Origin of the sequence: Synechococcus sp. A15-60 (assembly GCF_014280095.1) — a bacterium.
Lineage (GTDB): Bacteria > Cyanobacteriota > Cyanobacteriia > PCC-6307 > Cyanobiaceae > Synechococcus_C.
Window position 1 is genome coordinate 724010 of record NZ_CP047933.1, and the last position, 54626, is coordinate 778635.

At 59.3% G+C, this 54626-nt stretch carries 57 protein-coding genes and 1 tRNA gene (2 of these 58 running past the window's edge); 30 read left to right on the forward strand and 28 right to left on the reverse strand.

Annotated elements, in window-relative coordinates; all coding sequences use genetic code 11:
• Positions 1-196: the 3' end of a YchJ family protein gene (locus SynA1560_RS03730; protein ID WP_186470319.1), read on the forward strand. The gene continues 239 nt to the left of window position 1, outside the view; the window shows 196 of its 435 coding nt (coding positions 240-435); its start codon lies beyond the left edge, outside the window; its stop codon occupies positions 194-196.
• 4 nt (positions 197-200) lie between these two features.
• Here the strand turns inward: SynA1560_RS03730 and ald are convergent, their stop codons facing one another.
• Entirely contained in the window at positions 201-1340 is a 1140-nt protein-coding gene (ald, locus tag SynA1560_RS03735; protein ID WP_186501196.1) for an alanine dehydrogenase, read from the reverse strand.
• 251 nt (positions 1341-1591) lie between these two features.
• Between ald and SynA1560_RS03740 the strand changes: the two genes are divergently transcribed.
• Genes SynA1560_RS03740 through SynA1560_RS03755 form a run of 4 tightly spaced genes read left to right on the forward strand, consistent with a single transcriptional unit; the run spans position 1592 to position 7076 of the window.
• Positions 1592-2179, forward strand: coding sequence for a hypothetical protein (locus tag SynA1560_RS03740; RefSeq protein ID WP_186501197.1), 588 nt, complete (start codon positions 1592-1594; stop codon positions 2177-2179).
• A gap of 3 nt (positions 2180-2182) precedes the next feature.
• Entirely contained in the window at positions 2183-3592 is a 1410-nt protein-coding gene (locus SynA1560_RS03745) for a radical SAM family RiPP maturation amino acid epimerase (RefSeq protein WP_222930223.1), read from the forward strand.
• A gap of 2 nt (positions 3593-3594) precedes the next feature.
• Positions 3595-5574 (forward strand): RiPP maturation radical SAM C-methyltransferase, encoded by a 1980-nt coding sequence (locus SynA1560_RS03750; RefSeq protein WP_186501199.1) that lies wholly within the window; start codon positions 3595-3597, stop codon positions 5572-5574.
• Between the two features lie 2 nt (positions 5575-5576).
• Complete coding sequence (locus SynA1560_RS03755; RefSeq protein ID WP_222930224.1) at positions 5577-7076, forward strand: bifunctional 2-polyprenyl-6-hydroxyphenol methylase/3-demethylubiquinol 3-O-methyltransferase UbiG; 1500 nt, start codon at positions 5577-5579, stop codon at positions 7074-7076.
• A gap of 103 nt (positions 7077-7179) precedes the next feature.
• On the opposite strand, the gene SynA1560_RS03760 is transcribed toward SynA1560_RS03755, so the two are convergent.
• From SynA1560_RS03760 to SynA1560_RS03775, 4 genes are read right to left on the reverse strand one after another with little or no spacing between them, the layout of a single operon-like run.
• Positions 7180-8928 carry an NAD+ synthase gene (locus tag SynA1560_RS03760; RefSeq protein ID WP_186501201.1) on the reverse strand — a complete coding sequence of 583 codons (1749 nt, stop codon included), beginning with the start codon at positions 8926-8928 and terminating at the stop codon, positions 7180-7182.
• 6 nt (positions 8929-8934) lie between these two features.
• Positions 8935-9510 (reverse strand): nicotinate-nucleotide adenylyltransferase, encoded by a 576-nt coding sequence (locus SynA1560_RS03765; protein ID WP_186501202.1) that lies wholly within the window; start codon positions 9508-9510, stop codon positions 8935-8937.
• Positions 9511-9512: 2 nt separating this feature from the next.
• Positions 9513-10823 (reverse strand): GTP-binding protein, encoded by a 1311-nt coding sequence (locus tag SynA1560_RS03770; protein ID WP_186501203.1) that lies wholly within the window; start codon positions 10821-10823, stop codon positions 9513-9515.
• Positions 10820-11833 (reverse strand): CNNM domain-containing protein, encoded by a 1014-nt coding sequence (locus SynA1560_RS03775; protein ID WP_186470324.1) that lies wholly within the window; start codon positions 11831-11833, stop codon positions 10820-10822. The genes SynA1560_RS03770 and SynA1560_RS03775 overlap by 4 nt, the downstream gene beginning before the upstream one ends.
• Positions 11834-11886: 53 nt before the next feature.
• Between SynA1560_RS03775 and SynA1560_RS03780 the strand changes: the two genes are divergently transcribed.
• Entirely contained in the window at positions 11887-13239 is a 1353-nt protein-coding gene (locus tag SynA1560_RS03780; protein ID WP_255477052.1) for an aminopeptidase P N-terminal domain-containing protein, read from the forward strand.
• A 187-nt stretch (positions 13240-13426) separates the two neighbouring features.
• Here SynA1560_RS03780 and SynA1560_RS03785 read toward each other — a convergent pair whose 3' ends face one another.
• A complete protein-coding gene (locus SynA1560_RS03785) occupies positions 13427-14182 on the reverse strand; it encodes a TIGR01548 family HAD-type hydrolase (RefSeq protein ID WP_186470325.1) in 756 nt (251 codons plus the stop codon).
• Between the two features lie 79 nt (positions 14183-14261).
• Here SynA1560_RS03785 and SynA1560_RS03790 point away from each other — a divergent pair, with 79 nt between their 5' ends.
• Positions 14262-14771 (forward strand): 30S ribosomal protein PSRP-3, encoded by a 510-nt coding sequence (locus tag SynA1560_RS03790; RefSeq protein ID WP_186501204.1) that lies wholly within the window; start codon positions 14262-14264, stop codon positions 14769-14771.
• A gap of 101 nt (positions 14772-14872) precedes the next feature.
• Positions 14873-15517 (forward strand): hypothetical protein, encoded by a 645-nt coding sequence (locus tag SynA1560_RS03795; protein ID WP_186501205.1) that lies wholly within the window; start codon positions 14873-14875, stop codon positions 15515-15517.
• A gap of 71 nt (positions 15518-15588) precedes the next feature.
• Here the strand turns inward: SynA1560_RS03795 and atpC are convergent, their stop codons facing one another.
• The gene (atpC, locus tag SynA1560_RS03800; RefSeq protein WP_186479770.1) at positions 15589-15999 is read right to left on the reverse strand and encodes an ATP synthase F1 subunit epsilon; all 411 of its coding nucleotides are present in this window, start codon (positions 15997-15999) and stop codon (positions 15589-15591) included.
• 77 nt (positions 16000-16076) lie between these two features.
• Positions 16077-17540: a F0F1 ATP synthase subunit beta gene (gene atpD / locus SynA1560_RS03805; protein ID WP_186470329.1), complete on the reverse strand. Its 1464-nt coding sequence runs from the start codon at positions 17538-17540 to the stop codon at positions 16077-16079.
• 219 nt (positions 17541-17759) lie between these two features.
• Between atpD and groES the strand changes: the two genes are divergently transcribed.
• From groES to SynA1560_RS03820, 3 genes are all read left to right on the forward strand, one after another.
• Positions 17760-18071 (forward strand): co-chaperone GroES, encoded by a 312-nt coding sequence (groES, locus tag SynA1560_RS03810; protein ID WP_006850452.1) that lies wholly within the window; start codon positions 17760-17762, stop codon positions 18069-18071.
• A gap of 71 nt (positions 18072-18142) precedes the next feature.
• Positions 18143-19777 carry a chaperonin GroEL gene (groL, locus tag SynA1560_RS03815; RefSeq protein WP_186470330.1) on the forward strand — a complete coding sequence of 545 codons (1635 nt, stop codon included), beginning with the start codon at positions 18143-18145 and terminating at the stop codon, positions 19775-19777.
• 107 nt (positions 19778-19884) lie between these two features.
• Complete coding sequence (locus tag SynA1560_RS03820) at positions 19885-20247, forward strand: MscL family protein (protein WP_186470331.1); 363 nt, start codon at positions 19885-19887, stop codon at positions 20245-20247.
• 68 nt (positions 20248-20315) lie between these two features.
• Here the strand turns inward: SynA1560_RS03820 and secG are convergent, their stop codons facing one another.
• Both secG and gpmI read right to left on the reverse strand, forming a co-directional pair.
• Positions 20316-20546: a preprotein translocase subunit SecG gene (gene secG / locus SynA1560_RS03825; protein WP_186470332.1), complete on the reverse strand. Its 231-nt coding sequence runs from the start codon at positions 20544-20546 to the stop codon at positions 20316-20318.
• A 24-nt stretch (positions 20547-20570) separates the two neighbouring features.
• Complete coding sequence (gpmI, locus tag SynA1560_RS03830; protein ID WP_255477053.1) at positions 20571-22154, reverse strand: 2,3-bisphosphoglycerate-independent phosphoglycerate mutase; 1584 nt, start codon at positions 22152-22154, stop codon at positions 20571-20573.
• A 197-nt stretch (positions 22155-22351) separates the two neighbouring features.
• On the opposite strand from gpmI, the gene pyrR reads away from it, so the two are divergent.
• Positions 22352-22912, forward strand: coding sequence for a bifunctional pyr operon transcriptional regulator/uracil phosphoribosyltransferase PyrR (pyrR, locus tag SynA1560_RS03835; RefSeq protein WP_186470334.1), 561 nt, complete (start codon positions 22352-22354; stop codon positions 22910-22912).
• Here the strand turns inward: pyrR and SynA1560_RS03840 are convergent.
• From SynA1560_RS03840 to SynA1560_RS03850, 3 genes are all read right to left on the reverse strand, one after another.
• Positions 22897-23118, reverse strand: coding sequence for a ferredoxin-thioredoxin reductase variable chain (locus SynA1560_RS03840; RefSeq protein ID WP_186470335.1), 222 nt, complete (start codon positions 23116-23118; stop codon positions 22897-22899). The two genes, pyrR and SynA1560_RS03840, sit on opposite strands and share 16 nt — an antisense overlap.
• Before the next feature lie 75 nt (positions 23119-23193).
• Positions 23194-24039, reverse strand: a complete 846-nt coding sequence (locus SynA1560_RS03845) for a hypothetical protein (RefSeq protein ID WP_186470336.1) — start codon at positions 24037-24039, stop codon at positions 23194-23196.
• Positions 24040-24109: 70 nt separating this feature from the next.
• Positions 24110-25753: an Hsp70 family protein gene (locus SynA1560_RS03850; RefSeq protein WP_186501570.1), complete on the reverse strand. Its 1644-nt coding sequence runs from the start codon at positions 25751-25753 to the stop codon at positions 24110-24112.
• A 39-nt stretch (positions 25754-25792) separates the two neighbouring features.
• Between SynA1560_RS03850 and SynA1560_RS03855 the strand changes: the two genes are divergently transcribed.
• The 4 genes from SynA1560_RS03855 (at position 25793) to SynA1560_RS03870 (ending at position 27327) form a co-directional block, all read left to right on the forward strand.
• On the forward strand, positions 25793-26077 hold the full coding sequence (locus tag SynA1560_RS03855) for a hypothetical protein (RefSeq protein WP_186501206.1): 285 nt from the start codon (positions 25793-25795) through the stop codon (positions 26075-26077).
• Positions 26078-26101: 24 nt separating this feature from the next.
• Entirely contained in the window at positions 26102-26329 is a 228-nt protein-coding gene (locus SynA1560_RS03860; protein ID WP_006043334.1) for a DNA-directed RNA polymerase subunit omega, read from the forward strand.
• Complete coding sequence (locus SynA1560_RS03865; RefSeq protein ID WP_186470338.1) at positions 26326-26706, forward strand: DUF1818 family protein; 381 nt, start codon at positions 26326-26328, stop codon at positions 26704-26706. The genes SynA1560_RS03860 and SynA1560_RS03865 overlap by 4 nt, the downstream gene beginning before the upstream one ends.
• Positions 26707-27057: 351 nt before the next feature.
• The gene (locus SynA1560_RS03870) at positions 27058-27327 is read left to right on the forward strand and encodes a DUF2811 domain-containing protein (RefSeq protein WP_186470339.1); all 270 of its coding nucleotides are present in this window, start codon (positions 27058-27060) and stop codon (positions 27325-27327) included.
• Here SynA1560_RS03870 and SynA1560_RS03875 read toward each other — a convergent pair.
• From SynA1560_RS03875 to SynA1560_RS03900, 6 genes are all read right to left on the reverse strand, one after another.
• A complete protein-coding gene (locus SynA1560_RS03875; RefSeq protein WP_186501207.1) occupies positions 27279-28052 on the reverse strand; it encodes a hypothetical protein in 774 nt (257 codons plus the stop codon). The two genes, SynA1560_RS03870 and SynA1560_RS03875, sit on opposite strands and share 49 nt — an antisense overlap.
• Entirely contained in the window at positions 28036-28497 is a 462-nt protein-coding gene (locus SynA1560_RS03880; protein WP_255477054.1) for an EVE domain-containing protein, read from the reverse strand. The genes SynA1560_RS03875 and SynA1560_RS03880 overlap by 17 nt, the downstream gene beginning before the upstream one ends.
• Positions 28498-28521: 24 nt before the next feature.
• Positions 28522-29901, reverse strand: coding sequence for a UDP-N-acetylmuramoyl-L-alanine--D-glutamate ligase (gene murD / locus SynA1560_RS03885; protein WP_186501208.1), 1380 nt, complete (start codon positions 29899-29901; stop codon positions 28522-28524).
• A 28-nt stretch (positions 29902-29929) separates the two neighbouring features.
• Positions 29930-30001, reverse strand: a tRNA-Val gene (locus SynA1560_RS03890).
• Positions 30002-30074: 73 nt separating this feature from the next.
• Positions 30075-30854, reverse strand: a complete 780-nt coding sequence (locus SynA1560_RS03895; RefSeq protein ID WP_186501209.1) for a photosystem II S4 domain protein — start codon at positions 30852-30854, stop codon at positions 30075-30077.
• Positions 30851-31381, reverse strand: a complete 531-nt coding sequence (locus SynA1560_RS03900) for a hypothetical protein (RefSeq protein WP_186501210.1) — start codon at positions 31379-31381, stop codon at positions 30851-30853. The genes SynA1560_RS03895 and SynA1560_RS03900 overlap by 4 nt, the downstream gene beginning before the upstream one ends.
• On the opposite strand from SynA1560_RS03900, the gene SynA1560_RS03905 reads away from it, so the two are divergent.
• The 5 genes from SynA1560_RS03905 to SynA1560_RS03925 all read left to right on the forward strand — a co-directional run bounded on the left by SynA1560_RS03905 (position 31380) and on the right by SynA1560_RS03925 (position 34933).
• Positions 31380-31526: a hypothetical protein gene (locus tag SynA1560_RS03905; protein WP_186501211.1), complete on the forward strand. Its 147-nt coding sequence runs from the start codon at positions 31380-31382 to the stop codon at positions 31524-31526. The two genes, SynA1560_RS03900 and SynA1560_RS03905, sit on opposite strands and share 2 nt — an antisense overlap.
• Positions 31523-33109: a phosphoglycerate dehydrogenase gene (gene serA, locus SynA1560_RS03910; protein ID WP_186501212.1), complete on the forward strand. Its 1587-nt coding sequence runs from the start codon at positions 31523-31525 to the stop codon at positions 33107-33109. The genes SynA1560_RS03905 and serA overlap by 4 nt, the downstream gene beginning before the upstream one ends.
• The gene (gene prmA, locus SynA1560_RS03915; RefSeq protein WP_186470346.1) at positions 33109-33999 is read left to right on the forward strand and encodes a 50S ribosomal protein L11 methyltransferase; all 891 of its coding nucleotides are present in this window, start codon (positions 33109-33111) and stop codon (positions 33997-33999) included. Before serA ends, prmA begins: the two co-directional genes overlap by 1 nt.
• A 144-nt stretch (positions 34000-34143) precedes the next feature.
• Positions 34144-34443: a ferredoxin gene (locus SynA1560_RS03920; RefSeq protein WP_186470347.1), complete on the forward strand. Its 300-nt coding sequence runs from the start codon at positions 34144-34146 to the stop codon at positions 34441-34443.
• Between the two features lie 139 nt (positions 34444-34582).
• Positions 34583-34933 carry a hypothetical protein gene (locus SynA1560_RS03925; RefSeq protein ID WP_186471000.1) on the forward strand — a complete coding sequence of 117 codons (351 nt, stop codon included), beginning with the start codon at positions 34583-34585 and terminating at the stop codon, positions 34931-34933.
• 95 nt (positions 34934-35028) lie between these two features.
• Here the strand turns inward: SynA1560_RS03925 and psbV are convergent, their stop codons facing one another.
• Both psbV and rnz read right to left on the reverse strand, forming a co-directional pair.
• On the reverse strand, positions 35029-35541 hold the full coding sequence (psbV, locus tag SynA1560_RS03930; protein WP_222930025.1) for a photosystem II cytochrome c-550: 513 nt from the start codon (positions 35539-35541) through the stop codon (positions 35029-35031).
• Positions 35542-35627: 86 nt separating this feature from the next.
• Positions 35628-36599, reverse strand: a complete 972-nt coding sequence (gene rnz, locus SynA1560_RS03935; protein ID WP_186501213.1) for a ribonuclease Z — start codon at positions 36597-36599, stop codon at positions 35628-35630.
• A gap of 108 nt (positions 36600-36707) precedes the next feature.
• On the opposite strand from rnz, the gene SynA1560_RS03940 reads away from it, so the two are divergent.
• Genes SynA1560_RS03940 through SynA1560_RS03950 form a run of 3 tightly spaced genes read left to right on the forward strand, consistent with a single transcriptional unit; the run spans position 36708 to position 42578 of the window.
• Positions 36708-38066 carry a SpoIID/LytB domain-containing protein gene (locus SynA1560_RS03940; protein ID WP_186501571.1) on the forward strand — a complete coding sequence of 453 codons (1359 nt, stop codon included), beginning with the start codon at positions 36708-36710 and terminating at the stop codon, positions 38064-38066.
• 16 nt (positions 38067-38082) lie between these two features.
• The gene (locus tag SynA1560_RS03945; protein WP_370523182.1) at positions 38083-38868 is read left to right on the forward strand and encodes a glucosamine-6-phosphate deaminase; all 786 of its coding nucleotides are present in this window, start codon (positions 38083-38085) and stop codon (positions 38866-38868) included.
• Positions 38865-42578 (forward strand): hydantoinase B/oxoprolinase family protein, encoded by a 3714-nt coding sequence (locus SynA1560_RS03950; RefSeq protein WP_186501214.1) that lies wholly within the window; start codon positions 38865-38867, stop codon positions 42576-42578. The genes SynA1560_RS03945 and SynA1560_RS03950 overlap by 4 nt, the downstream gene beginning before the upstream one ends.
• Before the next feature lie 606 nt (positions 42579-43184).
• Here SynA1560_RS03950 and SynA1560_RS03955 read toward each other — a convergent pair.
• Positions 43185-43418: a hypothetical protein gene (locus SynA1560_RS03955; RefSeq protein WP_186501215.1), complete on the reverse strand. Its 234-nt coding sequence runs from the start codon at positions 43416-43418 to the stop codon at positions 43185-43187.
• Between the two features lie 134 nt (positions 43419-43552).
• On the opposite strand from SynA1560_RS03955, the gene SynA1560_RS03960 reads away from it, so the two are divergent.
• Positions 43553-43816 (forward strand): hypothetical protein, encoded by a 264-nt coding sequence (locus tag SynA1560_RS03960; RefSeq protein ID WP_186501216.1) that lies wholly within the window; start codon positions 43553-43555, stop codon positions 43814-43816.
• Between the two features lie 1236 nt (positions 43817-45052).
• Here SynA1560_RS03960 and SynA1560_RS03965 read toward each other — a convergent pair.
• Together SynA1560_RS03965 and truB are read right to left on the reverse strand one after the other, a co-directional pair.
• Positions 45053-45799: a YebC/PmpR family DNA-binding transcriptional regulator gene (locus SynA1560_RS03965; protein WP_186501217.1), complete on the reverse strand. Its 747-nt coding sequence runs from the start codon at positions 45797-45799 to the stop codon at positions 45053-45055.
• Positions 45800-45849: 50 nt separating this feature from the next.
• A complete protein-coding gene (truB, locus tag SynA1560_RS03970; RefSeq protein WP_186501218.1) occupies positions 45850-46746 on the reverse strand; it encodes a tRNA pseudouridine(55) synthase TruB in 897 nt (298 codons plus the stop codon).
• Positions 46747-46838: 92 nt separating this feature from the next.
• Between truB and SynA1560_RS03975 the strand changes: the two genes are divergently transcribed.
• Complete coding sequence (locus SynA1560_RS03975) at positions 46839-47603, forward strand: bifunctional 2-polyprenyl-6-hydroxyphenol methylase/3-demethylubiquinol 3-O-methyltransferase UbiG (RefSeq protein WP_186501219.1); 765 nt, start codon at positions 46839-46841, stop codon at positions 47601-47603.
• A gap of 7 nt (positions 47604-47610) precedes the next feature.
• On the forward strand, positions 47611-48072 hold the full coding sequence (locus SynA1560_RS03980) for a DUF2127 domain-containing protein (protein WP_186501220.1): 462 nt from the start codon (positions 47611-47613) through the stop codon (positions 48070-48072).
• A 34-nt stretch (positions 48073-48106) separates the two neighbouring features.
• Here the strand turns inward: SynA1560_RS03980 and rpmA are convergent, their stop codons facing one another.
• Positions 48107-48373, reverse strand: coding sequence for a 50S ribosomal protein L27 (gene rpmA / locus SynA1560_RS03985; protein WP_186470358.1), 267 nt, complete (start codon positions 48371-48373; stop codon positions 48107-48109).
• Between the two features lie 48 nt (positions 48374-48421).
• Entirely contained in the window at positions 48422-48796 is a 375-nt protein-coding gene (gene rplU / locus SynA1560_RS03990) for a 50S ribosomal protein L21 (protein ID WP_186470359.1), read from the reverse strand.
• 128 nt (positions 48797-48924) lie between these two features.
• Between rplU and SynA1560_RS03995 the strand changes: the two genes are divergently transcribed.
• The 3 genes from SynA1560_RS03995 to kaiC all read left to right on the forward strand — a co-directional run bounded on the left by SynA1560_RS03995 (position 48925) and on the right by kaiC (position 51773).
• Positions 48925-49815 carry a circadian clock protein KaiA gene (locus SynA1560_RS03995; RefSeq protein ID WP_186470360.1) on the forward strand — a complete coding sequence of 297 codons (891 nt, stop codon included), beginning with the start codon at positions 48925-48927 and terminating at the stop codon, positions 49813-49815.
• Complete coding sequence (gene kaiB / locus SynA1560_RS04000) at positions 49812-50171, forward strand: circadian clock protein KaiB (RefSeq protein ID WP_186470361.1); 360 nt, start codon at positions 49812-49814, stop codon at positions 50169-50171. Before SynA1560_RS03995 ends, kaiB begins: the two co-directional genes overlap by 4 nt.
• A 66-nt stretch (positions 50172-50237) precedes the next feature.
• Positions 50238-51773, forward strand: coding sequence for a circadian clock protein KaiC (gene kaiC, locus SynA1560_RS04005; protein WP_186470362.1), 1536 nt, complete (start codon positions 50238-50240; stop codon positions 51771-51773).
• A gap of 23 nt (positions 51774-51796) precedes the next feature.
• On the opposite strand, the gene SynA1560_RS04010 is transcribed toward kaiC, so the two are convergent.
• Positions 51797-53896 (reverse strand): HAMP domain-containing sensor histidine kinase, encoded by a 2100-nt coding sequence (locus SynA1560_RS04010; protein ID WP_186470363.1) that lies wholly within the window; start codon positions 53894-53896, stop codon positions 51797-51799.
• A gap of 24 nt (positions 53897-53920) precedes the next feature.
• Positions 53921-54626, reverse strand: partial view of a phosphoribosylamine--glycine ligase gene (gene purD, locus SynA1560_RS04015; RefSeq protein WP_186470364.1) — the 3' portion only. 611 nt of this gene lie beyond the right edge of the window; the window shows 706 of its 1317 coding nt (coding positions 612-1317); the start codon falls outside the window, past its right edge; it ends in the stop codon at positions 53921-53923.

Sequence of the window (54626 nt, forward strand, 5' to 3'; positions counted from 1 at the left end):
TCGCGACAGTCGATGGCGCGGTCTCAAGGTTCTGTCCACCGAGGCCGGTACAGCCGATGATCTGGAGGGCACCGTGCGTTTCGAGGCGGTCTTCTCGGCCGGGGGCCAGCGCTTTGTGCACCGTGAGACGTCGCTGTTCCAACGCCGCAATGGAGACCCCGAGGGTGATTGGCTTTACATCCGCGCGTTGGATTGACGCTTCAACGCAGGCAGGCCATCGGATGCCGTGGGGGGACGCCCAGGGCCTTGGCGACGCCGGGGTGACAGACCGCACCCTTGACGGTGTTCAGGCCTGAGAGCAACTCCGGCCGTTCGGTTACGGCTTCTTCCAGGCCGCGTCCGGCAATGCCGAGGATGTAGGGCAGCGTCACGCTCACCAGGGCTTCCGTGGATGTGAAGGGCACAGCGCCGGGCATATTGCCGACGGCGTAATGCTGCACACCGTGAATGCAGACCGTTGGATTCGTGTGTGTGGTCTCCCGGCTGGTGGCGACACAGCCCCCCTGATCGACGGCCACATCCACAATCGCCGAGCCGGGCTGCATCTGCCTGACCATCTCTTCATCCACCAGGGTGGGCGCCCGACCGCCGGGGGTCAGCACGGCACCGATCAGCAGGTCGGCTGTTGGCACCAGCCGCTCCAGCAAGCCGCGACTGCTCACCATGCTGATCAAGCGTCCACGGCGATCGGCTTCCAGGCTGCGCAACCGCTCCGGCGATCGATCCAGCAGCAGCACTTCGGCATCCATGGCGGCGGCGAGCCGGGCGGCATTCCAGCCCACCGTGCCGGCACCCAGCACCACCACCTTCGCTGGACGGACGCCGGTGCAGCCTCCAATCAACACACCGCGCCCACCGTTCGGACGCTCCAGCAGGCGTGCACCCACCTGGGCTGCCAGGCGGCCGGCGATTTCGCTCATCGGCGCCAGTAGCGGCAGGCTGCCATTTTCCAATTGCACCGTCTCATAGGCCACGCCCGTGGTGCCTGCATCCAGCAGTGCCTGCCCCACCTTGCTGTAGGCCGCCAGGTGCAGGTAGGTGAACAGCACCATGTCGTCCCGCAGCAGGCCGAACTCCTCCGGCTGGGGCTCCTTCACTTTCACCACCAGATGAGCGCCCCAGGCCTCCTCGCGATCCACCAGGCGAGCGCCGGCGGAGGCGAAGGCGTCATCGCTGATTCCGGCTCCCGCCCCAGCACCATGCTGGATGCGCACCTCCAGGCCGTGGGTCACCAGTTCACGCACCGCATCGGGGGTGAGCGCCACCCGCTGCTCATCAGCTTTGATTTCTGTGGGCACGCCGATGGTGGCCATCGGTGCCGTCAGGACGGAATGGGCCATGGAGGGCGGAATCGTCCTTTCAATCTGGCTCAGACAGCCGCGATCGGCAGCCTGAGCCACGTTGGCGAGGAAATTTTGGAGACATCAACAAGCAGCTTTTGGCTTTGTTCTTGAACTAATCCACAAGGCAAGTGATCGAAGTGAACCTAAACACTAAACGTTACAGAAGTATGAACTAAACAATAAGGACCATGAATTGGCGGATTTTCTTGTTTGACAATTTGCATGTAAGGCTCGTTGACGTTGCCCCAATGCCTGAATCTTCTTCCGAGCGAAATAAAGTCATCTTTGCATCAATAGTTGCAAATTGCTGGAAAGATAAAGAGTATCGAGATCGATTTGTCGCAGCCCCTAACGATGTCTGTCTGTCTGAGGGTATCATTATACCTGAAGGAATGAAGTTTATTGTTAGGGAAAATACTCCTCAATCCACCTATGCCGTGTTGCCATCTCAGGATGTCGAGGTGGCGATTGAGCAATTTGCTGAGGTTCTGAAAGCCGTTTTGCCACTGCAAGAAGGACATTCTTTTACATTGGTTCAGAACACTGACAAAATCAATTATCTTATTATCCCGCCTCCTCCTGCTGAGCTTAATATTGAATTGGCCGAGGATGCTGAATTAGAGCTCGCAGTGGGTGGGAACGTAACGGAGGTGCATATGAACACTTTCGCCGTTGCGAATGCTGCAGTTGCAGCTAATGCAGCTGCAGCAACAGAGGTAGCTGCAGTGACATTAGGTGTTACAGCTGCTCTTGCAGTTTGCGTATTAATTTTGTATCCATTCAATGTACCTGAGTTTATAAAGAATTCCCCAGTTAAAACCCTTGAACTGGAGTGAGTGATGACAGCTTCTATTAACTCTTGCCGTGTTTCCGTGAAAGGAGACTATCAGAGAATTTATGGTGATGAACCCTGTGGAGCGGCTGCAATTAGTTTGGTCTCACGTGTCAAACGATTTTTAGAGATGTGGACTATCGATAATAAGTTTAGGGATGGTTTGACTGAAGGAATTCCTTGTCAAGCTGCCTCCGATTTAAATCTTGATAGTGAGGATTTTCGCCCCCTCTGGGATCCTGAGTGCCGAGTAGATGAACCCAGTAAGGTTCTCAATCAATATGTTTCCTTTTGCAATGAAAAATTGTTGATGCGTGATCGGATGCGGGATTTAGACGGTAGGCCAGACCATGCTGTTTTTCGTCAGTGGAGACAGCGTCAAATAAATCGATTTTTCAGACAAGCTGATATTAGAGTTGCAAGTGCTGTCGTCCACGCTCCCTTTTCCGTTGAGCTAAACCAAGGTTGCTCGGTTGGTTGCTGGTTTTGTGGTGTTGATGCTCCTAAATTAGGTGATATATTTTCCTATACAGATGAAAACAAACTTCTATGGAAAGACCTTTTAAGGTCACTCCACCAGTCGATTGGGTTTGGAGCTAAATCAGGTTTCTGCTATTGGGCTACTGATCCACTAGACAATCCAGATTATGAGAAGTTCATACAAGATTTTAAGAACGAATTTGGTCGGTTCCCGCAGACGACGACAGCTCAACCTTTGAAGCATCTCGAACGTGTAAGAGATCTGCTTCGGATGACTTCTGGTGCGGAGAAAACCATTAATAGATTTTCAGTGCTATCCATTAATAGTATGCGTCAAATTCACCAGAACTTTACGCCTGAAGAATTAATCCATGTTGAGCTTGTTCCTCAGAACAGAGAAGCTTTGGCGGTTAAAGCTAATGCTGGTCGTGCTCGTGGAAAGTTTAAGCAATCTGCCCTGGCTGATCAGGAAACAAGTTCAGGCACCATCGCGTGTGTTTCTGGTTTCTTGATTAACATGGTACGAGGATCAATTAAATTGATTACTCCCGTACCTGCAAGCGATCAATGGCCTTTGGGCTATCAAGTTTTTGGTGAAGAGTTCTTTACCGATTCTCAATCATTCGATGCTGCCTGTCAAAAGCTGTTTGGAAAGATGAAAATCCGCTTGTTTCCTGACGATCAAATTTCAATAGATAGTGATTTTGAATGTGTGCTTGCAGGCGCTCAAATTTTTCTGAGGCAAAATAAATTCACGGTAAAGCTTTCAGAGGCGAATGATTTTACTCTTCTCAGCTCCCTTGTTGAGTTATTGACGACGTCACCATTGACGGTTCTTGAGACGGTTATTCGGCTTGAGGGTATCGCAACACCTCCGGTCACCATTCACCTAATCGACTCATTATTTAGAGCTGGTATTCTTAATTATGATGGTTAGTCATGGTTGATGTCTGCTTGCCATTAGTTCCATTTGCGAGGGTTGAAGCTCCTTCGTTAGCGTTGGGAATCTTCAAAACAAAGCTTTCTGAGCTAGGTGTCAGCTCTAAAATTCTCTATCCCAATCTAGACTTTGCTTATCAGATTGGGATCAAGAATTATTATGCATTGTCGATGGAAAATATTACTTTAATTGGCGAATGGTTGTTCTCATATTGTCTGTTTCAAGATAAAGCCCCGAGTGTTGATTTGTACTTTAAGTATTTAGAGGAAACGGGATTTAGTGGGATCTTGCCTTCCGATGATCTTCTGTCGATGCGTATTTCCGCAAGTAATTTTATTGATCAGTTAGCGGTTAATATCTTGCGTCTTAATCCTAAAATTGTAAGCTGTAGTAGTACATTTCAACAGCATGTTCCCTCGCTGGCGCTATTAAAGCGGTTGAAGTCTTTGAGGCCTTCATTAATCACGGTGATGGGCGGAGCTAATTGTGAATCAGTAATGGGTTTAACGACAAAACGCTTGTTCGGTTTTGTCGACTTTGTTTTGTCTGGTGAAGGAGATGCTGTTTTTCCGTCTTTTTGTCACGCTCTCCTTACTTCTGATTTGCGTTCAAATTCATCTGCAATCAACGCAGATTGGCCTGGTGTATTTTGCTCTGTTTCAGATTCAAGCTCATTGAATCATAGGCCAGTTGTTGATGAGATGGACGAAATCTCATATCCTGATTTTGATGACTACTTCAATGTATTAGATCAGCATCCTTTGAATCCTGTCATCAACCCATGCCTCCCCGTCGAAGCTTCTCGTGGTTGTTGGTGGGGAGAACAACACCACTGTACTTTTTGCGGTCTCAACGGTGATGGGCTTGCTTATCGCAGTAAAACGCCGCGACGTATGTTTAATGAGATGAAGTTTTTGCGGGACAAGTATGGCGATCTTCCATTTGAATTCGTAGATAATATTGTGCCGCGAGAATATTTGACTAGCTTCTTCTCGGATTCTCGATACTCCCCAACTTTGTTAAGTGGTGATTCAAAATTGTTTTTTGAAGTCAAGGCTAATCTGTCTAGACAGCAGCTCAAGATAATGAAAGAAGCTGGTGTCTGTTGGATTCAGCCTGGCATCGAGAGCTTGCATGATCTTGCCCTGAAGGAGTTGAAAAAGGGTACAACTTGTCTGGTTAATCTTCAGCTCTTGCGTTGGTCTCTCGAGCTTGGACTATATGTGACCTGGAGTATTTTAACGGAGTTCCCTGGTGAGCAGACCCAGTGGTTGTCTGAAATGCAAGATTTACTTCCGATGCTGCATCACCTGCAGCCACCGATGGCATTACTTCCGGTGCAGTATCATCGGTTCAGTCCTTATTTTAATCACGCCAATCAGTATCAATTGAATCTTTCCCCTGCACCCGCATATTCTTGCATTTATCCATTTTCTGAAGAAGATATCAAGGGGCTTTCTTATTCTTTTGTTGACAATAATGCGCCTGGTGAGGCTGCTCATGACTCTCTTTATTCTTCACCACAGGGAAATTCTTTGTACTCTGCCATTAATTCCTGGCGCGACAAATTCCAATCACGGCGGCGACCTCTTTTGTGTTACCAGATTCTCCCGGACGGCAATTTGCAAATCGTTGATACACGTGAATGTGCTTTCAAGCGTATCCATTTGCTTAGCGGTTTAGAGAAAGAGCTGATGTTGCTGGGGGATTCTATTGTGCCTATTAAGCAGATTTCGAGACTCCTTTCTACTCATTTTGGAGATCTTTCGCCGGAGATGATTCAACAAGCCTTGAGCTCACTTGCTGATAAAAAATTAATCCTAATCGTCCGTGGTTCCTTCTTGTCTTTGCCGGTTGGTGGCTCATTGCCTTCGTTGCCAACTATCAACGACTTCCCTGGTGGTGCCGTTGTTTTTGACCAATTGGCGAGTTATCCAAGTTTGTCCAATCCATTGGAATTGGCTTACCGCCAATTGTGAAGATGGCAAGACAGTTGCTTCGATCTTCACTGACGACCCAGTTGTTTTTGCAGGACGAGTCTAGGTCTTTCCTTTCTGCTTCGGATGTTGAGAGTATTGTGTTGTCGCTTCGGTCGGCTGATGCGACGAATTCATATTCTGATTATCACGCTGCTCAGTTGATTCGATTGCTTTTGTGTGATGAAATAGATTTGCAGTTGTATTCAGTCATGGTAAAAAAGTGTTTGTGTTCGTCTAGTGTTGTCTGTAAGTTGTTCGTCGGTACTTTTGAGTGCTCTGAAGGTGAGCTTTCATTCCTTGGTGACCTTTCCAATGCCTATGTAAAGCTATTGCATTTGTATCTGTTAAAGCTTCTGAATACCGACCTGCGTTTTGAGGAGTCCTGCGTCTCGATCGTGGGCTCTTTAGTTTCTTTGGAATTTCATTCTGAATATAGTCAGTTGTGTGTATCTTTGTTCTCTCAGTTTTTCAAGTCAGGTTGCCTTTGGTGTGTCTCCCTCGAGGATTTTGCTGACTTAAGAGCAAAGTATGAATCCCTATTTGTATTTGATGAATCCTATATATGTTGGGCCCGAGAATCTCGTGTGGATTGTTCGCAGAATGATACTTTGTCCAAGCTCCGGGATGAAATTACAATATCTCATTTTTACTCTCATAACCCTTATCCGCTGTGGAAGCAGGTTGATGCTTTGATGCTCAAAGACCCGCACTTTCGTGACAGGTTTCTTCCTTCATTGCCCAACGCATTTGATTCTGCCAGTGTTGAATCAATTCTGGTTGCTGGTTGTGGTGCTGGTCAAGAGGCTGTGTTTTACTCTTTGCTATTTCCTGGTTCGACAGTTGTTGCTATTGATTTAAGTGCAGCTAGCTTGCTTCATGCGAAGAGGTTGGCGGATAAATATAATGCTTCTAACTTGAGCTTTCGGCAAGTTGATCTTCTTGAGTTGACGTCTGAACAAAGTTCCTTTGATTTGGTTGTTTCAAGCGGTGTTCTTCATCATCTTGAAATTCCGCTTCAAGGGTTGAAAGCATTGTCTGATTTAAGGTCTTCGGGTGGTTTTTTGAAGATTGGTTTATACAGCGCTGCGGCTAGGTCGGTGGTCGAACAGGCTCGATCGATATTGCCTCGATCTTTCCGGCGTAATCCATGGCTTAGCAGTGCCGAATTGGTTCAGGCTAGACGTTTCCTTGTTGAGTCATTCTCTAGTGCCCCCGGGCTCTCGAATTTGCTCTTATTCGAAGACTTTTTTGAAATCAATGCGTTTAGGGATCTTTTGTTTAATCCTTGTGAGCACACTTATGATCCCTGCTCTATCGCTGCCATGCTTAAAGAATGTGGCCTGGAGTTCGATGGCTTTCAGTTTCAGAATATTGCTGTATTGAACACCTATTGGAAGCTGTTTCCGCATGATGTGACTGGTAAGGATCTCGTCAACTGGCAGGCTTTTGAGCAGTTATTCCCCAGGGCTTTTATCGGGATGTATAACTTTTGGTGCCATTGATATTGACTGTTTTGCCTGCTCTTGACTTGTTGGGCTTTGCTCGGCTGATTGGTGTGGTTTTTTGTACGTGATTGTGCGGCATCGATTGCTCGCAAATTTCATCTCATGCATGGGCTGCGATCGGCAGTCGCCAGCCGCTACCGAAGGCCTGGCTGCTCATCTTCAGCAGAGGAGCGGCCTGTCGGCGTTTGAATTCCGCGCGTCGGAACAAGCGTTCGATCCGCTCCACATCCCGGGGATCGTGACCGGCTGCGACTAGCTGATCTCCGCTGAGCCGATGTTCGATCAGATCGATCAGCAACGGATCCAGCCGGTCGTAGTCGGGTAGCGAGTCGCTGTCTTTCTGGTCTGGGCGTAGCTCGGCGCTGGGCGGTTTCTCGAGAATGGCCGTTCCGATCAGTGCTCCCTTTGCGGGCAGGCCGAGCTCGCTCCGGCAGAGGCCTGCGGCGTCGCTTTCCAGCCAGCGGCAGAGGGCGAACACGGTCGACTTGTAGAGATCGCCAATGACCGCCAGACCACCATTCATATCTCCGTAGAGGGTGCAGTAGCCCACGGCGAGCTCTGATTTGTTGCCAGTGGTGAGAAGCAGTTGTCCTTGTTGGTTGGCGACGGCCATTAGCAGCGTGCCGCGGATGCGCGATTGCAGATTTTCTGCGGTGACGCCGCTGGGCGCGGCCTGGAGGGTGGGGGTCAGTGTCTTCTCAAAGCCCTCCATCAGCGTTTCGATTGGAACGATGAAATGGGCCAATCCCAGACGTTCGCTGAGCGTGAGTGCATCGGTGATGGATCCGCTTGAACTCCATGGCGACGGCATCAGAAGCGTCTGCACCTGCTCAGTGCCCAGCGCAGCAGCCGCGATTACCGCCACCAGCGCTGAGTCGATGCCTCCGCTGAGGCCGAGCAGGGCTTTGCCGAATCCACACTTTCCGGCGTAGTCCCTCACCCCGGTTACCAGAGACCGGAACAGCAGCTCCAGTTCGTCACTGGCTTCGTTTAGGCCTTCGTGGTCGGTAGCGCGTCCGGCGTTAAGGCTCTGGGCTGGTTGTGCCGCTCCCTCTGCATTCCAGGTTGCGGTGGTGGTCACACAGCTCGGCAGCTGCAGCAGCGGCGTCTCGCTGTTGCTGCCCATCACGAAGCTGGCGCCATCAAACACCAGTTCGTCGTTGCCCCCCACCTGGTTCACATAGACCACAGGGCAGCGCAGCCGCTGTGCAGCCCGGAAGGCCAGACGCTGCCGCAGTGCGCCTTTGCGACGTCCGAAGGGGGAGGCGGAGCAGTTGATCAGCAGGTCAATCTGTTGGTCGATCAGGCCGCCCACGGGATCCGGTCCCACCAGTCGGCGATCGTGCAGTTCGTCCTCCACCCAGAGGTCTTCGCAGATGGTGAGGCCAATCCGCCAGTCCCGTCCCCCCTGGCGCAGCGTGACGTGTGCACCTCCCTGGCTGGGGCGGAAGTAGCGCGTTTCATCGAACACGTCGTAGCTGGGCAGCAGCTGTTTGCGGGCTGCCACACGCCATCCTCCGGCCTCCACCAGTGCGAGGGCATTGAACAGCGATGGATGGAGGGAATCGTCTGCTGCATCCGCGAAGCCCACCAGCAAGGCCATGGCCGAACCACGGCTGGCCAGGCCCTTGCAGAGCGCTTCAAGGGCTTCCGTCTGTTGCTGAAGGTGAGCAGAGCTGAACAGGAGATCTCGCGGTGGATAGCCCCATAGCGACAGCTCCGGCGTCACCATCAGGGCCGGAGGCGTCGCTTCGGTGTCGATCACCTTGTCGACGGCCTGCAGGATGCGGTCGGCGTTGCCAAGCAGATCGCCCACCACAGGATTGATCTGAGCCAGGGCGACATGCATCGGCAGTCAGGCGGTGGGAAGGCTGTATCCGTAGAGATTGTGCTTCAGCAGCAGCGGCGTGAGGCTTTCGGGCACCTGGTCCCGTTCACCGGCTTGACGCACCTTGGAGCTGGCCGTGCCAGGGATGCTGAGCGGCAACACCTGCAGTCGGGCTCCCAACGCGTTCAGAGCGTTGAGCGCACTGTCTGCAAGAGGCCAGCCGTCTCGCGGCACGATGCCCAGATCGCAGTGCGACAGCCAGTCCCGGCTGTTTTTCCAGCTGGGGATCTGGGCGGCCAGATCACTGCCCACCACGAAACAAAAGCGTTGACCTGGCCAGCGGTTCCGCGCACGCTCCAGGGAGGTGATCGCATAGGGACTGCTGAGCTCCTGGGCCAGCTCCAGCCTTGGATCGGCGATGTGCTGCACCAGGGCTTGGAGCAAATCGCGTCGCATGCTCAGATCAGCCGCGTGCTGTTTCATCGGGTTGTCGCTGGCCCATGTGGCCACCCGGGGGTAGTGCTCCAGCAGGCCAGTCAACAGCGCCTGATGGCCACGAGTGGGAGGGTCGGCACTGGTGCCGAACAGGGCGATGTCAGCCATGGTCAGGGCAGCAGCGACGGCAGCGGCGGCCGCGATGGCGGCTGGGGCCAGTCCCGCATCAGCTGAAAGATGCCGTGGTCTGATCGCGCCAGTCGACGCAGCAACGTGGCAGGACCAGGTGGTTGGCGGCGGCCCCGACCTCGCTCCTCGAGCAACCAACGCGCTGTTAGACGTCCTGTGCGACGGGTGGTGTGAACAGCGAGTGCAGCCTGGGCGACCGCCACGGGTGCAGCCGGAGCCAGGGTGAGTCCTGCGCTGAAGGGAGCCGCCAGCAACAGCAATTGCCGCAAGGAGCCGAGGGCCACCTGCAGGCCCAGCTGAGCACCGCCCAGCAAGGCGTTCTGTCCGCTCAACTGGCGCAGCAACCGACGGGCTGCCGGGCCCCCCAGGGGCAGGTCGTAGAGCTCGCACAGATGGCGGACAAGGGCGGCATCACAGGCCATGCCCCCCGCCAGATCCAGCAATATCAGGGGATTGGCAGCCACACCGGTGGCCTTGAGGGCGGCGTAACGACCGATCAAGCCCTGGGCTTCCCGACGTCGGCGTTGCAGACGCCCAGTTTCGAGCTGCTGCTGAATTTTGGCGGCCTGGCGAAGGGTATTCAGCAGCAGCAGGCTGTGGCCGTGCTGCTCCAGAAGGGTGTCCAGACAGATTTCCAGCGGCGCCACATCGGCGGGCTGCTGCCGGCTGCGGATGCGGCCATCGGGCCGCTGCTCAGCACGTCTTGGTGCGGCGGCGACGGCCAGGGGGGCAGGCAGCCCTGAGGGCAAACGACCGTGGATGCTGCGCAGCAGATCCGGCAGCTGATCGGTGGGCCAGCAGTCGCTGCGGTTGAGCACCGTGAGCACCGGTTTGCCCATTGCCTGCAGCGTTTCCAGGGCATCCAGTTCCACCCGGGTGATGTCTCCATCCAGCACCAGCAGCACGAGGTCGGCATGCAGCGCGACGCGGGCGGCCAGGCGTGTCCGGGCCGGTGCATCGACCTCATCGATTCCTGGGGTGTCAACCAGTTCGACGGTTTGCAATCCGGGAATCGGACGTGGCCATGACACCGCCTGCTGATGGCGTGTGCAGCCATGGGCGACGTCAGTGGCCATCACGTCGCGACCCACCAGCGCATTAACCAGGCTGGACTTGCCAACACCCACTCGGCCGGACACCGCGATGCGCAGCCTGTGGCTGTCGAGTCGTTGCAGCTGAAGGTCCAGCAGCCGCAGCGCCCCTGAGAGCAAGCCCTGTTCCCGGGGAGTCAGATCAAGTTGTGCACGCCACCCCAGCAGGCGGTCGCGGCACTGATCTCCGATGCCGCTCATGGCGCAACACCCGCGGCCGTTTTGCGCCACCACCCCGCCAGCACTGCCAGCACCGCCTCCGGGCCGATCACACCAACAAACCCACCGAACTCATCCACCACGACGCGAACACCGCTGTTGTCCCGTCGGAAGGCGGTGAGCAGGCGGTCGGCTCGGATCATTTCGGGGACGAACTCAGCCGGCTCACTCAGATCAGCCGGTGTGAGTTGTCCCTGACTGCGCACAAGGGCAGTGAGTAGGCGATCACGGCTGGCCACGCCCAGCACTTTGTCGACGGCGTCGCCCAGCACAACCCACCACTGGGCCTCATTGTCGAGCAGCTCAGCGCGCAGTTGTTCCAGACGGGTGGCCCCATCGAGGGTGGGCGCTGCCACACGGGGCGTCATCAGATCCCTTGCCGTGAGGTCATTAAGGAGAAACACCTTGGAAATCATCGCGGCCTCATCGGCCTCGATCTGCCCCTTCTGCGATCCAAGTTTTGCCAGCAGCCGGATCTCCTCCTCATCGGTGCTGATCTCGTTTTCCTCGGTAATGGCTGGAAGCAGTCGTTCCAGCAGCAGCACGATTGGGCGCATCATGACGCCAAGCCAGTGCAGCACTGGAGCACTCGCCAGGGAAACAGGCAGGGCCAGGCGGCTGCCAATCGCCTTAGGCAGGATCTCGCCCAGCAGAATCACCAACACCGTGAGGCTCACGGAGAAGAGCGGCAGCGCGATGCTGCCCGCACCCATTCGTTCGCTAAAGACAACGGAGGCATAGCCACCCAGCATCAAGCTTCCAAAGATGTTGAAGCCGTTGTTGGCGATTACCAATACGGAGAGCGTCCGTCCCAGTCGCTGGCGAAGCTGAGCCAGTCGGCGGGCGCCGGTGACCGGACGGGGGCGGGCCGCGAGTTCATGCACGCGCACGGGATTCACCGTGAGCAACGCCGCTTCAACGCCAGAGCACAGCGCCGATCCGGTCAGCACCACCACCACGAGCAGCAGAAGGATGAGCAGGTCGGAGGTCATGCCAAGACGCTTTCCCTGCCATCCTGACGTTTCTCCGGTGACCTGTCTCTGCCGTGGCTGTACTCGCTCCTGTTTTTGATGCTCAGGTCTTCGCAGACCGCCGCAGGCGGTTCATGGCCGAACTCGGTGGGGCTGCTGCGGTTATTCCCGCTTCAACGTTGGTCACCCACCATGCCGACACCGAGTGGCCGTTCCGCCAGAACAGTGATTTCTGGTACCTCACGGGTCTGGATGAGCCTGATGCGGTGGCACTGTTTCTGCCCCACCGTCCCGAGGGTGAACGGTTCGTTTTGTTCGTGAATCCCAGGGAGCCCTCCGCTGAGGTCTGGACTGGGCGCCGCTGGGGTTGTGAAGGTGCCGTCGACCGTTTCGGTGCCGATTGTGCGCATCCCCGCATCGAGCTGGATGCCCTACTGCCGCAGTACCTGGAGGGCGCTGAGGGGATTGCCTACCGCATCGGCAGTCATCCGCTGGTGGAGCCGCTGGTGCTACGCGCCTGGGCGACGCAGCTGGACCGGGCACCGCGCACCGGCCGTGCGGCGTTGGCGTTGGTGGCGCCTTGTCCGCTGCTGCATCGCATGCGTCTGCGTAAGGACCCCTCGGAGCTGGAGAGGATGCGCGAGGCCTGCAAAATCGCCGCCTCTGCCCATGAGCTGGCCAGAGCTGCCGTTCGACCGGGCATGACGGAGCGTCAGGTGCAGGCTTTGATTGAACAGCACTTCCTCGAGCATGGAGCCCGTGGTGCTGCTTATAGCTCCATCGTTGCGGGCGGAGACAACGCTTGCGTTCTGCATTACATCGACAACCGAGACACGCTCCAGGAGGGAGACCTGCTGTTGATCGATGCCGGTTGTTCGCTGCCGGATTATTACAACAGCGACATCACGCGCACCTTCCCCGTCGGTGGTCGTTTCACCGGTGAGCAGCGTGAGCTCTATTCGCTGGTGCTCGCTGCGCAGGAAGCGGCAATCGCCAGCGTCCATCCAGGCCAGACGGCCGAAGATGTGCACGCCACAGCCGTTCGGGTGATGGTGGAAGGGCTCGTGGACCTAGGCCTGCTCCTCGGGGATGTGGATGGCTTGATCGAACAGGGGGCTTATCGCCATCTCTATATGCACCGCACTGGTCACTGGTTGGGTCTCGATGTGCACGATGTGGGCGCTTACCGCCTCGGTGAGCATCACGTTGAGCTGGAGCCCGGCATGGTGCTCACGGTGGAGCCCGGCCTCTACGTGAGTGATCGTCTGGCGGTCCCTGAAGGACAGCCGCCTATCGACGATCGCTGGAAGGGCATCGGCATCCGCATTGAGGACGATGTGGCGGTCCGTGATCGTGAGGATGTGGCCTGTGGCCATGAAGTGCTCAGTGTGGATGCTTTGAAGGCCGTGCAGGCCATGGAGCGCTAATGCATGCCAGGTCAAGCGTGAGCCAGCCCAGGCACACCTCCGGCTGCATCAGCTCGCTGCTCATCACCACCGGCGCCGATACCCAGAGCGAGTATCAAAAGCCCTGTTCGCATGTCCTGGACATCCTGAGACCAGTGCGGTGTGCTGGTCGTGGAATCCGGAGGTTCCTCTCCCGTTGGCCCGATCCTCAGCGTCCTGTCTGCCGTTCCAGCCATTGCGTGGCTGAGCGGGTGTCAGGAAGGATTTGGTCGGCTCCGGCATCGCGCAGTTGCTGCTCGTAGGCCCTGCGTTCAGGACTGCCTGGCCGAAGATGAGGGGGCGCGACCGCGAGGCTGATCCAGCGGCGCTCAGTACAGGCGCTGCGTGCGTTGACCACGGTTTGCACATCAGCAACTGTGTCGCCCAGGTAGGCGACGGTCCCGCCGGATTCGTCACTCAACAGGTTGTTGCTGAGCTGAATCAAGCCGCGCGGATCCGGCTTATCGGGTGCATCACCCATGGCGATCAGCGGCGGTGTTGCCAGCCTGAGACGCTGCTCCAGCACGAAGCGGGCTGATGGCGGTTCGGCACCGCTGACGAAGCCCCAGGTCCATCCCAGGTTGTGGATCGCGCTGAAGAAATCAGCGCTTACCAGCAGCGGTTCATCGCGGATGAAACCCTTCCAACCGCTGGGATCACCATCGGGATCACCACCAAAATAGAAGTTGCTGAAGATCTCGATCAGCGCCTGGCGTTTGGGGAGAGGGGCCCCATGTCTGCGCAGGAGTTCAAGACTGGCATCCCAGTCGTTGTTCCAGCATCCTTCTCCCTTGAGGGCATCTATGGCCGAGGGGCTCGGCCTCCAGCCGCTGTAGTGCTCCACGGTGGACTGAAGTGCTTTGCGGTAGCTGCCAGCCACATCGCGGATCACTCCGTCGATGTCAAACAGCAGCAGTTGACTCATGACTGGTCGCCGAATCAGGAACAGGGTTATGGCGGCTGGTAGGTTAGTTGTTTGTCCTTGATTCTTGAGCGCTGACACCATGACGGTTTCCGAAGGCGCTGCCGTCGACCAGGAGGTCACCACCGAGGCAGCGACAGCTGATCAGGCTCCCCAGAGCACCAGCAGCGACGCTGATCAGCAGCAAGAGCCAAAGGAAGGCCGTCCGGTGATGCGTGGCGGTAACGCCGCCCTCGCTTCCGCCACCATCGACGCTGACGGTGTGCCCTCCGGCTACACCCCAAAGGCTGATGAAGGTCGCTTCCTTCTGAAGATCCTCTGGCTGCCCGACAACGTGGCACTGGCTGTCGATCAGATCGTCGGTGGCGGTCCGAGCCCTCTCACCGCCTACTTCTTCTGGCCCCGTGAGGATGCGTGGGAAACCCTCAAGAGTGAGCTGGAAGGCAAGAGCTGGATCACCGACAACGAGCGTGTCGAAGTACTGAACAAGGCCACTGAGGTGATTAATTACTGGCAAGAAGAAGGCAAGGGCAAGAGCCTCGATGACGCGAAGCTCAAGTTTCCCGACGTCACCTTCTGCGGCACTGCCTGATTTGTTGGTTCAGGGTCTTTCCGCCACGACCTGCATCAGCAGGTCGTTTTTTTTGTCTGGTGGTTCAGAGTTGAGCACGAACCGTCTGAAATCATGCGCTGATGGAGAACGATGATCCAGTCATTACGCGCACGAACTGGACTCCGCTTGCCTTGCGTGGACACAGTTGGCCGACGCATCGCCTGGTTATTGATGAGGCTGGGGGTTGGGCGGAGTTGCGACCCAATGTTCCGCTGAACAGGCCGCTGTTGATCCTGAGTGAGGTCAGTGGACTGGTGTTATTGATCTGGCAATTCATCACGGATGGGCAGGGATCAGCCTTCGCGTTGCTAACGATTCTGTTGATTGCCACGCCTATTTTTGGCTTCACCCTGCGCACAGTGGTCTTTGATTTTCGATCAGGCTGGTTTTGGGAACAACGACTGGTTGCACCTTCGAAGCGCTTAGTGGAGGGTCGTCTTTCAAGCATCCATGCCGTTCAAGTGATTCCTGAACGGGTTTTTACTGGCGATACCTACGGGATGACTTATCGGCGCACATTTTTTATGAGTTATGAACTGAATCTGGTCAATCATCGTGGCGGGCGACTGAATCTGATTGATCACGCCATCTTGAGTTGGCTGCGGCAGGATGCGCACAGGCTGGCGCAGTTCCTAGATGTTCCGGTGTGGGACATCACCTGGGATTCGGACAATGCTCAGACCATGAACGAACTCAAAATGCAGGTGTTGGACAATATCCGCTAATTAATTCAAGTCAAAAAAAATCCGGGAACTGGCGTTCCCGGAAGTGAACCAAGGGTTTTCAATCCAATGATTCAGTCTTGATTCTTGGCGGCCTGGGCTCGAGCACGGGCGCGATCGAGACTCTGTTGAGCTTTGACTTTCTCTGCGGACGCAGGTTGACCTTCCATCTTGCTCACAGCACTGCGCGCGGCCTGGAGCTCACTGTCTGCAGTGCTGCTGTCGATGGATGTGCCCAGCTCCGCTGAGTTCACCAGGATGGTGACATCATCAGCTTCAACTTCGGCAAACCCGCCCATCAAGGCAATGGATTGCCAGGTGCCTTGATCGCGGACGCGCAGCACACCCACGTCAAGCGCTGCCAGAAGGGAGACGTGACCTGGAAGGATGCCGAGTTGGCCGGTGGTGCTGGGCAGGATCACCTCATCGGCAGGGCCGTCGAACACGCTCTGGTTGGGTGCCAGCACGCGGAGGGTGAGGGACATGGGGAAGGAGAGCTTGGTGGAGGAGCGGTGGCGCTGAGTGGAACAACGGGGAGCATGAACTCATGCTCCCCGGATGATCACTTGGCTTCTTCAGCGATCTTGGCGGCCTTGGCCTTAACTTCCTCGATGTTGCCCACGAGGTAGAAAGCCTGCTCGGGCAGGTGGTCGAGCTCACCAGCCAGGATCTGGTTGAAACCGCTGATGGTTTCTTCCAGCTTCACGTACTTGCCAGGCATGCCGGTGAAGATCTCAGCCACGAAGAAGGGCTGGGACAGGAATTTCTCGATCTTGCGAGCGCGATCAACGGTCTGACGGTCGTCTTCGGAGAGTTCGTCGAGACCCAGGATGGCGATGATGTCCTGAAGTTCCTTGTAACGCTGCAGGGTGGACTGCACGGCACGGGCGGTGCGGTAGTGCTCGTCCCCAACGACAGCCGGCTGAAGCATGGTGCTGGTGGAATCCAGAGGGTCCACAGCGGGATAGATGCCCTTGGAAGCCAGGGCACGGTTCAGAACCGTGGTGGCGTCCAGGTGAGCAAAAGTGGTGGCCGGTGCCGGGTCGGTGAGGTCGTCAGCAGGCACGTAAACGGCTTGGATCGAAGTGATCGAACCTTCCACGGTGGAGGCAACACGCTCCTGAAGCGCGCCCACGTCGGTGCCCAGGGTGGGCTGGTAGCCCACAGCGGATGGCATACGGCCCAGCAGTGCGGACACTTCGGAGCCGGCCTGGACGAAGCGGAAGATGTTGTCGACAAACAGCAGCACGTCCTGCTTGTTCACGTCACGGAAGTGCTCAGCCATGGTCAGAGCGGAGAGACCCACGCGCATGCGGGCGCCGGGGGGCTCATTCATCTGGCCGTAGCAGAGGGCCACCTTCGACTTGGACAGGTCTTCGGAGTTGATCACTCCGGACTCCTTGAACTCCTCGTAGAGGTCGTTGCCCTCACGGGTTCGCTCACCCACACCGCCGAAGACAGAGACGCCGCCGTGTTCTTTCGCGATGTTGTTGATCAGCTCCTGAATCAACACGGTTTTGCCCACACCGGCACCACCGAACAGACCGACCTTGCCGCCCTGGCGATAGGGAGCCAGAAGGTCAATCACCTTGATCCCGGTTTCAAACACCTTGGGCTTGGTTTCGAGCTCGGTGAGCTTCGGAGCTTCTCGGTGGATTGGGGCGGTCTCGGAGGTGGTGACGGGACCCTGCTCGTCGACAGGCTCACCCAGCACGTTGAAAATGCGGCCGAGGGTGGCTTCACCCACGGGAACGGAGATGGCAGCGCCGGTGTCGACGGCTTCCATGCCACGGACCAGACCATCCGTGCCACTCATGGCCACGGCGCGAACTCGGTGATCGCCCAGCAGTTGTTGCACTTCGGCGGTCAGGGCCACGTTCTGGCCTGCAGGATTCTTGCCTTCGATGCGTAACGCGTTGAGGATTTTGGGCAGCTTGCCGGCGGGGAATTCCACGTCCAACACCGGGCCAATCACCTGGCGGACAACGCCTTTGGTACCGGCGGAAGCGGGAGCAGCAGCGGCCATAAGTAAGGAAATGTGTGAGGGAGGCGGGTAAAGCTTTCCCTTCCTGAGCGGCGCAACGATACCACCGCCGCGGTTGATCCCAAGGGGGTTCGGTCACCCGCACGCCTGGCGCATGGTCGGAAGGCGAAGCCCGGTCATAGGTTGGCAATCGTCGACCTTGAGTGCCAGCTCGAGTCGAATTGGCGCCAATGCGCCCTGTCCCTGCTCCTGCAAGAACCCATGGCTGCTGTTTCCCTCAGCGTCTCCACCGTTAAGCCCCTCGGCGATCGCGTATTCGTCAAGGTCTCTGAATCTGAAGAGAAGACCGCCGGTGGCATCCTTCTTCCCGACACCGCCAAAGAAAAGCCCCAGGTGGGTGAGGTGGTTCAGGTCGGACCCGGCAAGCGCAACGACGACGGATCTCGTCAGGCTCCCGAAGTTGGCGTGGGCGACAAGGTCCTCTACAGCAAGTACGCCGGTACCGACATCAAGCTCGGCAGCGATGAGTACGTGTTGCTATCCGAGAAGGACATCCTCGCCGTCGTCAACTGATCGGTTTGCGTCTGTCCGTTCCATGAACGGCAGCTGTTTGTTGTTCCCATTCCACTGATTTCCTGCCTCCCATGGCTAAGCGCATCATTTACAACGAGAACGCCCGTCGCGCGCTCGAAAAAGGCATCGACATCCTTGCTGAGTCCGTCGCCGTGACACTCGGCCCCAAGGGTCGCAACGTGGTGCTGGAGAAGAAATTCGGTGCTCCTCAGATCATTAACGATGGTGTGACCATCGCCAAAGAGATCGAACTCGAGGATCACATCGAAAACACCGGCGTGGCCCTGATCCGTCAGGCTGCCTCCAAGACCAATGATGCCGCTGGCGATGGCACCACCACGGCCACCGTTCTGGCCCATGCCATGGTCAAAGCCGGTCTGCGCAACGTCGCTGCCGGTGCCAATGCCATCACCCTGAAGAAGGGCATTGATAAGGCTTCCGAGTTCCTGGTTGAGAAGATCAAGGAAAACGCCAAGCCGATCGCCGACAGCAATGCCATCGCTCAGGTGGGCACCATCTCCGCCGGCAACGACGAAGAAGTGGGTCGGATGATCGCCGACGCCATGAACAAAGTCGGCAAAGAAGGTGTGATTTCCCTGGAAGAAGGCAAGTCGATGACCACCGAACTGGAGGTCACCGAAGGCATGCGCTTCGACAAGGGCTACATCTCCCCTTACTTCGCCACCGACACCGAGCGGATGGAAGCCGTCCTGGACGAGCCCTACATCCTTCTCACCGACAAGAAAATCGGTCTGGTGCAGGACCTGGTGCCCGTGCTGGAGCAGATCGCCCGCACCGGTAAGCCTCTGCTGATCATCGCTGAAGACATCGAGAAGGAAGCCCTGGCGACCCTCGTGGTCAACCGTCTGCGTGGCGTGCTGAATGTGGCCGCCGTGAAGGCTCCTGGTTTCGGTGATCGTCGCAAGGCGATGCTGGAAGACATGGCTGTTCTGACCAATGGTCAGCTGATCACTGAAGACGCCGGTCTGAAGCTGGAGAACGCCAAGATCGAGATGCTGGGTACCGCCCGTCGCGTCACGATCAACAAGGACACCACCACCATCGTCGCCGAAGGCAACGATGTGGCTGTGAAGGCCCGCTGCGAGCAGATCCGTAAGCAGATGGACGAAACCGAGTCCACCTATGACAAGGAGAAGCTGCAGGAGCGTCTGGCCAAGCTGGCCGGTGGTGTGGCTGTGGTGAAGGTGGGTGCAGCCACCGAAACCGAGATGAAGGACAAGAAGCTTCGCCTCGAAGATGCCATCAATGCCACCAAGGCGGCTGTTGAAGAAGGCATCGTTCCTGGTGGTGGCACCACCCTGGCCCACCTGGCGCCTGCACTGGAAGAGTGGGCAGCTGCCAACCTCAGTGGTGAAGAGCTGATCGGTGCCAACATCGTGGCGTCTGCTCTGACGGCGCCTCTGATGCGCATCGCCGAAAACGCCGGTGTCAACGGAGCTGTGGTGGCTGAGAACGTGAAGGCCAAGGCCTTCAACGACGGCTACAACGCAGCCAACGGTGAGTATGTCGACATGCTCGCAGCCGGCATCGTGGATCCCGCCAAGGTGACACGTTCCGGAATGCAGAACGCGGCATCCATCGCTGGCATGGTGCTGACCACCGAGTGCATCGTGGCTGACATGCCTGAGAAGAAGGAAGCAGCTCCTGCCGGCGGCGGCATGGGCGGCGGCGACTTCGACTACTGATCCCAACGCCTGTGGCCGCCAAGCATTGGGCGGACAGTTCAGCCCCCGTGTCAACGGGGGCTTTTTCATGCTTGTGTTGCAATGGAAGGCCTTTTCTTTGGCCTTCCATGTTTTACCGGCGCTGGATTCGTGAATTCACGGAATTCTTCTTTCAGAAGGGCAACGCCTTGAATCTGGCCATCGCGGTGGTGGTTGGCAGACAGTTTCAGCAGATCGTCGATGCGCTCACCAAGGATTTGCTGATGCCCCTGCTCAATCCCTTGATCCGTCAAGGTGATTGGGAGACCTGGGGTATCCCCTTCGGAGGCGGCGAGCTGTTGATCGGCCACGCCCTGAATGTGGTCTTGAATTCCATCCTGGTGGGCTGGGCGCTGTTCATGATCGTCAAGGCGATCAATCGCTCCCAGCGCCTGGCAGAAGAGGGAATCAACAAGGTTCGCCCTCGGCCGTCAACCGAATCCGATCTTTGATTCACACCCACGGGGCTGTGGCCAATGCAGCCCCCTTGCAAGCTGTGGGCTCGGCTTGACTCTCCCGCTTAGCTCAACCAGCCTGCGCTCAGGATCACGGCGAGTGTCAGGAAGATGGCCAGTGTGGTCCAGGTGAAGCGGTTGAGCGTCGCCTCAGCACTGCTCGCGCTGGTGAACGATGAACTGCCACTGGCGGCAAGGCCTCCCATGCCGTCCCCCTTCGGGCTATGGAGGAGCACAAACAGAATCAGAAGCAGCCCGCTGCCGATCCAAATCCAGGAGAGGACGGTAGTAATCATTCCCTAATTTTATGCGGAGGTGGCTCAGGCCGGCTGAGGCAGGCGAGCCGTTGAGGGCACAGCCGTGTCGATCGGTTCAATCAGAGTGCTTCCGGTCATCGCCGCAGGTTTGTCGAGATCCAGGAGCTGAAGCAGGGTCGGGGCGATGTCCGCCAGACCACCGTTCTCTCTCAGTCGGATGGCATTTCCCATACCAGGCACCTTGCGGCGCTCTCCCTCAACAAGGATCAACGGCACGGGGTTGGTGGTGTGCGCCGTCCAGGCCTGACCGTCGTCACCTTGCATCCGCTCGGCATTGCCGTGGTCAGCGGTGATCATCAGTGTTCCTCCCATGCGGCCGACCGCATCCAGGAGTCTGCCGATGCAGTGATCCACCGTTTGAATGGCCTCGGTGGCCGCTTCCATGACGCCGGTGTGCCCCACCATGTCTGGATTTGCGTAGTTAATCACCACCAGTGAATACACCCCTTGTTCAATCGCGTCGATGCAGCTGTCGGTGAGGGTGTTCGCAGCCATGGCCGGAGCCTGGTCGTAGGTGGCCACACGAGGGGAGGGCACGAGATGGCGGTCTTCTCCCTTGAGAGGTTGCTCCACTCCGCCATTCATGAAGTAGGTGACGTGCGGGTACTTTTCGGTTTCGGCCGTGCGGTACTGACGTAAACCTTGAGCGGACACCACATGTCCCAACAGGTCGTCGAGCGATTCGGGTGGGAAGGCGACCTCCACGGGCAGGGTCGCTTCGTATTGGGTGAAAGTCACCACATCCAGCTCAGGCCGTTGGGGACGCTCAAACCCATCGAAGGTCTCGCGAACGAGGGACTGAACGATTTGGCGCGCCCGATCGGGTCTGAAGTTGAACATCAGCAGCGCGTCTCCATCCTTGAGGTAGCTGTCGGCCAGCCGGATGGGTTCCACAAACTCATCGGTGATTTCGCTGGCATAGCTGGCCTCCAGGGCCTCGGTGGCCGAGAGCGGATTCACCGGCACCTCTGGGTTGGTCAGCAGGTCATAGGCCTTTTCTGTGCGCTCCCAGCGCTGATCTCGGTCCATCGCCCAGTAGCGGCCGCACAAGCTCACGATGCGGCCGACGCCGCTCGAGGCGATGGCGTTCTCAATCTGTTTCAGGTACCCCGGCCCGCTCTGGGTGGGCGTATCGCGTCCATCGGTGACCGCATGAATGGCGACATTGTTGAGGCCTTGGTCAGCGGCCCAGTGGAGCAACCCGCAGAGGTGATCCACATGGCTGTGAACGCCGCCATCGGAGCAGAGTCCGAGCAGGTGCAGCGTCCCACCATTGGTGCGCAGACGTCCTGCTAGAGCCTGCAGGCTGGGGACGGCGTCCAGTTGCTTCTCGCGGACCGTATCGCCGATCCGAACCAACTCCTGGCGAATGATCCGACCAGCGCCGATGGTGAGGTGACCGACTTCGGAGTTGCCCATTTGGCCATCGGGTAAGCCCACATGGGAGCCGCTGGCCTGAATCAATGTCTGGGGATATGCGTGCCGCAGCGCATCCATCACGGGTGTCTCTGCTGAACGGATCGCGTTGTGATCGGTGTCGCTGCGCTCGCCCCATCCATCAAGAATGGCCAGCACAACGGGTGCCACGGCCCGATCCTTGAGTGGACTTCGCTTATCACTCTCAGCAACGGTCAAAACGCTCTATCCGTTCTTAAGGCCTTCTCCAGAATCCAAAGCTACCTCCGGACCCCTCTCTCAGGGAATGCTTGTGCGCCGAACAGTCAGCTTTTGCATATCTGAAGGCCAAAAATCGGCATAAAGTCTCTTCTTCCATCGCTTCGGTCATGGTGTCACCCGGGAATGGTGAGCGAATCGAGATTCTTTCCGCCGATGACGTCAGGAGAACTCTGTCCAGGCTGGCCTCACAGGTTCTCGAATGTGTTGGCGGAGTTGAGCAGCTTGTACTGCTGGGAATTCCCACCCGTGGGGTTCAGCTTTCGGCGGTGCTTGCGCAGTGTCTGGAGGAGCAGAGCGGTCATCCGGTGGCGCAAGGAAGTTTGGATCCCACTTTTCACCGCGATGATCTAGAGCGGGTAGCGATGCGTCCCGTGCAGGCCACCGACCTTCCTGTCAGCGTCGAAGGACGCGATGTGCTGCTGGTCGACGATGTGATTTTCACAGGCCGGACAATCCGTGCCGCCCTTGAAGCGATTCAGGCCTGGGGGCGACCAAGACGAGTTCTGTTGCTTGTCATGGTCGACCGTGGCCATCGCGAACTGCCGATTCAGCCAGACTTCTGCGGACGTTCAGTCCCCACGCGGCGCACGGAAAGCATCGAGCTGCGTTTGCTGGATGTGGATGGGGAGGAAGGCGTTTTCCTCCGCAGCCTTCAGGAAGCGGACTGAAGTTCGTCGTCGCGGAAGTGGGCTTTGTAGCGACCGAAGGCCACGATCACAGGGAGCGTCGGGCTGATCGGACGACCCTTCCATTCCGAAAGCACGTTGACGACGTCACCCTCGCTCCCTTTCATATCGAAAGCCTCGCCCCGATGCTGAGGGTGGTTGTAGACGATCACTGATGAGGTCACCACGACCTTGTCACCCGGCTGCATGCGCGATTGATCCCAATGCGGCACATCCTGTCACGGCTGCTTCGCTCATGGCGGCTTCGCTCACGGCTGATTTGCTCACGGCTGCTCCGCCCTGCAGAGGCTCTCGGGACCTTCTTCCACCAGAACGCCGCCCAGATCGGAGCAACCTGCAACGAACGCACTCCAGGGATCCATCCCACTGGCCAGACGATCTTCGACGGCTGCATTCAGGCGCGCTCCATCGACGGTATGGGCAGGGAGGCTTCCATGGCTGTGGTGTTCCTGCAGGTCCCGGAGACTCTGAATCGCCAGCTCCACCTCCTGGCGCAGGGGCAGCGCATGGGTCTGCCACCAGGGATGATCCAGCTGATTGAGCACGCTGAGCGCTTCCCACCACTGCTGCCGCTCCACCTTGCTCTTCAGACGCTCATGGTCGATGCGATTGCGGTTCCAGGTTTCGCGCAGACTGTCGCTGAGTTGGCTGCCGGGTCGCTGACCTTTGAGTTCAAGCGGCTGGAGCGTGGCCAGCGCTGCGTCGAGATCGCCGGCTCGGAACTGTTCCAAGGCACGAGACTGCAACCGTTTGCGCCATTGGCTCAAGCGCTCACGATCCCTGTTGCGTTCTGTCTCCGAGCCAACCTCTGAAATCACTAGCTGCGACTGCAGCTGAAGCGCCTTGGCGCTTTCTCCGGCTTCCCAGGCCAGTTCCGCTTGGCGGCGTCGACACACCGCCTGTTCCGTCGGGGCATCCTGCGCCAGCCAGCGCAGGGCCGCCAGCTGCTCTCCGTAGCGCAGACACGCCTCGAAATCACTGCGGGAGGCCGCGTCTCGTAGGCGCTCCGGCAGTTGCTGTTCCCACCAGTACGCAACCCCGCACAAACCTGCCACACCACTCAATGTGGCGAACAACCAGAGACGTGGCAGGTGGCGGCGAAGCGCCAAGGCTGGACGGCAAATATCAACCTTTCTATGGATGACGCTTTGAGCGCACACGCCTCTGTGGACGGCCCGCTCACCGCACGGTGCCGAGAACCTGCCGCTCCAATGGGGCTCCTGTGCGCAGATCGTCTCCCTCCAGGATCAGCTCGGCCTTGTCATTCAGGTGAAAACGCAGTTTCAGGCAGTCTTCACCGGGTTGCCCAGGAGGCACCAGTGGCAGCTCACAGGTGATGCCGTCACGGCGGTTGACGTTGGTCCAGCTTTCGCTGGTTTCCAGCACCTGCGGCAGACCGTCGACCATCACCACTTCGTAGCGCATGTGTGGTTGCGCTTCCCCCAGAACCAGTTCAACACTTGTCTGGTCGGGGTTGCTGGCGCTCAGAACGAGCTCCAGCGGCTGGCTCGAAGGCCAGGGCTGGCCACGCATAAACAAGGGGTGCCAGTGATGGGCATGGCTGCGTCGGTTCCAGCAGCGCAATGAAATTCCTTTCTGGAGCAGATCTTGCAGGCGCACTCCAGGCGTGAGGCTCAGGGCCCCTTTGGCAACGGCCGCCATGGGTGGTGGGGTGAGCATCGGTGTCGAGGGCAGGGCCTGCTCCAGCCACTGCTTCAGCTGGGGTAGGTGGGCCCCGCCGCCCACCAGTACGACAGCATCCAGATCCTCACGGCGGCAGCCCTTGAGTTCGGCCTCCTTCAGGGTTTGCTCCAGCAGCCCTTCGAGTGCTGTGAATAATCCCCGATCGCTCAGCAGCTGACTGAAGGTCTGTCGGTCCATGCGCAGCTGCACAGGGTGTTCTAAATCCCTGCTGCTCGCTAGTTCGATGAGTGTTTCACGCTCGGATCGATCGCTGTCGCTCAGCCGACACTTCAGGCGTTCCGCTGCATTGAGCAGTGCGATTAGCCCATCGCCCTCATCAGGCAGTCCTTCCGGTTGCAATGCATCGAGGATCCAGCGGTCGAAATCCCGACCTCCCAGGTTGATTCCTGCTTTCCCCAGCACTGTTGCCTGTCGCAGGGTCTGACGGCTGTCCCTCAGGTCTTTTCCGCGAAAGCGAAGAAGCTGAGCCAAGGGCGCCGCACGGCCTTCTCCCCCCTCGAGGGCCACCAACGACAGGTCAAGGGTGCCCCCCCCAAGATCCACCACTAAGAGCTTGGATCCCGCCGCAAGGCCTGCACCCAGAGCCGCGGCTGTGGGCTCATCCACGAGCGCGACCTCACCCACATCCATGGGGGCACAGGCTTGAACAAGCCAGTCGCAATAGGCAGCTCCCTGGTCCACAGGGGCGGTGAGCACCAGGCGTTCGATGGTGAGTTCAGGAGGCATGCGCTTCCAGATCTCAAGAAGCAGTCGAGCACCAGCCTGCTCAGGACTCAAACGATGCGACGTCGTCTCGGCGATTGCGGCTTGACCGATCTGTCGTTTGAAGTCGCGATGCAACTGGGGGGCATCGCGCTCATTCAGGCCCCCTTCGAGCACCTGACGACCCACCAGAACCGCTCCGTCACCAGCATGTTCGGCCCAGATCAGAGATGGGACCGACCCTTGTTCGCGCGAGATGGCGGGCAGCTCGAGCAGTTCGATCTGCGCCTGGTTGGCGCGTTGGAAGGCCACCACCGTGGTGGAGCTGCCAAGGTCGATGGCCAGGGTTCCGATGCAAGCGGGTGGATCGGAAAGATGAAGGTTTTGTTCGCCAGCAGGGGTCTTGACCACCGCTATGGGCAGGTTGGGGACAGGTCGAGGCTACGGGGACCAACGATGGATCGGTTAAGACGGCTGGTGTTTTCCTTTTATCGGGAAGACCCCGAGATCGAAGCGGAGCTGGAACCGCTGCGGGATTGCCGCATGTCTCGAAGTTGGGGCACCATTCGTATCGAGTGCGTCGATGCCCAGCATCTCGAGGAGGTCAGTGCACTGCTCAGTCACCTGCGCCGTCCCCTGGTTGCGATGGGGCTGGGTCGACAGATCATTCTGCGGGTGCCAGGACGGCCTCAACGCTGCTACCCAATGCGCATTCCCTTTCACAGCGATCTCTTCTCGTAGAATTAAGAATTACTGGGTTTGGGCATGCTCACCGCCGGAGTGGATCATCAGGACCTCGCCAAGCGCGGAGAAAGCCTGATCCGTCAGTCCAGCAACCGCTATCTGACGACAGTGCGGATTGCCTTTCGCGCCAAGCAGCGTCGCTTTGATGACTTCGACGGGCTCTTGGAGGAGTCCAGTGTCAAGCCGGTGCAACGCGCCATTGTTGAACTCAGCGATGAGCAAGACCAGCCTGACCTTCTGCCTGGATGATTCAGCAGGAGGGGCCGGGCTGGAGGTTGGCCCGTGATCCGCAGCGTTCAGGCTTCCCCGTGCTGATTGGAGGGGAAACCTGGGCTCTGGAACTTACCGAGACGGAAGCCTGCGCGTTGGCTTCCGTTTTGCGAAAACTTGTCGATCAGCACAGGTGCATCAGGGATCAGTTGATGCCGGATGAGGCGATCACGCTTGAGTTGGAGAACTCAGAGTGGTGGGCATGCCTGGATGGAGACTGCTCCACTTGGTCTTTGAGGGTGATTTTGAGTGCTGGCTCCTCCGGAGTCCGTGGCTTGGAAGTGCGCTGGCCGGCGCCCGCCGCTCAGGCGATGGCCGCGGCGATGAGAACCATGTGGGACAGCTGTCATGATTAGGGCAGCTAATGAATCGTCTCTGATTGATTTTCCCCGGAGATTCCCCATGACTCTGGGATGGTTTTCCACAGGCTTGGTGCTTAGTTGGTCCATTCGATGGGGCTCTGTGGAAAACCCGCTTTGCGGTTGGTTGGTTGGTTGACGAATGTTCGACCTGCCTCTTCTGGCTTGACTCGTGAAAATCGCAGGCTGGAAACAGTTCCAGCTGCTGAAGTCTTGATGTGAGACGGCTTGAGAAGAGGCTTTTGCGGCGCCTTGACTCCGGCGCCGGGATGTGGAGAACTAGTGCTCACTTGAGCGATACGAATGCAGGGAATTGGGCGGTTCCAAGGTTCACAGGCCAAAACGTCCATGTCGGCGCAGGCGCAGCAGCTCCGCCTGTCGTCCACGGAGGCCGGCCTGCCAGAGAATTCAGCAGTGAGCTTTCACTCCGAACTCCCTCAGCCCCTTCAGCAAGCGATGGTGAGTTTCATTGAGCGCTGCCCCAACTGGGATCAATACCGCCTCGTGCAAGCGGCTCTCGCCGGCTTCCTGATTCAAAATGGAGTGGAATCCCGTGAGATCACCCGCCTTTATGTGGGCAACATGTTTTGCCGTGATTCCCTCACCCACGGCGTCTGAGTGCGGCAGCTGGCCATCAGCAACAGGGCGCTGATTGGGAGACTGAGAAGAAGGCCGAGACAAGCACCCATTAAGCCGAGCAGATTGATCCCGAGGAGAAGTCCCAGCAGCGCCAAAACCTTCAGCCGATTGGTCTGAACCAATCGGCGGCTGTGTTCCATTGCTGCCAGCGGGCGGTGGCCGTGATGCACCAGCAGGGGCAGCGCCAGAGATTGCCCCAAGGTCCAGATGGCCAAAGCCGTACCTCCTAGGACCAGAATCAAATTGGAGAAAACGCCGCTGTGGCCAGCCATCACAGCGCTGGCCACCCGAATCAGATTCATCGCTCCGATCAGAATCACGCCTTCGAGCAGTGCCAGGGCAGCGGTCTGTTTGAACACCCAAAGCAGCTGCCGGTTTGATGGCGGATCTGCGCCAGATTCGTTCGACGACCCAGGAGGAAGAAGCCTGTCCGCAAGACGCAGAAGGGCGACGAGCGGAATCAGGGCTGTTGGAATGCTGATCACCAACAGCAAATCCCCGAGCGTGGCGAGCCACCAGTGGCTGCTCTGCTGAAGATCCCTGGCGATCACCCCAAAGCCCGTCAAGATCACCAGCATCAGCGCGGTCAGACCGACACACCGCCAGGGGGCCTGACTGAAACCGATCCAGGCCCGAGGAATGATTGTGGTGATGGGGAGTCGCTCGATCGGCTGACGCCCCGCGTTGTCAACGGAGTTCGCCAAGGCGTTCGAGCAGATCGCGGGCGATCGTTTCATCCACGGGAAGGATGGATAGCCGGTTGCCGCGACGCACCACAGCGAGTTGATCAGGCTCGTAGGCCTGGCGGAGATCCTCGAGGCTCAGCATTGTCTGGAATCGGCCGCGATAAGCAAGGCGCACACAGTCCCAACGTGGTGCCTCGGGTTTCGAGGCGGCGTCGTGGTATTTCGATGAAGGATCGAATTGGGTGGGATCCACCAGGCCTGTTTCCACCACGTCCATGAGGCCAACAATCCCCGGCGGCTTGCAGTTGGAGTGATAGAAAAATGCCTGGTCACCCACTGCCATCGTGCGCATGAAGTTGCGCGCCTGATAGTTGCGGATGCCGTCCCAAAGCGTGGTCTGTTCCTTCTGAAGATGATCGATCCCGTAGACGTCGGGTTCGCTTTTCATCAGCCAGTAGGCCACAGGATCCGGGAGGCTTCGCTCAGCCTAGGCCGCTTGTCTGGAAGCAATCAGCGATCGGAAATGATCTCCGCGTGCTTCGAAATCCACGTACTGATCGAAGCTGGCACAGGCGGGTGACAGCAACAGGCTTGCTGCCTTCTGCTCTTCAGCCAGCGTCAACCCATGGTCAAGGGACGCCTCCAGACCCTCGAACATCGCCACAGCGCCTGAAAACGAGCTGCTTGCAATCAGTGCGCGCAGTTCTTCGGCGCCAGCTCCAAACAACACCACAGCACTGCAGCGCTGATTGATGAGCTGCAGCCAGTCCCGAGCGTCGCCTTGCTTGGTTTGTCCGCCGGCCAAGAGCACCACGGGAGCCGTCACGGAGCGCAGGCCGACGGCTGCGGCGTCGTAATTGGTGGCTTTGCTGTCGTTGAAGACTGCCACGTCGTGCACGCAACCGAGCGGTTCGAGCCGGTGAGGCACGCCAGGGAAACTGCGCAGGGCCGCTTCAATGCAGTCCGGCGACAGTCCGGCCTCCAGTGCAGCCGCTGTGACCAGAAGCATGTTCTGACGGTTGTGCGCTCCCGGCATCGGCAGAGCGTCAGCGCTGAAAAGTCGCTCCTTGCCGCGACACACCCAGTCGTCCGAGCTGATCCTCAGGTCGCTGTTCTTGCTCTCGGCCTGAGTGCTGATCCAGCGAACCCGGGGATGCTGCCACTGGTTTCGGTTGCTGCTGATGTCGGGATCATCTCCGTTGAGCAGCGCCAGCTCGGAGCGTTCCAGCAGCCCACGCTTAATCGAGCGGTAAACCTCCAGCGTTCCATGCCGTTCCAGATGGTCAGGAGTCAGCGTTGTCCAGATGCCGATCCGGGGCGCTACCTCGGGGGCTGCTTCGATCTGGTAGCTGCTCATCTCCATCACCACCCAATCGGGTGAGGGTGTTGATCCGTCCTGGCAGGCCAGGGCGAGTTCCGCTGCTGAGAAGCCAACATTGCCTGCCATCGGTGCCTCGAGGCCTGCCTGGGTGAGCACGTGGTGCAGCAGGTGGGTGACGGTGGTCTTGCCGTTGGTGCCTGTGATGCCGATCCAGGGGCAATGGCCAAGCGCCTGCCAGGCGATCGCCATCTCTCCTCGGATGGTCACACCCAGTGCACGCAGGGCTTCGAGGGTTGGGTGGGTCCAGGAAATTCCAGGGCTGATCACGACTTGCTCGATCGCGGCGAGCCAGGGCTCGAATTGGGCGAGTTCCAGCGCTTGCCCGAGCTTGACCTCGATCCCTTGCTCGTTCAGGGCCTTGGCTTTGCGCTGGGCCGCTGCGTCATCGGCATGCTCCAGCACGATGACCTCAGCACCCTGCGCCTTGAGCAGCCGTGCGGCACCGACTCCCGAGCGTCCGAGCCCGACGACGATGGTGCAGCTCATGGCCTGACTCCTGTTCCCACAAGGGAAATGGGCGATACTGGAATCGAACCAGTGACTCCTACCGTGTCAAGGTAGTGCTCTACCTCTGAGCTAATCGCCCGAAAGTTCACCCTTGAAGTGAATTCCCAATTCGGCTGAGATTCCCTCAACCGGACTCGACTGAAGTTAGCAGCTCACCGGCGCAGCATTTCCACCCGCCAGCGATCACGTTTGGTCAGCTGCAGGCTCAAGACCTCCACGCTGCCTCGGTCCTGAAGTTGGAGACAATCACCCACTTTCAGATCGCGGCTGGCCTGTCGCACGGGTTGCCAGTTCAGCCGAAGCCGGCCCTCGCGAATCTGCCGAGTCACTTTGGCCCGTGACAGGCCGAATCCAGCCGATGCAATGGCATCCAGCCGGCAGGAGGCTTCCACGCTATGGAACTTTTTCGAAGATCTCTGGGCTGGCCACTGCAGCTGCTCGATCGTCACAGCTTCCACCAAGAGGGGAACGTCACGGACTTGCCCGGTTCGACCGTCTAGCTGTGATGCCGCTTCCGGTGTGCAGACCGCTTGAGCCCCCCGGTCACCCCGCAGCCAGAGATCGCCGATGGACTCTGCTGTCGCCCCCAGTTCGATCAGGGCCTTTCGCATGTCGTCAGGCTCGGCTCGGTCGAACAGAAAGTTGCCTTCGAGGCGCAGACCTGCCATGGGAGCTGGCGACGGAGAGGACTCCTGATCGCTACGGCTCAATTGCAGACGGCAGCGCTCTGCGTCAGCACGCCCTCCATCCCGCACAAGCCGCAGTTCGCTGAGGGTCTCCAAACGCCGTGCTTCCTCCAGCTCAGGTCCGCTCAGGAAGGGGCTCCAGCAGGGTTGCCAGGTGCGCAAGGTCTCCTCGGCCTGGTCAAGCAGTTGCGCCATCGTTTCGGGATGGAGGGCGCCGTCGAGCAGTTGATCGCGGGGGAGACTCATAGCTCGCTGAGGCGCACCACTTGCTGGGGGCGTGTCTTCTGGACCAATTGCCAGGGCACTTCTCGTCCAGCGGGTGTTTCCAGCAACAGCAACCAGAGTTGTTCTTGGTGACGGTTGCGGAGGATGCGCACGCCGTCTTCGTTTTCCGATGGAACGCTGGCTGCGGCGGCGTAGCTACCCATCAGGCCCGACCCCATGCCCAGCAGTCCGCCGATCAGGGCTTCTCCGATCGGCCCGAATTGGGAGAAGGTGTCGAGGGTGGTGATCTGCGTGAAGGTGAGACCGGCCATGAACCCGAACGGCAGCAGCCAGCGCGACATCGACTTCTGACGTCGGTTCCTGGCAATGCTTGGGTTCAGCAGTTCAACTTGCTCCATGGGTTCAGGAGTGAGCACTCCCTGGCCAGGATCCCCTTGGTCGGGTGCTACCAGGGCCACACGGGTTAAAGGGACGCCAGCGTCCTGCAGCGATTTATAGAGAGTCTCGGCGGAGGCGCGTTCCTTGAGCACCAGGACGCAGGCAGGCATGAGCGAATCGGTGCGGGCCGCCATTCTCCATGGTGGAGCTGATCGTTGGTGGGTTTTTGGAGCCTTGCCAGGGCATTCCGGCGCTGGGGTGCTGATCGGGCCGATCTCTAAAGTGAATGACGGCTTTTTCCCCGCCGCTGGATGACCAAAGTTCTTGTTTCAGACCCCATCGATCAGGCGGGTTTAGACATCCTGGGGCAGGTGGCCCAGGTGGACCAACGGACCGGCCTCTCCGTTGAGGAACTCAAGGCGATCATCGGCGAGTACGACGCCCTGATGATCCGTTCCGGAACGCAGGTCACCGCCGATGTGATCGAGGCGGCTGATCGTTTGCGGATTATTGGGCGTGCCGGTGTGGGTGTCGACAACGTGGACGTGCCGGCGGCCACGCAGCGAGGTGTGCTGGTGGTGAATTCCCCTGAAGGCAACACCATCGCTGCCGCCGAGCATGCTCTGGCGCTGTTGCTCTCGCTCTCACGCCATGTGCCCCAGGCCCACGGTTCGATGCGCGCCGGCGCGTGGGACCGTAAGAAATACGTTGGAAACGAGCTCTATAAAAAGGTGCTCGGCGTGGTGGGTCTGGGCAAGATCGGCTCCCACGTAACCAAGGTTGCCAAGGCGATGGGCATGAATGTGATCGCCTTCGATCCTTTCGTGTCAGCCGAGCGTGCTCAGCAGATGCAGGTGCGATTGACAACGCTTGAGGATCTGTTCCGGCAGGCTGACTACATCACCTTGCATATCCCTCGCACTCCGGACACCGAAAATCTCGTGAACGCCGAGTTGCTGCGCACGATGAAGCCCACGGCGCGGATCGTGAACTGCGCCCGCGGCGGCATTGTGGATGAGGCAGCCATCGCGGAAGCAATCGAGACTGGTGTGATCGCTGGAGCCGGCCTTGATGTGTTCGCGTCGGAGCCTCTCGCTCAGGATTCGCCGCTGCGTGGCGTGGAGCGCGGTCTGGTGCTGACGCCCCACCTGGGTGCCTCTACCGAAGAAGCGCAGGAGAATGTTGCCATTGACGTTGCAGAGCAGATCCGAGATGTGTTGCTTGGGTTGCCGGCACGCAGTGCCGTCAATATTCCTGGGCTGAGTGCCGAGATCATGGAGCGGCTCAAGCCGCATCTTCAGCTGGCCGAGACCCTCGGACTGCTGGTGAGTCAGTTCAGTGGTGGTCAGCTTCAGGAGCTGGAGGTCCGTCTCCAGGGTGAATTTGCGAGCCATCCGTCACAGCCTCTGGTGGTGGCTGCCTTGAAGGGGCTTCTCACGAGTGCCCTCGGTGACCGCATCAATTACGTCAATGCCTCCCTAGAGGCCAAGGGGCGCGGCATCAACGTCTTGGAAGTCAAGGATGACGCCAGTCGTGATTTCGCGGGTGGTTCCCTGCAGCTCACCACCCGTGGCTCTCAGGGGGGGCACAGCGTCACCGGCGCCGTGTTTGCGGATGGGGAACTGCGAGTCACCACGATCGATGAATTTCCGGTGAATGTGCCGCCAAGCCGCCACATGTTGTTCACCCGTCACCGGGATATGCCTGGGATCATTGGCCACCTCGGCTCTCTGCTCGGAGAACACAATGTGAACATTGCTTCGATGCAGGTGGGCCGTCGCATCGTCCGGGGTGATGCCGTGATGGTGTTGAGCATTGACGATCCGATCCCGCCGGCTTTGCTGGCCACGATCAACAGCATTAATGGCATCCAGGAAGCTCATCCTGTGACGCTGTGATGTGGTGGCGGCTGTCTCTTCCGATTCAGCCCGAGCTTGAAGAATCGCTTCTCTGGAAGCTGAATGAGCTCGGCCTGCATCGGGTTGCTGTGCAACACGCACCGGAAACACCGGATCAGTGCACCTTGCTGGCATGGTTGCCGGCCCATGAGTGGCCGGTGGACCAGCGCCATGAGCTGCTTGGCAGCCTTGAGCCCCTCGCGCACACCTTTGGACTGGCTCTCGCGGCGCCTCGATGGGATGAGCTCGCTGATGAGGATTGGAGCCGGAGCTGGAAGCAGCACTGGCAACCGGATCCCGTTGGCCGCGGCATGCTCATCCTGCCGGCCTGGTTGGAGGTGCCTGAGGAGCATGCCGGTCGCCTCGTGTTGAAGATGGACCCCGGCAGTGCCTTCGGGACGGGCAGTCATCCCACGACACGGCTCTGCCTCGAAGCGCTTGAAGCAACGCCGCCAAAAGGATTGAGGGTGGCTGATCTGGGCTGTGGCAGCGGCGTTCTCGGACTGGCAGCCCTGGGGCTAGGTGCCCGTCAAGTGCTGGCTGCCGATACGGACTCCCTGGCGGTGCGAGCGACGAACGACAATGCTGCGATCAATGCGCTGGCGCCTGATGCCTTGAGGGTGCGTCAAGGCTCGGTAGAGGTGCTTCAGGAGTTGCTGTCAGGGGAGCCAGCGGACCTGTTGCTCTGCAACATCCTGGCCCCGGTGATCGAGGCGCTGGCACCCAAGTTTCAAGGGGTTCTGAGTGCCGGTGGGCGGGGCTTGCTGAGTGGATTGCTGGTGGAACAGGCTCCCCGGCTTACTGAGGTGCTGGAGGGACTTGGATGGTCGGTGCAGCCCCTGGCTGAGCAGGGGCGCTGGGGTCTGCTGGAGATTCAGCGCCATGCTTGATAAGCGGGCCTTATGGGTGTTTCCGCTTTGATTGGCCTTGCCTGCAAACGGGCCGTTAAGTCACTGTCTGGAGGCTTGGAGGATGTAGAAAGATGCCGTCCTGCAGGTTCGTTTGATACGAGCCGCTGCAAATTCTCACCACTCATGGCTTCTTACAAGGTCACCCTGGTCGCCGAAAGCGAAGGTCTCAACAAGACCATCGAAGTCCCCGACGATCAGTACATCCTCGATGCCGCTGAAGAGCAGGGCATTGACCTCCCCTACTCCTGTCGTGCCGGTGCTTGCTCCACCTGTGCAGGCAAGCTCACTGCGGGCACCGTGGATCAGTCTGACCAGAGCTTCCTGGATGACGACCAGATCGAAGCTGGTTTCGTGCTGACGTGCGTGGCCTACCCCACCTCTGACTGCACCATCAAGACTCACGCAGAAGAAGAGCTTTACTGAGCTTCCAGCTGCGCTCCGGTCGATTCATCTCTTGAAACTTCAGCCACCCCTCCACAGGGGTGGCTTTTTGCTGTCAGGGTGGTGCGGCATCGATCGTTCGCCGATGTCGGCTGTTCCTGCTGCATCCCTGGGCACTGACATGGTCACTCTGCTGGATCACGGCACGGTTCACACCAGTCCGGGGGGGCAATACAGCTTTCGTGTGATCGGCCCCTGTTGCCGCCTGTTTGATCGGGAGGATCTGCCTTGGCCCTGTTGTCGTCTCGCCTGGCGCAGCAAAGAGCCCAGCTGGCGCCGTGTGGGTCGCCGTTTTGTGCCGGATCTGGCGTCGCGCCGCTGCCCGTCGTACGCCGTTGAGCTGCTCCAGCCCGGGTCCCGGCCCACGCAGACAGTCTTAACGCTCTTTCCGCAGCGATTCACCCCTGAGATGCAGGAGTGGTGGTACAGCCGCCGCCCCAGCTCGATGGAGGCCAGCAATCTCGCCCCCTAGCGCGGTGAATGCTGCGGAGAACCCAAAAAAAAGCCTGCCCGTTCGGGCAGGCTTTGATTGGATCGCGCTGATCGATGGATTGGCTGGGCTGCAAATCAGAAGTAGATCTTGCCGCCACCCCACTCGGGACCCAGAACTTTGGGGGCCACGAGGATGTAAGCCGACATCAACTCCAGATCTTCGTCGGTGAGATCACGCATGGCCGGATAGAGGTCGCGGCTGCGCATGCTGGGATGCAAGTCGGCGATGCTGTATTCGCCGTCGTAGGACGTGGGGTCCTGCAGGTAGTCCACCAAGGCGGCGATGTTGTCGCGGGCCGGGGTGGCTAGGGCCAACGTCTCAGGATCGAGTCCAACGTTGTGGTTGGTCTTGGTGATGCCACCGGCATGGCAAGTGCCGCAGCTGGTGTTGAACACCTTGCGTCCTGCTTTCACCTGCTGCTCACTGAAGGTGACCAGGCTTCCGTCTGGATCGGACGGAACCGTGAGTGTTTCGGCATCCCACTGGGCGGCCTGGGCGGGGGCGCTGATCAGGAGGCTGGCCAGCACTGGCAGCACGATCAGCAGTCGACTCAGCGACTGACGCAGGTTGGAAAAAAGAGAGGCCATGAAGGATGCCAGAAACTGACGAATACAGCGCACACGTTCTTGTATCACGGAGTGGGAACCACGCGTGGGGGATTCCGCTCCGGCGATCACGAACTGTTGCAGCAGGAGTCCTGGATGCTGGGGGTCACGTCCAGGGAGAGGAAGTCCTTGGCCAAGATCGTGTTGGGGAAGATGGCTTGCGCTTCGGCGAGAAGATCGTCTGCTGTCACTGCGTTTCCAGGGGCATAGCGGGGGCTGAGATGGGTCAGCACCAGCTGGCCAACGCCGGCTTCTCTGGCCGTCTGAGCCGCCATGGTGCTGGTGGAGTGCTGTTTCTGAAACGCCATGTCGGCTTCTGCGTGGGAGAAGGTCGATTCATGAATCAAGAGATCCGCCCCTTCAGCGAGCTGCACGGCTGCTTCGCAGAACACCGTGTCGGTGCAGTACATGAGGCTGGCTCCTAAACGTTCCGGTCCGCAAAGCTCCTGTCCATCAATGCGGCGTCCGTCCTCCAGCGTCACGGTCTCTCCGCGTTTCAGGGCGGCGTAAACCGGCCCGGGCGGGATGTTGAGCTCCTGGGCTTTTTGCACATCAAACCGGCCAGGACGCGGTTTCTGATCGATGCGGTACGCGTAGGCCGGCACCCGATGGTGAAGTGGCGTCGTGCGCACACGGAGGTCGTCGTCTTCGAAGACGACCCGATCGGTTTCGGCGGCCTCGCGCACCCGATGCACCGTCAGGGGGTAGCCGATCCGCGTGGAGCTCGTGCGCAGCACCCCCTGTAGATAGTTGTCGAGCGGATCAGGCCCATAGAGATCCACGCCGTTGCTGCTGCCGCTGAGCCCGAGGCTGGCCAGCAGCCCAGGCAGTCCGAACACGTGATCCCCATGCATGTGGGTGACGAAGATCCTGCGCAGTTGCGACAGGCGCAGATCACTGCGCATGAACTGGTGCTGGGTGCCTTCTCCGCAGTCGAACAACCACAGCTCAGCGCGCTGAGGCAGTCGGACCGCCACCGCTGAAACGTTGCGCGTGCGCGTTGGAACTCCGGAACTGGTGCCGAGAAAGGTGACCTGCACGATCGGGCGGGCTCAATGGTCAATCTGCCATGCAGGCCTGGCTGTATCGCTTCAGGCGGGGCACACTGAGTCCCCCTCGCCCTCACTGGAGTGCTCCTGCCCCTCTCCATGGCCCTGGTGGTGCTGGCGGCTGAACCGCGGGCTGCGATCACCCTCCAGGAGCCCCAGATGCGGGTGCTGGTGGCGGAGGACTCGCAGCTGCTGCTGCGGGCCGATGCTGATGAGCCGTTGCGGGTGCGCGGTCTGGGGCATCAGGAGCGGCGTCTTAAGCGTTTAAAGGTTCAGCTGCGTGGCGGTCGACTGCATCTTGCCGGAGGCGGGGTGGCGACCTCACTCCGGATCAGCAGCGATGATCCCCGGGGCATCTGGCTGGGCACACGGCGTTACCGCGGTGACCTGCGACTGCTCGTGCGTGACGGCAGGATTCTGGCCATCAATCAGCTGGGCATTGAGACCTATTTGTCCAGCGTTGTCGGCAGTGAAATGCCGTCAAAGTGGCCCCTGGCCGCTCTCCAGGCCCAGGCTGTGGCGGCTCGCACCTATGCCCTGCGCCAACGGGGGAGCAAAGGGGATTTCGACGTGCGGGCCACTGTGAGCAGCCAGGTTTATAAGGGCATCGAATCGGAGACCCCCAGCACCCTCGAGGCGGTGGCCACAACCCGCTCCCTTGTGTTGGTGCATGGCGGACGCTTAATCAACGCTGTGTTTCACAGCAGTTCCGGTGGGGCCACTGAGCCCAGTGGTGAGGTCTGGAGAACCCAGCATCCTTACTTGGTGAGCGTTGCGGACCACGATGACCACAGTCCGGTGCATCGTTGGAATCAACAGTTCGATGCCCTTGAGTTGCGTCGTCGTTTTCAGGAAACTGGAGGCGTCAACCAGCTGAGTGTTCTCGCCACAAGTTCCACGGGGCGGGTGCGTTCAGCCCGGATTCAGGGGCCGCGTGGATCGCTGGTGCTGACAGGGCGTGAGCTGCGTCAACGGCTTGGTTTGAAAAGCACCATGGTGCAGTTTTCAATGTTGCAGGGTGCTGGGGCCAGCGAAGGGTCGGAACCTCGCATGGGGCCAGATAGGGCTGAGCCCGCGCCGCAGTTGATTGGTCTTTGGCGTGACTCCGTTAGTGGTCTCAAGGTGTCGCCATCACCATCGCCCGCGCCAGTGCAGCCCTTGCGGGTGGGGTCGCTCGCGCCTCCTCCCACGCCACCACCGCTGCCAGAGCTGCCTACCTCGGCGCCTGCAAGAGCTACCGCTCCCATCGAGGCGCCAGTGCTCGAGGCGAGGGGGCGAGGTTTCGGCCATGGTGTCGGCATGAGCCAGTGGGGAGCGCACGGCCTGGCACTCAAGGGGGCCGATTTTCGCGAGATTCTCCGTCACTACTACCGCGGTGCCCTGATCAGGCCCTATCGCCCAGGTGATGACCCCTCGGTGGCAGCGAGCCCCCCATCCGGGCCAGTGTGGAGGAGTTGAGCTCTCCTGACGCTGCGTGCCTCTGCTTTCCACTCGCCTCGTGGTGCAACGCCGGCCAGAGCCGGTGGCCTTGATGCAGGCAGTAACGGATCACCTTGAGATGCATCTCGCTGCAGCTCTGAATCAGCACTCGTTCAAACCACTGGGACTGGCGACCGGGCGCACCATGGAGCCTTTGTATCGGGAGTTGGTGCACCGTCTGATGCGGTGGCCTGAGCAGCGCCTTGCGCACTTGAGACGTCGTTGGAGGAGTTTCAACCTCGATGAATATGTGGGGTTACCCAGCAGTGATCCGAGAAGTTTTGCCTTCTACATGCAGTCGCAGCTTGGTGATCCTCTGCAGCTGCCTGCTTCTCACTTGCGGCTGCCGGATGGCATGGCGGCGGACCCTGCCATTGAGGCGCTTCGTTATCGCGCTGATTTGCGCCAGGCCGGGGGCATTGGGCTGCAGTTACTGGGCCTCGGAGGGAATGGACATGTGGGATTCAACGAACCGCCTTCCGCCGCCGATGCGGCTTGCCGTGTGGTGACGTTGCAGCCGGCCACGCGACTGCAGAATGCCGGAGCCTTTGGGGGCGATCCCGCCGCCGTTCCCTCGCAGGCGATCACCCTTGGCCTCGACGACATCCTTTCGGCCGACGAAATCCATTTGATCGTGACCGGTGCCGCCAAGGCGGAGATTCTGCGCAAGGCCTTGCTGGAGCCCTGCCAGAATGCGGTGCCGGCCAGCTGGCTGCAGCGCCATCCCAGCGTGCATCTGTGGGTGGATGATGCGGCCAGTGCACACCTCCCCAGCTCTTGAGCGGTTGGCAGTTCTGGATTGACCGCGGCGGCACCTTCACCGACCTGGTGGGTCGGAAACCCGACGGGCAGCTCGTGGTGCGCAAGGTGCTGTCCGTCCAACCAGGTGTTCTTGGAGACCCCGCTGTTGCGGCGATCCGCGCGCTCCTGGGTCTGCGTCCTAGCCAGCCCATCGCTCCCGGTTTGATTGATGAATTTCGGCTGGGCACCACCGTGGCCACCAACGCCTTGCTGGAGGGGGCCGGTGATCCCGTGCTACTTCTCACCAACAGGGGGCTGGCGGATCTGCTGCGCATCGGTGATCAGCATCGACAGGATCTGTTTGCCTTGGCGATCCCCGAGCCGCCATCCCTGATTACGGCTGTGGAAGAGGTGGATGGCCGTCTGGATGCGGAGGGCCATGAGATCGCTCCATTGCAGCTCGGAGCCGGGCTGCGCCAGCGATTGAGTCGTCACCATCAGGCCGGAATCCGCTGCTGCGCCATTGCGCTGATGCATGCCTGGCGTGATCCGGTGCATGAACAGTCGCTAGCGGAGCTGGTGCTTGCGCTTGGTTTTGAGACGGTGGTGTGTTCGCACCAGGCCAGCCCGATGCCGCGTCTGGTCCCGCGCGGTCAAACCACGCTGGTGGAGGCCGCGGTGCGGCCGGTGCTCTCCGCATATCTGAAACAGGTGCAACGGGCCCTCGGGGACCGCATGCGCCTGCAAGTGATGACCTCAAGCGGGGCGCTGCAGTCCTCCGGAACCTTGCTGGCCAAGGACACGATCCTGTCGGGGCCCGCCGGCGGCATGGTCGGCGCGGTTGCTGCCGCCCAGCGGGCGGGCCTGGGGGCGAAGGCGCTAGTGGGGGTTGATATGGGCGGCACCAGCACGGATGTGTTCTGCCTGCCGGCTGGTGCGGCTGATCGCGACTGGGAACGCAGTGCCGAGACCGAGATCGCCGGGTTGCTGTTGACGGCCTCGCGCCTGCCGATTCACACCGTTGCGGCCGGAGGTGGCTCGATCATCGAGCCGGATGCCGGACGACTATTGGTGGGGCCTCGGTCCGCCGGAGCCGATCCAGGACCGGCCTGCTATCGCAATGGCGGTCCGCTTACCCTCACCGACGCCCACCTGCTGCTCGGCCGGCTCCAGGCAGGGGCATTTCCTGCTGTGTTCGGTCCGGCGAGGGATCAGCGCCCGGATCTGGAGGCCACCCGTGCAGGCTTTCACAGGCTTTCCTCGGAGCTGGGTCAGACCCCGGAACAACTGGCGGAAGGCGCTCTCGATCTGGCGGTCGATGCCATGGCTGCGGCCATTCGTCAGGTGTCGTTGTTTCGCGGGCATGACATCCGCGGAGGCGTCTTGATCGCTTACGGCGGCGCCGCCGGTCAGCTGGCCTGTCGATTGGCGGAAGCTCTGGGATTGCAAGAGGTGCTGCTGCATCCGCTGGCGGGTGTGCTGTCGGCCTATGGCATCGGCCAGGCGCGGCAGCGGCAGCTGCATCAACGGGCCATCCGCCGACCTTTGGACGCTGACTTGCTGAAGCGGTTGCCGTCGATGGTCCGCGCCGATTTGGGTAGCGCCACGGACGCCCTGCACCGGGAAGGCAGCGGCAGTACTGGCGCCTTGGACCATCAAATCCGGCTCGAGCTTCGTGATGCATCATCCGAGCAGGGCCTGATTCTCAGCCTGGAGCCCAACCCAGAAGCTCTATCGCTCCATTGGATGGAGGACCAGTTCGATCGCGCCCATCGGCTGCGCTTCGGTTACGTCGCCTCCCGCACGGCTCCGCTGATGGCCGAGCGCCTGGAGGTGGAGGTGTTGGAGACGCAGCGGCTGGATGACGCCTGTGTTCTGGCTGCAGAGGCTGAGGGAGGGACCCCCTCGCCAGCAGCCCTGCGGCGTGCGCGCGTGCATTGGCGAGAGGCTGGATGGTGCGATGTGCCGGTGCTGCAGCGTTGGCAGCTGCCTCTGGATCAGCCCCTGGAAGGTCCGGCTCTGATCCTGGATCCCACCGCTGGCATTGTGCTGGAACCGGCCTGGACGGCTTGCCGTTCGAGCGATGGCAGCGTGTTGCTGCAACACCATCCGCTGACGCCGTCCCGCAGGACACCCAGCAGTAACGACGCGGTGATCACGCCCGGTGAGGTGGACGCCCGGCCGGATCCTGTGGATCTGAGCCTCTTTCATCACCGGTTCATGCAGATCGCCGAGCGCATGGGCGAGCGCCTGCGCCAGACCAGTCGCTCCGTGAATATCCGCGAGCGGCTGGACTTCTCCTGTGCGCTGTTTGATGCCCGTGGGGCGTTGGTGGCTAACGCACCGCACATTCCCGTGCATCTGGGTTCGATGGGGGATGCGGTCGCTGATCTTCTGGCGCAGATCCAGCGCGGTGAGCGTCCGGCTCTGGTGGCTGGCGACACCGTGATCAGCAACGATCCCTTTCACGGTGGCACCCATCTTCCCGACATCACCGCCATCACGCCGGTGTTTGCGCCGGGAGCACCCCACCCCTTTGCCTTTGTGGCTTGCCGTGGTCACCACGCTGATGTGGGTGGGCTCACCCCTGGGTCGATGCCTCCTTTCAGCCAGACCATTGATCAGGAGGGTTGGCTGGTGCGCAATCACTGGCTCATCCGCGCGGGTGAGCTGTGCCATGCGTCATGGGTCGCCTGTCTGCAGGAGGCGGCCATCCCGCCACGGGATCTTGCGCTGCTGTGGGCTGATCTGCAGGCCCAGTCGGCCGCCAATCATCTGGGGGTGGATCTGTTGCAGGAGTTGCTGCAGATCGAGGGTGAGGCCCGTCTGCTCGGCTATCTGCAGCATGTTCAGGATCACGCGGCTGCCACCGTTCGTCGGCTGCTCGATGGCTTTCAGGATCGGGCGTTCCAGGTGGAGCTGGATAACGGCGCGTGCCTGACGCTCGCCGTGCGCATGGATCGGGAGCAACGAAGTGCCACGCTCGATTTCAGTGGTACCAGCGCCCAGGGGTATCACAACTTCCATGCCCCTCTGGCGGTGACCAAGGCCGCGGTGCTTTACGTCCTGCGTTGTCTGGTGGATGAGCCCATTCCACTGAACGCAGGCTGCTTCCTGCCGCTCACTCTGCTGGTTCCTGAGGGGTCTCTGCTGAATCCCAGGCCGCCAGCCGCCGTGGTGGCGGGCAATGTGGAGACCTCTCAAGCGGTCTGCAATCTGCTGTTTGCCTGTTTCGGCGTGATGGCTGCCGCTCAGGGAACGATGAACAACCTCACCTTCGGTGACGGTCGACGCCAGTACTACGAAACCATCGCCGGCGGCGGGGGGGCGGGAGAGGGGTTCAGCGGCTCCAGCGGTGTGCAGACCCACATGACCAACTCCAGGCTCACCGACCCTGAAATCCTTGAGCAGCGTTTTCCGGTGCAACTAGAACAGTTTGGTTTCCGCCGCGGCAGCGGTGGCGCCGGGCGTTGGAGGGGCGGTGATGGTTTGCTGCGTGAGATTCGTTTTTTGCAGCCGATGACGGCTGCGTTGCTGTCGGGGTCAAGAACAGTGGCACCGTTCGGATTGGCCGGCGGTGATCCTGGGGCCCCAGGAAGTGCTCAGCTCACCCGCGCCGACGGCACGGTCGAATCGCTTGCCGGTTGCGTGCAGCTTGCTGTCAGCCCTGGCGATCGCTTGTTGATTGCCACGCCGGGTGGCGGTGGATGGGGATCCCCATCTTCAGTGGTCGAGCGGCGGGACGCCTGATGGTGAGCTCGTCAGGGGCAGACTCTGCCGGTGGTAGTCACGCCAGGACTCCGACTGCGATGGCTTTTGTCTTTCTGGTGAACAGAAAATCATCCGCTCAAGGGAGGTTGACTTTGTTGACGATGTCAAAACCCACACGGCTCGCTGCCAGCAACGACTGGGCCTGACCTGGAAGGGAAATGGTGAATGCTTGGCAATCGATCGTGAAAACTTGATGCGGTTGCTCTGCGACGTTCATCAGCTGCCAAGCCAATTCACAATGACCGTTGATGGAACTTTCGACCATTGCTCATTCAGGCCATGAACGCCCTTCAGGCCAGGTGTGATTGCTTCATTGCATCACCGTGTGGACTATGCAAAGGCTTCAGAATTTGCTTGGGCAATTACTCGGTGGCTCAATAGCCGACAACCCTTAGGCAGATTTCAAGTGCTCCAAGACCAATCAGAAACGTACTGCCGAGCAGTAAGAGCTCTTTTCGATTCTGTGCCATGAGCAGTAGGGATGAGCCCACCAGCAACGCGCCAAAGAATCTAAAGGGAATCAGCAGCTCCAATGTTTCGGAAGATTGCTATTTGATTCAGGCTACAGCGTCTTGTTACCTGGCTTCATGAATTTGCTGTGATAAAAGCCAAAAAGTGGTCAATCGCTTCAGGGAAGTTAATGCTTGAACGATGAAAAAAGCTGCCTTGGTTGCCTGCGACCGGAGCTGATGGTTGATCTGTTTGTGTTGCGATTGCCTGCGCTTTTGTTGTGCTCGACGCGCTGACGCTGTCGTTGGTGTCTAGAGAGGGGAGGAGGTGGTCACTCTCATCCATGGAATAGCCGGCCTTTTTGACCATGGCTTTAGCTCCGGTTCGGCCAGTGCTCGATGCTGTGAAGGAAGGCCCTCCCGATCCCGTGCGTTGCTCATATCAACTGGGATTTTGCAGCGCTGTTGGCCATCGCGTTGCCCTCAGCCGTCCAGCTGCTCAGCATGCAGGATCGTTCTGGTCGCACCACCCATAAGCCGCCTCGCTCGATCGGCAGCGAAGGCTGTTCGGTGAATAGTGCTCAGTGGCTGCTCGTGCAATTCAGAACTCAGCGCATCACCCCAGGCCCAATGGGTGGCGTTGAGTTTGTACCGATGGGTGCTTCCCATGCGTCTGTTTCTCAGAGCCATCGCCGCATGCTCGACCAGCGCTGTCAATGCCTGGCAGCGCGTGATCAAGGTGGGTTGGCGGGGTGGTGCAGCCCCTGATCCCTGAGCTGCGTCGCACTGCACCGACAAGCCCAATTTGTGAATTCTGTCGTGTTCAAGGGCTGGGACGTCGTTGAACGCGGCACGCGATTGCTCTCGAAGTCGTGATCAAATCCTCACAAAGCAGTGGTTGGGATCGTCTCTTGGTCGCATCAGCATGCAATTTTGGTAGCGCCACGGGTGGCGTGGCTCTTCTCCACCGAAAGCCCGCTTGCGCAAGCAGCGGGTTTTTTTCTTGATTCCAAATGCAGTTTTCTGGCAGTTTCGGGAGGACCCCACCGCGTTTCTTCTGTTGGTGGGTGCATGGGTCTCGCTTTGATTTCAAAGTCTGGCGACATCCTCGGGGCTCTTCTGGCCACTTTGACTTTGATGGCCTAGCGATCAACGAGCGGTTTTGATGAGTGTGATCCCTCGAAAAGGGGATGAGGGAAGGGTCCGGTTTCACTCGAATGGGTTTCAAACATTCGGATTGGAGACGCAATGGTGTGAATCGGGGGAAGGGACTCTGAAAATTCATCCTCTCAATCACTTCTAATTGGATACTATTAATATCGTATTTTTAAGCAATTTAGCAGATTTTTCTCGAGAGAAAATAGATCTGTTTAGCGGTCAAGCGAATGAGCGAATAGATGAACTAAGCTTTTGCAGAGGATCAGCCGTGGCATTTTGCGACTTTCTCGGTTGGCGGATAAGAGATAAGACGGGTAAACGGTGAGAGAATCTCTGTCGGAAATCTTGAAGTCCCTAGGTTTACAGCTAAGTAGAACTTCAAGTGAAAACATTGGGACGCAACGATTGTTGTTCGCGATCTCCCTTCAAAAAATCGAACCATTGCGATCAACATCGCGAATAAACACATTTATGACTGGAAGAACTTCTGAGGAGTGACTCGTTAAAGCGATGCTTTGACCACTTAAAGAGTGCAAAGCTGTTGGCAGACATCATCGCAACTCACCTTAAAGTGATTGCAACTCGTGAATCGCAACTCTTGAGTTTCAAGTTAGAGAGTTTTTGAATTACCAAGCACGCAAGTATCCTCTAGCAGCAATAGATTTGCTACGCCGCGTACGGGATTTTCGCCAAGGCTCTCTAATCCTTTCACTGTCAACAGGCGTCACTACTTTTGATGTCTCCAGTTGTTTCAGTCGGTTCAGGGCTTTGACAAGTATTGCCTGTCCTTGTGCGGCTGGTCTGTCGTGCGCACTGACCTGCTGGATCAGTGTCCGCCCTTTTGCATCAGCCGACCTGTGTCTCTGCGGGTAGGCCCAGATTGGAGCTGACGCAGCTCACGTCATCGAGATCTTCTAGGGCCTGCAGCAATTTGAGGCTTTCCTGTGCTGTGGGCTGATCACTGGGTGTGACCTGGGTCAGGGGATGCCAGCAGTGTTCCCACTCTTCGACGTCAAAGCCCCATGTCCGCAGGCCGATCTGCAGGGCTTCGAGTGCTTCGTAGGGACCGTGCACTATCGCCTGGTCAGCCTGGGTGAGCTCATAGCCGTCGGCATCCAGTTCCATCAGCGCGTCCAGCAGAGTGTCCTCATCCAGGTCGTTGGCTTTGATCCGCACTTCGCTTCGATGCTGGAAGAGGTAGCTGACGCAACCGGTCTCGCCCAGGTTGCCGCCGTGCTTGCTGAAGGCCAGACGCAGTTCCGCCGCCGTTCGGTTGCGGTTGTCGCTCAGGACTTCCACCAGTACCGCCATGCCACCAGGGCCGTAGCCCTCGTAGCGCATCGCTTCCAGGTGCACGCCGTCGCCGCCCTGTCCGGATCCCTTGGCGATGGCGCGTTCGATGTTCCCCGCCGGCACGCCGGCGGCTTTGGCCTTGGCAATGGCGGTGCGCAGCTGAAAGTTGCCCTCCGGATCACTGCCCTGGCGTGCGGCCACCGTGATTTCGCGACCGATACGGGTGAACACAGCCCCTCGCTTGGCATCGACCACAGCTTTGGTTCGCTTGATTTGGGACCATTTGCTGTGGCCTGCCATCGGCGGCTTCGATGTCTGTCTTTGCCTGAAACCTACCCAGGCTTCTGGCTTCAGCCCCGGGCTTCGAACACCACCTTGGGTTTCAGCCCACCCTCGCCGTCCAGCAGTCCAAGTCCGAGCATCCGCCCCCCTTCGCTGATCACAACGACTGCATCGGCTGGTGGCGTTCCATGGGGGTCAGGTCCGAGCCTGCGCCCACAGCTCCAGTCCTCCTGCTCGCTGGCAGTCAGCATTCGTTGCGGGAGATGCGGCAGCGCCAGTTCCGGGCGCAGCAGTGTCAAGCTTCCAGCCCCCACCTGCTCGGGTGCTTCAGGAAGGGGGACGGCCTGATCAGCGCGGAAACCCAGGGCCTCGATGCGCCGCAGCTCGGCGAGGGCTCCACCGCAGCCGAGCGCTTCGCCCAGGTCCCTTGCCAGCGATCGGATGTAAGTGCCCGCTGTGCAGTGGACCTCCACCTCCAGTTGAGCCTGCGCCGGGTCCCAGTTCAGCAGTTCCAGCCGATGCAGGGTCACCGTGCGGGCCGGTAAGTCCATCACTTCACCGCGTCGGGCCCGGGCGTGGGCCCGTTCTCCATCAACGTGCACGGCGGAGACCTGGGGAGGACGTTGACTGATGCTGCCGCGGAACACCGACAGAGCCTGCTCCAGGCTGATGCGGTTCAGCTCCGGCGGCGGCTTGCGGCTCAGCACCGCTCCCTGCAGGTCATCGGTGCCGGTGGTCACCCCGAGCTGGATCACGCCGCGGTAGGTCTTGTCGCCAGGCAGATAGGGCAGCAGCCGAGTGGCCTGGCCCACAGCGATGGGCAGCACGCCGGTCACGGCAGGATCGAGGGTGCCGCCATGGCCGACGCGGCGGGTCCCCAGCACCCTGCGGATGCGAGCCACACAGGCATGGGAGGTGAGGCCCGCTGGCTTGTCGATCACTGCGAAGCCGATGGGCGCTGTCAACGTGCAAGGGGGTTTGGACTTCTGACTGTGGCACCCGGCCCTCGGTCGTTTCCGGCTCGCGCGTAGGTTTGCCGAACCGCCTCTGATGCCCCATGCCGCCTGTTCATGCTTCAGCTCCTGTGGGCGTCCAGGAGTTTTTGGCCAGCGGATTTGCGGTGAAGGAGCATCTGGCCTCCTACCTGGGTCTGACCGCTGAGGAGGTTGCAGAGCGCCTTCCGCAAAGCAAAGAGGATCTTGCTGCCATGCATCCGGGTGCCTTTGACCCAGACCGGGCGGCAGATTTCTATGAAGACACGGTCGGCACCGCTCACCTGTTTGAGCTAGCGGCCTGGCACCTCAGCAGTGCGGATTACATCGCCGACACCCTGCGACTGCAGCAGCAGTTCGCCCGTGGGGATGTGCTCGACTTCGGCGGTGGCATTGGCACCCATGCGCTAGCAGCAGCCGGTCTGGAGAGTGTGCGTCATGTGTGGTTCGTGGATCTCAATCCGCAGAACCGGGCGTTTGTGCAGGATCGTGCTGCGCGTCTAGGTCTGTCCGATCGCGTGTCGGTGCACCGCGATCTTGCCAGCGTTCCCGATCAGTCATTCGACACCGTGGTGTGCCTTGATGTGTTGGAGCATCTTCCCGAGCCTTCGGAGCAACTAATGGAGTTTCACCGGCGTCTGACACCGGACGGCCGAGCCTTGCTGAACTGGTATTTCTTCAAAGGCCACGACGGCGAGTACCCGTTTCATTTCGATGACCCGCAGCTGGTGGACAGCTTCTTCCTCACCCTTCAGCGTCAATTCCTCGAGGTGTTCCATCCTCTGTTGATCACAACCCGGGTCTACCGACCACTCGAGAGTGGCCTTTGAAGACTCGATGACCCAATCCGCTGGCCAAGGACGCTGGTTGATCCGCTTGATTGTGATCAAGAAAGTGCTTCTGGCGGTCGTGCTGTTGTTAATCAGCTTGGCGGCCTTGTTCGGCGATGTGCACTACGCGCAGCTTTCAGATTTTGCTGCCAGTTGGGGGAAGGCCGACCGCCAGCTCCTCTCCGCGATGGCGCAGAAGGGAACTGTGCTGGGGCCAACCCGCCTGATGCGACTGGCGATGGTGTCGGGTTTCTATGCGGTATTGATCATTGTGGCGGCCTGGGCCACCTGGATCGGCCGCCGGTGGGGTGAGTGGTTGTTGGTGGGGATTTTGGCCTTGGCTCTCCCCCTGGAAATCATGCACGCCCTGCATGAACAAAGCCCCAGAACGCTGGTCGTTCTGGGGCTCACTGTTCTTGGCTTGGTGGTCACCACACGTCAGGCCCTGCGTTCGATGCGTGACGATTAACCCCAACGCACCATGGGGCTGATCAGGCAACGCATCAGATCGATGCTGTGATGTTGATGCGCTTGCGGTTGCGTAGTCCACGGCGAATGGTCTCGAACTTGACCACGCCATCGGTGAGGGCAAACAGAGTGTCGTCTTTGCCTTGTCCGACGTTGATGCCGGGGAGCACGGCGGTGCCGCGCTGACGGATCAGGATGGAACCGGCGGTGACGGTCTCCCCGCCGTAGGCCTTGACGCCCAGGCGCTTGGAATTGGAATCGCGACCGTTGCGTGTTGAGCCTGTGCCTTTCTTATGAGCCATGAGTAGGAACGGAGTGGAGAGGTAAGTAGCGAGCTGAAACCGGGTTGATCAGCTGATGGCCTTGCCGCCGACAGAGATGGACTGAACCATGACGCGGGTCAGTTCTTGACGATGACCATTCTTGCGACGGGTCTTCTTCTTGGGGCGCATCTTGTAGACAATCACCTTGGGACCGCGGCGGTGGGCCATCACCTTCAGTTCGACACTGGCGTTTTTCACATAGGGCTTGCCCAGTGTGGTGCCCTTGGCGTCCTTCACGAGCAACACATTGTCGAGCGTCACCGTGGCGTCGACATCGGCCTGGAGGCGGTCGAGATCGTAATAACGGTTGGGTTGCAGCCAGAACTGTTGGCCTGAGGCTTCAACGATGGCGTAGCTGCCCGTCTCAGGGGCTGCAGAGGTGGTGGTACTGGTTTCGGCCATGAAACGAAAAGACGCGGTCAGGCTCGGACAAGCCGATTCGGCCTGAGCCGCAATCGAAAGACAAACAAAGATCTTCGTTCTTCGCTCTGCCTTTCGTCAAGATTCACCTCAGGACCCAGTCGCGGTGGATGGCCCGTCCGGCACTCACGATCGCTTTGCTGTTGCGCACTCGAGCACTGGTTGATGTGTGTTGTCAGTGGTTGCCGGTGAATCGTTACGCCCCGGTGGATCTGGGGGAGGTGGAGTCGGGTCAGCAGGTGTTGGAGCTGCTGTCGCATCAGCGCGAGGCGGTGGATGCGGTGGTCATTGAGCAGTCCTTGCTGGATGGCACAACCCGTGAATCCCTCGGCCAAGAGGGTCTGCTTTTTCCAGCCGTTGTTGTGGGTGACTTGATGGGGCGGGTGGATTACCACCCGGAGGAAGTGCATCTCCCTGGAGATCAGCTTGAGCAGCTGGGTTACAACGTGGATGCCGCCATCTCACGCTTTCTGCGTCAAGGCCAGAAAGAGGTGATGCCAGAGGATGGCGCTGAGCAAAATGCCAGGCCCTCGATTGATGGCAGCGCCTGGAGGATGTCCAGCCGCCTTCAAGAACGGCTCGGTTACCTCGGCGTTTTTTACAAGCGCGATCCGTCACGGTTTCTCGCCAATCTTCCACTGGATGAACAGCGCGATCTGGTGCAGTCATTGCAGCGCACCTATCGCGATCTGCTCATCAGCTACTTCCGGGATCCAGCTGCTGCCAACCAGGCCTTGGAAAGCTTCGTGAACACGGCCTTTTTCGGTGACCTGCCCATCACCCGCGCTGTGGAGATCCATATGAATCTGATTGACGAGTTCTGGAAGCAACTCAGACTTGAAGGACATAAGAACGATTTCCTTCAGGACTATCGCCTCGCGTTGCTCGATGTCATGGCTCATCTCTGCGAGATGTACCGACGTTCGATTCCTGCTGAGGTCCCCTTGATGCCCTCTGCCGGGGAACGTCGCATTCTCAACGAACCGGAGGTGTCCCCATGAGCCCACGCAAGACCTACATCCTGAAGCTCTATGTCGCAGGGAACACGCCCAACTCCATGCGGGCGCTCAAAACCCTGCGCAACATCCTCGAAACGGAGTTCAAGGGGGTCTACGCCCTGAAGGTGATCGACGTGCTTAAAAATCCCCAGCTGGCGGAAGAGGACAAGATTCTGGCAACGCCTACCCTGTCCAAGATTTTGCCGCCTCCAGTGCGGCGCATCATCGGCGATCTCTCGGATCGGGAACGGGTGTTGATCGGTCTTGATCTGCTCTACGACGAGCTCACCGACAACAGCCTCACGTCTTCTCTGATGGAGTCTCTTGAGGGTGTCGACACAGTCGAGTCAGATTCTTAAGCCCGACGGTGCACCCGAAGATCAGCACATCTTTTCTCTTTAGCTTGGCTCCATAAGGTTGCCGCTATGCAGATTTCCAGCTCCAGTGGTTCCCCACAGATGCAGGTTCAGAAGCTCCCAACAGGGATTGAGGGCTTTGATGATGTCTGCCAAGGAGGCCTGCCAATCGGTCGCAGCACCCTGATCAGCGGCACGTCTGGTACAGGTAAAACGGTTTTTTCGCTCCACTTCCTGCACAACGGCATCGCTCACTTCGACGAACCGGGCATCTTCGTCACATTTGAGGAGTCACCGCTCGACATCCTGCGCAATGCCGCCAGCTTCGGCTGGAACCTGCAGGAGATGGTTGAGCAGGACAAGCTCTTTATTTTGGATGCATCCCCCGATCCGGATGGCCAGGATGTGGCCGGCAGCTTTGACCTCTCCGGGCTAATTGAGCGGATTAACTACGCCATCCGCAAATACAAGGCAAAACGGGTAGCAATCGATTCGATCACGGCGGTCTTCCAGCAGTACGACGCTGTCTTCGTGGTACGCCGAGAGATCTTCCGCCTGATTGCTCGTCTCAAGGAGATCGGCGTCACCACGGTGATGACCACCGAACGGATCGATGAATACGGTCCGATCGCGCGTTACGGCGTAGAGGAGTTCGTCTCCGACAACGTGGTGATTCTGCGCAACGTTCTCGAAGGAGAACGTCGCCGTCGGACGGTGGAAATTCTCAAGCTGCGCGGCACCACACACATGAAAGGGGAGTTCCCCTTCACCATGGGCGCCCATGGCATCAGCATCTTCCCGCTGGGAGCGATGCGTCTTACGCAGCGTTCGTCGAATGTGCGGGTGAGCTCCGGTGTGCCTCGTCTCGATGAGATGTGTGGCGGTGGATTCTTCAAAGACTCGATCATCCTGGCCACCGGTGCAACGGGCACCGGCAAGACGTTGCTGGTGTCCAAATTCATCGAGGACGCCTGCCGTAACAAGGAACGCGCGATCTTGTTCGCCTATGAGGAATCCAGGGCGCAACTGCTGCGTAACGCCACCAGCTGGGGCATTGACTTCGAGCAGCTGGAGCAGGATGGCTTGCTCAAGATCATTTGTGCCTATCCGGAATCCACTGGATTGGAAGACCACCTGCAGATCATCAAGACCGAGATCAGTCAGTTCAAGCCGTCGCGGATGGCGATCGACTCCCTCTCTGCCCTCGCGCGGGGTGTGAGTCATAACGCCTTCCGTCAGTTCGTGATCGGCGTCACGGGTTACGCCAAGCAGGAGGAAATCGCAGGCTTCTTTACGAACACCTCCGAGGAGTTCATGGGATCGCACTCCATTACCGACTCCCACATCTCCACAATTACCGACACCATCCTGCTGCTCCAATATGTGGAGATTCGCGGTGAAATGGCCCGTGCCGTGAACGTGTTCAAGATGCGTGGCTCCTGGCATGACAAGGGCATCCGCGAATTCGTGATCACAGGCAATGGTCCACAGATCAAGGACTCCTTCTCCAACTTCGAGCGGATCATCTCCGGTGTTCCCCACCGGGTCACCACCGATGAACGCAGCGAGCTATCGCGCATCGCCCGCGGCGTTGCGACTGACTGACGCCTGATTCGTCCATGGTCGAATCAGTCCGTGAAGTTCCTGGAGGCGCTCAGCGGTCGGCGCTCCTCGGGGCTCTGGCGTTCAGCTCGCCACTTCAGTTCATCTGGATCTTCAAGGGTGAGGGGTAGATCGAACCAAAAGGTGGTGCCGACATCCAGTTCGCTCACCATGCTGATCTGGGTGCCGTGCTTTTCGAGGATGCCACGCACGATCGACAGGCCCAGGCCAGTTCCTACCTCGGTGTGCACAGCATTTTCAACACGATAGAAGCGCTCGAAGATGCGCTGTTGGTTGGCTTCGCTGATGCCGTATCCCGTGTCGCACACCTCGATGCGGATTTTCGGCAGCGGTGAACTCAGCGTGCAGGTCGGTCCGTCTTCCCCCACGCTGTTGGTGGCTGGCGACATCATCAGACAGCTGTCGGGCCAGGTGTAAGCCCGGATGACCAAGCGTCCACCACTGCGGCTGAACTTCAAGGCATTGCCGACGAGGTTGTCGAGCACCTGTAGAAGCAGATCCCAGTTGCCGAGCACTTCAGGCAGGTCGGGATCGGCTTCCAGGCTTAGTTCCACCTCCTTGTCGTTGGCGTTGAGTTTGTAACTGCGCAGAGTCTGTTCCAGGCCGGGGCGCAGATCGATCGGTGCGAATTCGACCGACCGGTTGGATTCCAGGCGCGACAGGTCGAGCACATCGTTGACGAGTCGCGTGAGCCGGTCGGTTTCGGAATTGGCGACCCCCAGAAACTCCTTGCGGTCGTCTTCGCTGAGCTGGTCGCCCATGTCGTGGAGTGTCTCCACGTAACTCTTGATGTTGAACAGTGGCGTGCGCAACTCGTGGGAGACGTTGCTGATGAAACGGCTTTGAGCTGCGTTGAGCTCCACCTCACGGGTGAGATCCTGAATGGTCACGGCAATGCCCTTGAGCACGTCACTGCTGGGTTCGCGTACGGCCTGCAACACGAAGCGCAGCGTTCGCGGCGGATCCCCGACGCTGCTGCGCAATTCGTTGGTGTCGGTCTGGTTCTCGAACACGGCTCCGAGCGGTTCGTAGAGCTCGACCGCCAGCAGTTCAGGCAGTTCGCTGAGGAACTCCTGTCCCTCGAGGTTGCGCCCTTCCCAGCGGAACAGACGCCGCGCCGTGGGATTGGCCAGCACGATGCGGCCGTCCCCATCGAGCAGCAGGGCGCCATCAGCCATGGTGGCGATCAGTGATGACTGCTTCACCTGCGCGGCTTGCAGTTCTTCGATGTTGGCTGCGTCGTAGGCCTGCAGCTGGGAGGCCATTGCATTGAATCCCTCCAGCAATTCGCCCAGCTCTCCTCCCATTGGCAGGCCGATGCGGGCCCGGAAATCTCCATCACCAATCGAACGTACACCGCGCAATAGTTCTTTCACAGGACGGGTGATGGTGAGCGCGTTGAAGACGGCCCCCAGGATCACCAGAACCCAGATGGAGATGAACACAGCCACCGTCACTTCACGGGTGAGGGCGGCGCTGGCTAGTGCGGTCTCGTTTGGATTGACCCCTAGAGCCAGAACGCCGAGATAATTCTTGTTGTCCACCAGGGGCACGAACACATCCGTGACCTGGCCCTGAGGTGTGATGTGCTGACGCACAAGGGGGTTTTGGGGGCGGCTGCGCAACTCATCCGGCAGTTCGAGGCGGCGGTTCAGGCGCATGTCAGCGCTGCTGCCGGCGTCGCTACCGCTGATGGGAATGCCCAGGTAGACGATGCCGTCGGGGTCGGCGAAAAAGATGTAGCGGAGGCTGCGGCTGGAGCGCCAGAACGTTTCGGTGACGTTGGCTAGCTCGCGATCGCGACCCTCCGCCACCAGCTCCGTCACGTTGCCCGCCAGCAATAGACCGAGATCCCGCGCATAGCGGGTGTCGTTCATCGCTGTATCGCGCTGGATGCCGTTGAGTGCGAAGAAGGTGATGCCTGTCATCATCAGGCTCACCACCAGGGTGGCAACGGCCAGCAGCTTGGTCTGAAGACTGAACTCAGCCCACCACGACAACGTCCTTTGCCACAGGCTGCTGTCATCGGTCGGATTCGACCCTGAAATTGAAGCAGCCCAATCCGCAGGAGCGTTGTTTAGAGCCGATTCAGGATCGCTGGTCATGCCGCCCATGTGCATGGGTAAAGCCTAGGCCCGGCGGACCTGATGCCCGATATCCCGGCGAAATTGCATGCCATCAAATTGCACCAGTTCCAGGCCCGCGTAGGCACGGGCGAACGCCTGGTCGAAGTTCTCGGCCTGGGCCACCTGGGTCAGCACTCGACCCCCTGCTGTCACCAGCGCGCCGTTCTCCTGGAGGCGCGTGCCGGCATGGAACAGCTGCCTACTGGCATCAGCATCGCTCTGCAGCTGAATGGGATCGCCCTTGCGTGGTGCATCCGGGTAGCCCTCAGCAGCGGCCACGATGCAGGCACTGCAGGCCTGGGTGATCGACAGGCTGGGAGCCAGGTCGAGACAACCCAAGGCGCAGGCCTGCAGGACCTGAGCCAGTTCAGGGCCGAGCAGCGGCATCAGGGTCTGGCACTCGGGGTCGCCGAAGCGGCAGTTGAATTCGATCACCTGGGGGCCGTCTGCCGTGAGCATCAGACCGGCGTAAATCACACCTCTGTACTGAATCCCCTTGGCTTGCAAAGCCTTCAGCGTGGGATCCAGCACCAGTGCACGGACCTCTTCCAGTCCGGCAGGGTCGAGCAGTGGGGCGGGGGCATAAGCACCCATCCCACCGGTGTTGGGGCCGCGGTCCCCTTCTAGCAATCGCTTGTGGTCCTGGGCGGGAGGCAGCAGCACCATCCGCTCCCCATCGCAGAGGGCGAACACCGACACTTCCGGACCC

What these genes read in the sequence shown, in the direction of transcription:
- ald (WP_186501196.1), bottom strand. Translation starts at nt 1,340, where the DNA reads ATGGCCCATTCCGTCCTGACGGCACCGATGGCCACCATCGGCGTGCCC.
- SynA1560_RS03740 (WP_186501197.1), top strand. Translation starts at nt 1,592, where the DNA reads ATGCCTGAATCTTCTTCCGAGCGAAATAAAGTCATCTTTGCATCAATA.
- SynA1560_RS03745 (WP_222930223.1), top strand. Translation starts at nt 2,183, where the DNA reads ATGACAGCTTCTATTAACTCTTGCCGTGTTTCCGTGAAAGGAGACTAT.
- SynA1560_RS03750 (WP_186501199.1), top strand. Translation starts at nt 3,595, where the DNA reads ATGGTTGATGTCTGCTTGCCATTAGTTCCATTTGCGAGGGTTGAAGCT.
- SynA1560_RS03755 (WP_222930224.1), top strand. Translation starts at nt 5,577, where the DNA reads ATGGCAAGACAGTTGCTTCGATCTTCACTGACGACCCAGTTGTTTTTG.
- SynA1560_RS03760 (WP_186501201.1), bottom strand. Translation starts at nt 8,928, where the DNA reads ATGCATGTCGCCCTGGCTCAGATCAATCCTGTGGTGGGCGATCTGCTT.
- SynA1560_RS03765 (WP_186501202.1), bottom strand. Translation starts at nt 9,510, where the DNA reads ATGGCTGACATCGCCCTGTTCGGCACCAGTGCCGACCCTCCCACTCGT.
- SynA1560_RS03770 (WP_186501203.1), bottom strand. Translation starts at nt 10,823, where the DNA reads ATGAGCGGCATCGGAGATCAGTGCCGCGACCGCCTGCTGGGGTGGCGT.
- SynA1560_RS03775 (WP_186470324.1), bottom strand. Translation starts at nt 11,833, where the DNA reads ATGACCTCCGACCTGCTCATCCTTCTGCTGCTCGTGGTGGTGGTGCTG.
- SynA1560_RS03785 (WP_186470325.1), bottom strand. Translation starts at nt 14,182, where the DNA reads ATGAGTCAACTGCTGCTGTTTGACATCGACGGAGTGATCCGCGATGTG.
- SynA1560_RS03790 (WP_186501204.1), top strand. Translation starts at nt 14,262, where the DNA reads ATGACGGTTTCCGAAGGCGCTGCCGTCGACCAGGAGGTCACCACCGAG.
- SynA1560_RS03795 (WP_186501205.1), top strand. Translation starts at nt 14,873, where the DNA reads ATGGAGAACGATGATCCAGTCATTACGCGCACGAACTGGACTCCGCTT.
- atpC (WP_186479770.1), bottom strand. Translation starts at nt 15,999, where the DNA reads ATGTCCCTCACCCTCCGCGTGCTGGCACCCAACCAGAGCGTGTTCGAC.
- atpD (WP_186470329.1), bottom strand. Translation starts at nt 17,540, where the DNA reads ATGGCCGCTGCTGCTCCCGCTTCCGCCGGTACCAAAGGCGTTGTCCGC.
- groES (WP_006850452.1), top strand. Translation starts at nt 17,760, where the DNA reads ATGGCTGCTGTTTCCCTCAGCGTCTCCACCGTTAAGCCCCTCGGCGAT.
- groL (WP_186470330.1), top strand. Translation starts at nt 18,143, where the DNA reads ATGGCTAAGCGCATCATTTACAACGAGAACGCCCGTCGCGCGCTCGAA.
- SynA1560_RS03820 (WP_186470331.1), top strand. Translation starts at nt 19,885, where the DNA reads ATGTTTTACCGGCGCTGGATTCGTGAATTCACGGAATTCTTCTTTCAG.
- secG (WP_186470332.1), bottom strand. Translation starts at nt 20,546, where the DNA reads ATGATTACTACCGTCCTCTCCTGGATTTGGATCGGCAGCGGGCTGCTT.
- pyrR (WP_186470334.1), top strand. Translation starts at nt 22,352, where the DNA reads ATGGTGTCACCCGGGAATGGTGAGCGAATCGAGATTCTTTCCGCCGAT.
- SynA1560_RS03840 (WP_186470335.1), bottom strand. Translation starts at nt 23,118, where the DNA reads ATGCAGCCGGGTGACAAGGTCGTGGTGACCTCATCAGTGATCGTCTAC.
- SynA1560_RS03855 (WP_186501206.1), top strand. Translation starts at nt 25,793, where the DNA reads ATGGATCGGTTAAGACGGCTGGTGTTTTCCTTTTATCGGGAAGACCCC.
- SynA1560_RS03860 (WP_006043334.1), top strand. Translation starts at nt 26,102, where the DNA reads ATGCTCACCGCCGGAGTGGATCATCAGGACCTCGCCAAGCGCGGAGAA.
- SynA1560_RS03865 (WP_186470338.1), top strand. Translation starts at nt 26,326, where the DNA reads ATGATTCAGCAGGAGGGGCCGGGCTGGAGGTTGGCCCGTGATCCGCAG.
- SynA1560_RS03870 (WP_186470339.1), top strand. Translation starts at nt 27,058, where the DNA reads ATGTCGGCGCAGGCGCAGCAGCTCCGCCTGTCGTCCACGGAGGCCGGC.
- murD (WP_186501208.1), bottom strand. Translation starts at nt 29,901, where the DNA reads ATGAGCTGCACCATCGTCGTCGGGCTCGGACGCTCGGGAGTCGGTGCC.
- SynA1560_RS03895 (WP_186501209.1), bottom strand. Translation starts at nt 30,854, where the DNA reads ATGAGTCTCCCCCGCGATCAACTGCTCGACGGCGCCCTCCATCCCGAA.
- SynA1560_RS03905 (WP_186501211.1), top strand. Translation starts at nt 31,380, where the DNA reads ATGAGCGAATCGGTGCGGGCCGCCATTCTCCATGGTGGAGCTGATCGT.
- SynA1560_RS03900 (WP_186501210.1), bottom strand. Translation starts at nt 31,381, where the DNA reads ATGCCTGCCTGCGTCCTGGTGCTCAAGGAACGCGCCTCCGCCGAGACT.
- serA (WP_186501212.1), top strand. Translation starts at nt 31,523, where the DNA reads ATGACCAAAGTTCTTGTTTCAGACCCCATCGATCAGGCGGGTTTAGAC.
- prmA (WP_186470346.1), top strand. Translation starts at nt 33,109, where the DNA reads ATGTGGTGGCGGCTGTCTCTTCCGATTCAGCCCGAGCTTGAAGAATCG.
- SynA1560_RS03920 (WP_186470347.1), top strand. Translation starts at nt 34,144, where the DNA reads ATGGCTTCTTACAAGGTCACCCTGGTCGCCGAAAGCGAAGGTCTCAAC.
- SynA1560_RS03925 (WP_186471000.1), top strand. Translation starts at nt 34,583, where the DNA reads ATGGTCACTCTGCTGGATCACGGCACGGTTCACACCAGTCCGGGGGGG.
- psbV (WP_222930025.1), bottom strand. Translation starts at nt 35,541, where the DNA reads ATGGCCTCTCTTTTTTCCAACCTGCGTCAGTCGCTGAGTCGACTGCTG.
- SynA1560_RS03940 (WP_186501571.1), top strand. Translation starts at nt 36,708, where the DNA reads ATGGCCCTGGTGGTGCTGGCGGCTGAACCGCGGGCTGCGATCACCCTC.
- SynA1560_RS03955 (WP_186501215.1), bottom strand. Translation starts at nt 43,418, where the DNA reads ATGGTCAAAAAGGCCGGCTATTCCATGGATGAGAGTGACCACCTCCTC.
- SynA1560_RS03960 (WP_186501216.1), top strand. Translation starts at nt 43,553, where the DNA reads ATGCAGGATCGTTCTGGTCGCACCACCCATAAGCCGCCTCGCTCGATC.
- SynA1560_RS03965 (WP_186501217.1), bottom strand. Translation starts at nt 45,799, where the DNA reads ATGGCAGGCCACAGCAAATGGTCCCAAATCAAGCGAACCAAAGCTGTG.
- SynA1560_RS03975 (WP_186501219.1), top strand. Translation starts at nt 46,839, where the DNA reads ATGCCGCCTGTTCATGCTTCAGCTCCTGTGGGCGTCCAGGAGTTTTTG.
- SynA1560_RS03980 (WP_186501220.1), top strand. Translation starts at nt 47,611, where the DNA reads ATGACCCAATCCGCTGGCCAAGGACGCTGGTTGATCCGCTTGATTGTG.
- rpmA (WP_186470358.1), bottom strand. Translation starts at nt 48,373, where the DNA reads ATGGCTCATAAGAAAGGCACAGGCTCAACACGCAACGGTCGCGATTCC.
- rplU (WP_186470359.1), bottom strand. Translation starts at nt 48,796, where the DNA reads ATGGCCGAAACCAGTACCACCACCTCTGCAGCCCCTGAGACGGGCAGC.
- SynA1560_RS03995 (WP_186470360.1), top strand. Translation starts at nt 48,925, where the DNA reads ATGGCCCGTCCGGCACTCACGATCGCTTTGCTGTTGCGCACTCGAGCA.
- kaiB (WP_186470361.1), top strand. Translation starts at nt 49,812, where the DNA reads ATGAGCCCACGCAAGACCTACATCCTGAAGCTCTATGTCGCAGGGAAC.
- kaiC (WP_186470362.1), top strand. Translation starts at nt 50,238, where the DNA reads ATGCAGATTTCCAGCTCCAGTGGTTCCCCACAGATGCAGGTTCAGAAG.
- SynA1560_RS04010 (WP_186470363.1), bottom strand. Translation starts at nt 53,896, where the DNA reads ATGACCAGCGATCCTGAATCGGCTCTAAACAACGCTCCTGCGGATTGG.